The following is a 57671-nucleotide window of genomic DNA, read 5'->3' on the forward strand; positions in this document are numbered from 1 at the left end:
GCAAGAGCAACTAAAATAAGAAACTTATCCTTACTGAGTTGCCAAGAGAGTCTGCCCTACTAAATATTTGTTGAGCAGACTCTCCTAGTCAAACATCGCCGACTACCATTGTCATATGTTGAGGTAAGATAGAAATTGAAGTGGGTGTTTCGGCAATTAATTCTCCATCACAATCAATTTTTTGAATTGGTTGAGCTTCTATCTTTAATGATTTTGTTCGGAAATAGACGATTTCATCATTATTTTTATCTGGATAATCGTCTTTTACTTGTGATTGGAACCAGGTCCAAAAATTTTGCATACTGGCTTGTTTAATAATTAACACATCAAGTAAGCCATCTTGGATATTTGCTTGAGGAAAGAAGGATTGCATACCGCCTAAATAAGAACCATTTCCTATTACCACCATGACAGCATCATCATCATAGGTGCAATGATCACTTTCAATTTTTAAATGGAAGACTTCGTTTTGAAAAATAAGCTTAGACGCTTGAATATAGTAAGACATTTTACCAAGTTTTTTACTATTATTATCCATTTGCTCTGATACTTTGGAAATTAAGCCAATTCCCCAGAAGTTCAAAAAGTATTGATTATTAAAAGTACCGATATCTATTTGTTTTATCTTTTTTTCTTTAATCTGTTTAGCGGCTAATATTGGTTCTTGACTTATGCCAATGGTTCTTGAAAAATCATTACATGTGCCTCCAGGTAAGATAGCAAATGCTGGTCTCTCTTGCAATGGTGCTAATGCATTGACTAGTTCAAAGATTGTTCCATCTCCGCCAGCGCCGATAATTAAATCCACTGAAGACGCAAGTTTTTCCACGTATTTAGCGCCGTCACCCTCCTGTTTTGTTTGATATATTTTCACATTTGTAAAAGTTTCTTTTAATTCTGTTTCAATTTCTTCAATTTGATTCATTAATTTCTTGTTCCCTGCATTAGGATTTAAAATAATCGCTACAGTATTCATAACTACATTCCCCCTTTCATATGTACATACTTCCCGTTTTATTTGTAAATGTAGCATGAAATAGAAAAAAATATATTATTAATTCGAGATATTTCACTTGAAGATAAATCATTTGAGTGGTAAAGTGATAAATATAACGAGGTGACTTTAAAAATGAAAAAGCATACTTTAGGGTCTTTATTATGGATGAGGATAGCTAGATTTACACATCAAAGTAACTTATTATCTAATGAGTTTTTAAAAAAATATCAATTAACTGCTTCCCAATTTGATGTTCTTACACAGGTAGCAGCTTACGAACCCATTACCCAACAAGAGCTAGCTGATAAATTAACCGTAAGCCAAGGGGGGGTATCTAGAATGCTTTCAAAACTAGAAAAAGAGGGATTGATTATAAAAGAAGTAAAATGGAAAACAAAAAAAATTTCTCTTACAGCAAAAGGGAAGACAAAACTAGCTGCTGCATATGAGGCTCAATTACATTTTCAAACCTCCTTTTTTGATGAATCACTATCACAGGATGAGCAGAAGATTCTTTATCAGTTATTATCAAAACTACAAAAAAATAGTGATCAGAAGAAAAAATCCATTATATAGGAGAGGATTAAATGACGTACATTGCAGGTCATCATCATACATCGATGATTACAAAGGATGCGAATAAAAATAATCACTTTTATAAGAATATACTTGGTTTAAGACGGGTTAAAATGACTGTAAATCAGGATGATCCCTCTATGTATCATCTGTTTTTCGGAGATGAAATCGGAAGTCCAGGCACAGAATTAACATTTTTTGAAATACCGATGGCAGGTAGAACCCATAAAGGAACAAATAGTATTACCCGCATTGGATTACTTGTTCCATCCTATGAGAGTTTACTGTTTTGGTCTGAACGTTTTAAGCAATTAAAAGTAAAACATGGAGAAATTACAGAATATACGCAACGCCCCAGTCTATCATTTGAAGATCCCGATGGCTTACAATTAGTGCTTATTGTCTCTGAGCAAAGCCTGTCATTTTGGAGAGGTTGGTCTCAATCACTTATCCCTAAGGAGCATCAAATTATGGGCATGGGCCCAGTTGAAATGACAGTGAGAAGACCCGAGAAGTTACAGGACACGCTAGTGAATATGTTTGGCTACTCTATTTCTTATCGAGAAGAAAAATTAACGGTCTATCAATCATTAGCAGGAGAACCGTTCGGTGAAATTGTGGTGATTGAAAAAGATGGACCAGATGAGAGACCAGGACGAGGTAGTGTTCATCATTTAGCAATCCGAGTAAAAGACGAAGAGGAACTGAAATATTGGGAAAGTAAAGTAAGAGAAAAAGGTTTTTTAACAAATGGTATTATCGATCGCTATTATTTTAAAAGCCTATACTTTAGAGAATCTAATGGTATCCTTTTTGAAATTGCGACAGATGGTCCCGGGTTCACAATTGATACCGATCTCGTGCATTTAGGAGAAACTTTAGATCTTCCGCCATTCCTCGAAGAACGCCGAGAAGAAATAGAAAAGATGCTTAAACCTATAGAGGAGAATGAATAATGGAAAAATACCGGATAAATAAAGAGAATGGTCTGGAGTTCGGCTTGTACTCATTGGGTGATCACATTCCTAGTGGTAAAACAGGCAAACGAATATCCGCGCAAAAGAGACTAAATGAAATCATTGAGGCAAGTCAATTAGCTGAAGAAGCAGGTATTGATGTATTTGGCCTAGGTGAGAGCCATCAAACTTATTTTACAACTCAAGCACATACCGTTGTACTTGGTGCGATTGCCCAGGCAACGAAAAAAATAAAATTATCAAGTTCAGCAACAGTATTAAGTGTATCTGATCCTGTTAGGGTATATGAGGATTTTGCTACAATTGACTTGCTTTCAGGTGGCCGTGCTGAAATTGTCGCGGGTCGAGGTTCTAGAGTAGGAGCTTATCAATTATTGGGTATAGACTTGGCTCATTATGAAGATATCTTTGAGGAAAAGTTGGCTTTATTAAAGCAACTGAATGAGGAAGAAAGGGTGACATGGTCGGGAAGATTCCGTGCGCCATTAGATAATGCTGAAGTGCTTCCACGACCTCTGAATGGTTCACTTCCTATTTGGAGAGGTGTTGGCGGTCCACCAGCTAGTGCCGTTAAAGCAGGTAAAATGGGCATTCCAATGGTATTAACAACATTAGGTGGTCCAGCAGATAATTTCAAAATATCGGTAGATGCTTATCGCCAGACGTTAGAGGAGAATGGATTCCAAGCCAACCAATATCCAATTGCAACAACGAGTTTGTTTTATGTTGCAGATACAACTAGAGAAGCGCTTGAAGGAATGTATCCTTATCTAAATGGTGGCTTTCAAGCGATCAGAGGTGGAGGGGGTTACCCTATTCAGCAATTCACACAAGCGCCGGATGTAAGGGATGCTTTAATGGTTGGGAGTAAGCAGCAAATTATTGAGAAAATCCTCTATCAATATGAATTATTTGGGATGCAAAGGTTTTTAGCACAAATCGATTTTGGTGGAGTACCTTTCGCTGATGTAATGAAAAATATAGAGATTATTGGGAATGACATTATTCCAGCAGTGAAGAAGTATACAAGAGAAGAAATGTCGTCCGAAAGTTAATAGAAGCAAAGAAGCCACCCTATTGAAGGTGGCTTCTTTTTATATCTTATCAGTATCGATAATATTCATCTCTTTTATATGATTTTTTGCCTCTTGATCACCTAATTGATAGATCATCTCATAAAGACGCATCAAAATTTGATCATATTCAGGGTTAGGCGATTTTTTATGATACTCAAGAAAAGGAACTTGAGCTCTAGCAAAGGTTTTTAACTCTGCATTATAGTTCTCATCTAAAAAGCGGTTTAGCTCAGCAATTTCAGCACCTGTTGCATATACTCTAAACTGCCAATCATGACCATCCATTGTGTCAAGTATTGTACCGTTTTCAAGGTTGATATAGTAAGCTTCTCTATTACTGTCCATTTAAACCTCTCCTTTTTCTCGGATAGTCATGTTATTCCCTGTTGGACTTGTAGATAAACAAACTATTAAATAACTATTTTTATTAGTATGCCATTGAATCAGTTGTTTTTAACTTAATTGTTCTAAATATCGGTATAATGTAGATTTACTGATCCCTGTTTGTTCTTTAATTTCTAATAAAGTGAAATTTTTTGTTTGATACATTTCGATCGCTTTTTTAACATTCTCATCAGGCTTTTTTGGTCTACCACTCGATTTTCCATTTTCTTTTGCTTTTGTTAATCCCCTTCTGGTATTTTCACTGATTACGTCACTTTGAAAGGAAATAAGCTTATTTAACATTGGTAAGAAATGCTTACCCGTTTCATCACCTGTATCGATTTCTTCATGTATTGCTTGGAAATAGATTTTTCGCTCATCTAACTCATTTAATAATTCTGCGAGATGATTAGTGGAGTCAGCTAATACGTTCAGTCTAGCGACAATCACTGTATCACCTTTTTGCAAATGGTTTAATAAATCCTTTAATTTATTTCTTCTTTTTGGTGAGGTATGTGCTTCTTGAAAGTATATATCGCAATCTTTTAAGTAAGTATATTGCTCATCTATATCTAAATCATGTAGAGGTCGTAAATATCCTGCGAACATAATCATTGCTCCTTTTCTTCTTAAAATGAAATAAGAACTAATAGTTGCATACGTAATTAAAGATATCATATCACATCACCTGAAAATTTCTTGATATGACATAATTAATCCCAAAAACGTTCCTTTATGAAACTTTTTGTGTTAAAATCTTCTCATTGCCTAAAAAAAGACGTGAATGAGGTGTTTAGGATTGATCACATGGAAAGAACAGTGGTTTTCAAATATTAGAGGAGATATTTTATCAGGCATTGTAGTTGCACTCGCACTTATCCCAGAGGCAATCGCCTTTTCTATTATAGCTGGTGTTGATCCAATGGTAGGGTTATATGCATCTGTTTGTATTGCTATTATTATCTCTGTTACAGGTGGGAGACCCGGAATGATATCTGCAGCAACTGGAGCAATGGCACTCTTAATGGTTCCTTTAGTAAAAGAATACGGTTTGGATTATTTACTTGCTGCAACTATTTTAACAGGAGTCATTCAGTTTTTATTCGGTGTATTTAAAATAGCTAAGGTAATGAAATTTATCCCGAGAGCAGTCATGATGGGGTTTGTTAATGCACTTGCCATTCTCATTTTTATGGCTCAGGTGCCCCATATTTTAGGAGAGTCTTATATGACTTTCATCTTTTTAGCTATTACTCTTTTAATTATTTATATTGTACCAAGATTTATCAAGGTCATACCGGCTCCACTCATTGCGATCGTTTTCCTTTCAGCAGCCGCTATCTTTTTTCAAGCTGATATGAAAACGGTCGGGGATTTAGGAGCGATTTCACAAACATTACCAAGCTTCTTCATACCGAATGTCCCATTTAATTTAGAAACATTGATGATTATACTCCCCTTTTCTGTTGCTTTGGCAATTGTTGGGTTGCTTGAGTCATTATTAACTACTCAAATTGTTGACGATATGACTGATACTGTTGGAGATAAGAATAAAGAAGCAAGAGGGCAAGGGATTGCTAACTTTGTAACGGGTTTCTTTGGGGGAATGGCAGGTTGTGCAATGATTGGACAATCCGTTATCAATGTGAAGTCGGGTGGTCGAGGACGTCTATCAACGCTTATAGCTGGACTTGTATTAATGTTTTTAATCCTTGTGTTAGGAGGGGTCGTTGTCCAAATTCCAATGCCTGTGTTAGTAGGTATTATGGTTATGGTCTCTATAGGTACCTTTGATTGGTCTTCTTTTGCTTATTTGAGAAAGGCACCATTATCTGATTCGTTAGTGATGTTAGTTACAGTCGGGATCGTTGTGTACACACATGACTTATCTAAAGGTGTTATTGCAGGTGTCATATTAAGTGCTATATGCTTCGCAGCGAAAATATCAAAGGTAAAAATAACAAAGACAATCGACCACACAAATTGTTTAACAAATTATCAGGTTCAAGGCCAAATATTCTTTGTCTCTGTTGATGCTTTTTTAGAAAAAATAGATTTTGACGTAAAAAAAGAGACGATTGTATTGGATTTCACTCAAGCTCATATTTGGGATGATTCAGGTGTTGGTGCGTTGGATAAAGCGATCTTGAAGCTCAAAGAAAACGGAAATTCCGTTAGAGTTCGAGGTTTAAACGATGATAGTGAACAAATAGTTAAGCGATTAGCTGTCAGTCAACATGAGATACAAAAGAGTTAGGTAAATGATATCATCATTTAAGATGTGTAAAAAGGTTGCGAGATGCTCGGCACTCGCAACTTTTTAATTGTAGAAAGTAATGATAAGTTTTTTTCCCTTATCTTTGAGTTAAAAGATAATTCATAATTATTTTTTAATGAATGATTTTCATTCATTATTTCTAAAATCTATTGTCGTCACTAATCACCCCATGATAAAATGCAGTGGTGCCTCAAATGGAGAGCGAATTGAATGATGGAGGATAGAAGCCATGAAAAAATATATATGGGATAGTATTGTCATTGTCTTTGGTGCGTTTCTTTTTGCATTAGCTATTAATCTGTTTGTCATCCCGAGTGAACTTAGTGAAGGCGGAGTTACTGGATTGACAATTATATTCTATTATCTTTTTGAATGGTCTCCAGGATTAGTGAGTTTCATATTAAATGCCATTTTATTGATTGCAGGTTATAAATTTTTAACGAAACAAACCGTTATATATACGATTATTGCTGTTATTTCGCTTTCTCTTTCCTTACATTTAACTGAAGGGTGGAACATTGATTCGAATGAGATATTAGTTAATGCCATTTTTGGAGGAATATTCTCTGGAGTTGGTATCGGATTAATTATTCGTGTTGGTGGTACTACAGCTGGAACAACCATTCTTGCGAAGATGACAAATAAGTTTTTAGGATGGAGTATTAGTTATAGCTTATTATTTTTTGATATTCTTGTTGTCTTAAGTTCTTATTTCATTATTGGTGCAGAGAAAGTAATGATTACACTTATTATGTTATATGTCGGTACAAAAGTGATGGAGCTTATTATTGAAGGATTAAATCCTAAAAAGGCTGTCACAATTATATCAAAAGAGTCAGACACGATTGCCCAACAAATCAATCAAAAACTCGACCGTGGAGTAACAGTAATGAACGGAAGAGGATATTATACAAAGCAAGCAAAGGAAGTACTATATATTGTCATTAGTAAACAAGAAATTATGAAATTGAAAAAAATTGTTTTAGCAACGGATCACACAGCCTTTGTTGCCATACATGATGTACGCGATGTGTTTGGTGAGGGGTTTGGAGATATGTCAAAAGGATGAGAAGTCGGCGATGAGCTGGCTTTTTCTTTTGGAAAGTTGAAAGTCTATAATATGTTGGAGTATTAGAGTGTAACCATTTAGAATATGATTCTCAAAAAAGGAGAGACTACCGCTCTCAGGAGAAGCGTAGTTACCTCAAGTGGCTTAAAAGAAGTCAAACTTGTTGAAAAAGCAGAAGAGCTTAGCGCAACCGTCTTATATAACCGTAATTTAGAACACTAAAAGGAAATTGACTTTTCTATAGAGACGAAAGTGGCATATATTTGCAAATTGAAAAGATGAGCTAACTGATAGGCAAATTCGGCGTGAATCATGTAGAATAGGAGGGATGGTGTTTTATTCGAGATATTATAGAAGGAGAAAGAAAATGACAGAGAAGATAAATGATTTACAACAAGTCGAGATCAAGCCTTTGCCGATTGCAATTGTGTTAATGATTGCTGCTTTTATTGGATTATTTAGTGAAACGGCACTTAACATGGCTTTTACGAATATTATGGTGGACTATCAGATTGAACCTCATGCGGTTCAGTGGCTGACAACAGGGTTTTTATTAGTACTTGGTGTTTTAGTACCAGTTTCGGGATTACTTATTCAATGGTTCAGTACGAGGCAATTATTCGCTGCTTCCCTTATATTCTCGATTATTGGTACATTGATTGGCGCGTTATCAATCAGTTTTCCTATGCTATTAATATGTCGTGTGATCCAAGCGATAGGGACAGCATTGCTATTACCATTAATGACGAATGTGATCCTACTTATTTTCCCTGCGAATAAGCGTGGAAGTGTGATGGGACTTATGGGCTTAGTCATTATGTGTGCACCTGCTATCGGTCCGACCATTTCAGGGTTATTAATTGATCAATGGGGATGGCATTCTATATTTTGGTTATCATTACCTATATTAATCATTACTTTAGTTGTTGGAATGGCTTTTATGCAAAATGTTTCTACCATTACGAAGCCCCGAATTGATTTTGTTTCATTGTTATTATCGACGATTGGTTTTGGTGGCGTTGTATACGGGTTTAGTAGTGCAGGAGAGGGAAATGGTTCGTGGGTTAGTCCTTTGGTACTCTTACCAATTGTAATTGGTGTAATTAGTTTATTGTTATTCTCTATCCGCCAGTTACGTAGCCCAGAGCCAATGCTCGATTTACGTGTTTTCGCTCATCCAATGTTTTCTTTAGGAACCATTATGGTTTTCTTATGTATGATGATGATTTTATCGTCTGCTATCCTATTACCACTCTACTTAAAAGGTGGATTATTACTAACTGCACTAGCAGCAGGTCTTGTATTACTACCAGGTGGTTTAATTAACGGTTTAATGTCTCCAGTTACAGGGCGACTTTTTGACCGGTTTGGTCCAAGGTATTTAATTATACCTGGTTTCGTTTTAACAACGATTATGACCTTTTTATTTACTAGAGTAACGACGGAAACGAGTTCAGCTTTGATTATTTTCCTTCATACGGTGATGTTAATCGGCGTGGCGATGATTATGATGCCAGCTCAAACGAATGGATTAAATCAGCTGTCAAGAAGGCATTATCCAGATGGATCAGCTATTATGAATACACTATCGCAAATTGCTGGTGCTATTGGTACTGCCGTTGCTATTAGTTTAATGGCAGCAGGCCAATCCAGCTATATACCTAAAGAAGGTATGGCAAATACAGCTATCGCAGCTGAAGCACTAACAACTGGTGTTCAAACAGCGTTTTATCTTGGGCTAATTGCTTCAATCATCGGACTGGTTTTATCTTTCTTTGTAAAAAGAGTATATGTTGAGGATGAAACAAAATAAAACTCGCCATTTGGCGAGTTTTTTTAACTTTGATTTACTATAATTGTTCTACTGCATGCGGTTCTAAGATGACTTCGATGTTATTGCGTACAGCTTTAGAATACGGACAAGTTTCATGCGCTTTATGAACCAGTTTTTCTAATGTCGCTTGATCGGTTCCTTTTGCTTTAATATTTAATTTCACTTGTAAGCTATAGCCTTCTTTTTCATCCTTAAAGAGACTGACATTGCCAATTACTTCCGTATCTATCGGTGTCCGATCCATTTTAGATACACCTTGCAGGGCACTTTCAAAGCAAGCAGCATATCCTGCAGCGAATAATTGTTCTGGATTTGTCGCTTCGGGCATTTCTTTCGCTCTAGGTGTTCCTGGCATTGCTATTGCGACATTAAAGTTACCATCCTCCGATACCGCTGTACCTTCTCGACCACCACTTACTGTAACTGTTGCTGTAAATAATTTCTTAGCCATTTGGATCGTCTCCTTTTTGAAATAGATTGTACTATATATATAACCTTTTTTTGATGAGTTACACATTTTTTTTAAAATCTATTCAAAAAAATGAGGGTTTAAGTTTGGCTCTTTCTAATAAATGTTTTGACCTCAGGAGGCGTATAAGTATAAAATTGCTGAATTAAATCAGCAGGACTCTCGCTAACTAGTGCCATTTTTAAAAATTTGTCCTGTAAAAATTGTTGTTCATTCATATGAGCAATCAGTGAAATTAAGAGGTCAAAATAGTGATCAATATTGAGGATACCAATAGGTTTTTGATGTAATCCTAACTGTCCCCAAGTAAATACTTCAAAAAACTCTTCTAATGTTCCGCAGCCACCTGGAAGCATAATAAATCCATCGGCAAGTTCTTCCATTTTATGTTTTCTTTCATGCATAGAATCAACGATGACTAGATCACTTAAGTTCGAATGGGCAATTTCTTTATCTTGAAGGAATTTAGGAATGACACCAATTACTTTTCCGCCGTTGGCTAATGTACTATCTGCTACTGCCCCCATTAAACCAATACTTGAACCGCCATATATGAGTGTGATGCTTCTTTTAGCTAATTGCTCTCCTAAAACCTGTGCCCCTTTCATATAAGAGGGATGTGCCCCTTGGCTTGAACCACAAAAGACTGCGAGTGCTTGCAAATTTTTCTACCCCCTTTTTATTTAATGAAGTATACTTATCTAAAGTATAGCAAATATTCTTATAAAATTTGAAGCGGCAGGTGGACCTATGAATGGTGTCGACATCATTACAGATTGTATGGCGACAAATTTTGAAATACAAAAGGTACAAACAGTACATCGGTTGAAATTGGCAGAATTTTGGGGCATTAAAGAAGGCGATCGTGTTTTAGAAATAGGTAGTGGCCAAGGTGACACCACAGCAGTACTAGCTTATTTAGTCGGTGAGGAAGGGTTTGTTCACGGTATTGATATTGCTTCTCCTACTTATGGAACCCCTATTACACTAGGTGAATCCATATCTTATTTGTTAAATTCAAAAATTGGCAAACAAATTCATATCGATTTCCATATGGATTTATTATCTGACCAAATTGAGTTCTTGGAAAAATCTTTTGATCATATCGTTTTTTCACATTGTGCATGGTATATGAACTCAATTGAGGAGTTTGCCGCATTAATGAAAAAAGTGAAAAAATGGGGAAAGAACTTATGTTTCGCTGAGTGGGATACGAGAATAAGTGTGGTTGAACAGTATCCACATTTATTATCCGTTCTTATTCAAGCCCAATATGAGTCTTTCAAAAAAGAAAGTGATGCTAATATTCGTACATTGTTTACCCCATTTGATATACAAAAAGTGGTGAGAGAGGCAGGCTGGGATATAGAGAAAGAACATATTATTTTCTCACCAGAGCTGCAAGATGCAAAATGGGAAGTGACTAAATTAGTAAGGGACTTGCATACTGAGTTAGAGCAATTAGGAGAAATACCTGAAAAGCTAAGGTCGCTTATCTTGTCACAAATGTCCATGTTAGAAGATTTTCGCGTGACGAATGAAATCACGCCATTATCTGTTTATGCGTTTACAGCTAAATAGCCATTGGACCGAATGAAATTTCTGTACTTAATATAGGTGTTTGTATTAGACAACTTATCACCTTCCAACATACCTTATTAAGGAATAAAACAGAATGGAGGTCTTAGCGTGAGCTATAAACAATGGAATAACCCAAATCAGGTGGCAGGTGCGCAATCGGGTGCACAATTGCCTCATCAAGTGGCAGGTGCGCAAACAGGTGCACAATTGCCTCACCAAGTAGCAGGTGCTCAAACTGGTCCATGGGGTGGTCAACCGCAATTCTTATCCCCATCTCATTCACCAGCACAACAAGGTCCAACTCAAGTTTCTCCAACTCAGCAATATGTAAAGCCGAATTATTCAAACACAAATATCAATCATGTACACCCTAGTCATACTACAAATGTTAATAAACACTGTATTACGCACAAACATTATTTCCCACACACTGAATCCGTTGTAAATGAGTGTAAAGAACAACATATCATGTGTGGTCAGCCTTACAACCCTTGTCAAACAGGCGGTTGGGGTCCTAAAAGACCTTGGTAAATTTTTTTGAGAACTGTCATTAATGGCAGTTCTTTTTTATTTTTCTTATATTTTCTTGATAGTGATCAAAAGGTTATTACAAATAGTATTCACGTTGACTTTACAAGGTACATAAAATGATGTATAGTTGGTTACACGAGTAATCAACCTATCAACTAGGTAGGAAGGGGTTAAAAGTGAAATCAGTCTTTGATGATTCTAAGCCAATATTTCAACAATTGGCGGAAACGATAGCAGATGATATTGTTGATGGTCACTTAAAAGAGGGAGATCAAGTACCTTCGACGACAGAGCTTTCTCAGTTTTATCAAATCAATCGAGCAACAGCACAAAAAGGTTTAGGGCTTCTTGTAGATAAAGAGCTGGTATTTAAACAGCGAGGTGTTGGTATGTTTGTAGCGAAAGGAGCGAAGGCGTTGTTATTAAAAGAAAGGCAAGCAGATTTCTATAAACAATATGTGCTACCTATGTTAGATGAAGCGAAGCGCATCCATTTAAAAGAAGAAGAAATTCTTCGACTTATAAGGGGGGGGAATAATGATTAAGATTCAAGGGATCGATTTTAACTACGGATCCACACTTGCTTTAAAGAATGTAAACTTAGTAGAAGAAGAGCCCATTATTATGGGACTTTGGGGTCGGAATGGCGCAGGTAAAACGACATTAATGAAGCTGTTGGCAGGTTTGGAGAAACCCAAAAATGGCGTCATTGATATTCATGGAATCTCGCCCTACAATCATTCAGAAGGGATGAAGTATATTGCTTATATGCAGGAAAATCATCCGTTTTCTGAGTTTTGGAATGTGAAAGATGCATTAATGTTTGGAGCGTATTTCAATCCAAATTGGGATCAGCAATATGCTGAAGAGCTGGTGGAATTATTTGAATTACCTAAGAAGAAGCTGATAAGGAAATTTTCTAAAGGGATGCAAACAATGATAAAAATCGTCATTGGCTTGGCTAGTAAGGCGCCAGTAACAATTATGGATGAACCGACAAATGGGTTAGACGCATTTAGAAGAAAACAATTCTATGATGTATTGTTAGAGACATATGAAGACCATCCACGTTTGTTTATACTTTCCTCTCATCATATAGAGGAAATTGAACCACTATGTGAGAAAATAGCTGTTATTCATAACAAAACATTAGCTAGTTATACCGATACGGAAGAGTTAAAGCGAAGGGGGCTCATGTTAACTGGGCCTGTAGAAGAAGTGCAAAAGCTAGTGCAGAGTCACCACCAAATACTTCAACAGAAAAAGTTACGTAACCAAATGCAAGTAATGATTGATGATGTAATAACAGATGAATGGCACACAATCGCGAATGCAAATAAGGTTCGTCTAGAAAATGTTTCGTTGCAAGACTATCTGGTGCAAAAAACAATGACGCAGGAAGGGAGAGATTAACATGTTCTCTACATTTAATGGACCGTTTAAATTAATGTTCGAAGATTTGAAGAAACAGACAATTATTATTCTCTCTATTACTGTGAGCATACTTATTCTATTTTCTATTAGTGGCTATTTAATTGGTGAGAATTTCACTGGTGCGATTTTTGGACCTATATATGGATTTTTTCTCATTTATCCGTTTTTACTCTATAATAAAACATATAAGTATGTTCTTTCACTAGGAGGAACAAGGCGGCAGTATCTTTTAAGTACAATAATTAATACAGTTTTATTTATCTGTATTAATACGGCTTTTCTTAATGTGATGTATCAGTTAAATTTATATTTATCAGAGAACAATGTTAATCCAGTTCAATTGCAACATGTTGGCTTATTATTTCAAAGTGATAATCCAGTTCTTTATTGGTGGGCTGATGTTGTGCTGTGTGTGTTTTTATTTGGTGTCTTATTATTAGTCAATAGTCTATGGTTTTATTTAGGTACAATTAGGCTATTAATTGGGATAACGATTTTCGGTGGCATATTGGTTGTTTGGTTTACAAATGAAGGAATGGGTAAAATAATTGACTTATTTATTAATCATTTACTTACATTCATTCACATATTAGGATTCGCTGGTTTATGCGGTATGGCTTTATCCTACTTGATTATGCGAAACGGCCCACTGGAAAGAGGTGGCCATTTAGTAGGGATAAGATTAAAGAATAATTAACAATTATATTGAAAAAAGGTACTGCATGTCGCAGTGCTTTTTTTTTCGATGATATATAGTGAACACCTAACAACAATGAGAATGAGGGGTGAAACCATATAAGACATGTAAGAAAAAGATGAAAATTAAGGTTAGATATGGTAATTGGAATGTGGAGTGAAAGAATGGGGAAAGTAATGACGATATGATTAAAATCTTATATTCGGAGTAAAGTAAGAAGCATAGTGACGTTGTAGTACGGGATAATAGATAAACGCTTGAAAAATCGATTTTTTCCATTTGGAAAAATAAAAAAGCTGAAAAAACTGTATGATATGTTAAAATAAACTCAAGAATTGAAAATGTTAAGGTTAGTGAGGACAAAAAGTTGAATAAACAATTAACAAAGGATTACTCACCCTATTTAACTTTTAATCGAAGTGAATGGTCAGCACTCAGTAGGAGATCAACCATTCCTTTAGAGGATTTGGATTTGCAGTCATTACAAGGGGTAAATGACCGATTATCATTGTCAGAAGTAACAGAAGTATATCAGCCTATTTCCCAACTTTTGAATTTGTACTATTTAAATGCAAAAAACATGCATAAAGATAGCAATCATTTCTTACAGATGGAAACAAAGAAGGTTCCTTATATTATTGGTATTGCAGGAAGTGTGGCAGTTGGTAAAAGTACAACGGCTAGAATGATTCAATATTTGATTTCGGAGTGGCCTGAACAGCCTAAGGTAGACCTAGTAACAACGGATGGATTTCTCTACCCAAATGAAATATTAGAATCAAAGGGACTTATGAAGAAGAAAGGCTTCCCAGAAAGTTATGATATTAGTAAGCTCTTCAAGTTTCTTTCTGAATTAAAATCGGGTCAATCAGTTGTGCAGGCACCTGTCTATTCACATTTAACGTATAATATTGTTCGTGATGAGATGCAAACGCTTACGGAGCCTGATATTGTCATTGTTGAAGGAATTAATGTCTTACAGCCACCTAAAAATGTGAGAGGTAAAGATAAGCCCTTTATCTCAGACTTCTTTGACTTCTCTATTTATATCGACGCTGAGGAAGCGAATGTTGAGAAATGGTACAAAGAAAGATTCCAACTACTTAGGAGTACGGCTTTTAAAAATCCGAAATCTTATTTTAATAAGTTTGCCAAAATGAGTGAAGGGGAAGCTTTAGCAATTGCTGACCGAATTTGGAAGGAAACGAATCATACAAATTTAAAGAAGAATATATTACCCACGAAGAACCGTGCTGATTTAATTATTGAAAAAGGCGAAGGCCATAGTGTGACAGAAGTAAAAGTTAGAAAGCTATAAAAGGAATCCCGACAATACCTGTACTAATAAAAAAACTGAGTGATAATCATCACTCAGTTTTTTTCTATTTAACAATGGCTAATACAAATCCGTCGTAACCTTTTTGACCAACTGTTTGTATCGCTGTAGATTCTACTTGGGGATGATTTTCAAGAAGGTCGAAGAAGGAGCGTACACCTTGTATGCGAGGGTCCGTACTATGTTCTTCAATGATTTCTCCATTTCTAACGATATTGTCGGCAATAATTACTGCTCCCTTATTAGCTAATTTTAAGGCCCAATTTAAGTATGCTGGATTATTCTCTTTATCAGCATCGATAAATATTAAATCAAATTGCACTTCTCTTTCATCAAGAATAGGTAATGTTTCTAAAGCTTTACCCTCAATGATTTCAACTTGATCTGAAAATGGAGTCTTTTCAATGTTTTTACGAGCAACATTGGCATATTTTGAATTAGCTTCTAATGTATAAATTTTAGCCCCTTTATTGAGTGCTTTTGCAAACCAAAGACTACTATAGCCTCCAAGGGTGCCAATTTCTAGAATGTTTTTAGGGGAACGTAACTTTGTGATTAAGTAAAGAAGCTTTCCTTGAGTTGGTGATACATCAATGGCAGGTAAGTCTGCTTCCTCATTTGCTCGTAGTATATCTTCGAGCTCACTATCAATTGTAATTAATTTGTCGATTAAGTAATCATCCACATCAGACCACACAATTTTATCTTCCATCATTATCTCCCCTTTTATGAAAAATGTATGTTTCTTTATTTTAAGTATATGTTATGATTTATAATAAAAAAAATATATTATTTTTATAGTTTTATAAATAATAATTATAATAAAGGGTGATTGTATGAACACACATGGGTTAAGACTATTTTATCAAGTGGCAAAAATCGGCAGTTTCACTAAAGCGGCTGAGCAATTAAATATTAGCCAACCGGCTGTTTCTAGCCAAATTAAGAAATTCGAACATGAAATTGGTGTGCCTTTATTTCAACAAAATGGTAGAAAAGCCGTTCTTACTGAATTTGGTATAGCTTTGGCTGGTAAAGCAGAGCATTTGTTTTCTTTAGAAAAGCAAATTGAAGCATTTATAGATGATTACCGTAATGGTGAGGAAGGAACGATAAGGATTGCTACCACCTATTTACCTGCAAACTTATTATTACCTAAGTTAGCAGCCAGTTTTAAGCGTGAACATGAAAAGGTCAATTTGGTCATTTCTACAAGTAATACGAAAGATGCTTTTGATCAACTTCAACATTATAAAGCAGATATTGCTATATATGGTGGAATTGGTGAACGCCCGGAGAATGTTGATTGGTACGAATTATTAGAAGATGAACTATGGTTTGTTGTAGGGGCAAATCATCGATTAGCCAATCAAACGATTAAACTTGAAGAAATGGTCAAAGAGCCGTTCATTATGCGAGAAGAAGGCAGTTCCATGCGTGAGCATTTGGTCTCGCTTTGTTATGCTAACCAATTAAATCCGCCGAAGGTTGCCCTGCAATTTGATGGACTAAGTGAAACAATTTCTACGGTCATATCCGGATATGGAGCAAATTTTATTTCCTCACTCGTTGTCAAAGACCATATCAAAAATGGGCAACTAGCAAGGGTTTATGTAGAGGGCGTTTCTGTACAACATAGAATTGCCATTTGTACACGTAAAAACGAGGAACAATCCATCCTTGTCAAACAATTTATTGAGAAATGCAAACAGAACATTAGGAAAAATTATTGAAAAACATAATAAATATTGAATTTACTTATGGCCTAGTGTTGCTTAAGCTAAGAATAGAAGGTTTATAATGGAAAGGTGTTTTTCTATATGACATTTTTTATTGAGATATTCTTGCAAATTATTTTCCCTATTCTTCTTTTATTGGCATTAGGTGCTTTCTTGCAAAGAAAGTTTTCTTTTCAATTGAAGCAACTATCTACGTTAGTAACCAATTGTTTTATGCCAGCAGCTATTTTTTTACATATTTATCGCTCATCTTTTGATGCGAGTTTATTAGGCCAACTGTTGAGCTATTTGTTTATTTTTACGGTGGCTTTAATGATTATCGGGCAAATCATGGCGAAGTGTTTATCTTTAAATAAGGGAGAGGCAGCCACGTTAAAAAATAGTATTTCCTTGATGAATTCAAATAATTATGGTTTGCCTGTGAGTCAACTTGTTTTTACTGTTAATCCACTAGGTGTTTCCGTACAAATTATTATAATTGTAGTGCAAAATATTTTAACCTTTACATATGGTATGTATAATCTTCTTTCAACTAGCCGATCGATAGGTTCACTTCTATTGTCGCTCGTAAAATTGCCTGTGATTCATGCCCTTCTATTAGGATATCTCTTCTTATTATTCAACATCCCTCTTCCCACTTTTATAGAGATTCCTTTAGATCAATTGGCAGCTGGTTTTATTGGTTTAGCTTTATTATTGTTAGGTGCGCAGTTATCACAAATACAATTAAAAACGTTTCATCGTGTGATTACGTGGAGCTTAATTGGACGTTTATTATTAGGGCCAGCTCTTTCATTTCTTATTATTACACTTCTTGGAATTGAAGGGATTTTAGCACAATCATTATTTATTGCCAGTGCTTTTCCTACTTCAAGAAATACAGCTACAATTGCTCTTGAATATAACGTGGAACCTCAGTTGACTGCTCAAATTGTGCTCTATTCTACATTATTAAGCAGTTTAACTGTATCTTTAGTTATCTATTTATCTTACCTTTTATATGTATAATATAATGGTCTCAATCAACAATTATTTGTTATAGCATGCCGCAATTTTTTGGAAGTATGGCGTCTTCTCCTAAAATTGTAATTATATTTTCAATGCGGGTCATTTAATATTAACCTTTTGCTATAAGGAAATTTTTTCTATACAGACCTGCATAGTAAAGGATCTGTTTATATATATGGCGTAACTTTAGTTTTGGACTAATCGGTACTTAATTGGTATACTACATTTATTAAGGAGGGAGGACATTTTGGCTCGTCCATTAAATTTTAATCCGCAATTAAAATTAAAAGCTGTCATGATCTTGTTTTGGAAAAAAGGATATCATGCAACATCTCTCTCTGATCTACAAGAAGTCACCGGTTTAAGTAAAAGTAGTATTTATCAAGCGTACGGTAATAAATATGACTTATTTATAGCCGCCTTTCGTATGTATCATGAGGAACAGCTCAAACAACTTCAGGACATCATACAAAATGGCGTTAATGGTTATGAGGCAATAGAAACCTTCTTATTAAAAATTGTTCATGCAGAGGATGGTTTACCATGTGGTTGCATGACAAGCAATGAAGCGATTGAAATGGGTCCACATGATCAAGCGTTTTGTCAGCTCATTAATGAGCAATTTCAAGAAATAGAAGAAGTATTTATTAGTGCTATTGATAGAGGAAAGAAAGATCAATCAATAACTTCGCATACAGACAGCTTGTTGTTGGCGCGGTTTCTTATGGTGATCATTCAAGGTATAAATGTAATGAGCAGTACGAAAACAAATAGTGATCGTGTAATGGATGCACTATCAGTCACTAAACAAATACTAAAAGGTTTATAGAAAGTAGGGAATAAAATGAAAGTAGAAATTTGGTCAGATATTGCTTGCCCTTTCTGTTATATTGGCAAAAGAAAGTTTGAACATGCACTTGATGGCTTCAATCAAAAAGATGAGGTAGAAGTGGTGTATAAAAGCTTTCAATTGGATCCAAATGCTCCACAAAATACTACAGAAACGATGAATCAAATGCTGGCAAAGAAATACGGCCAGTCTGTTGAGCAAGTTGAACAAATGCAAAAACAAGTAACGGTACAAGCGAATGAGGTAGGCTTAGATTATCATCTAAACGATGCTAAAATGACAAATACCTTAGATGCTCATCGCCTAATCCACCTAGCAAAAGAAAAAGGTAAGATGAGCGAAATGAAAGAGCAATTACTTAAAAGTTATTTTGTCGAAGGAAAACATGTAGGGGAAATAGAATCATTAGTTGATATCGCAGCAGCTGTAGGATTAGATAAAGAAGAGGTAACATCTGTTCTAGCTTCTGATCAATATAAAAAAGAAGTAGAGGCAGATATGCAAGAGGGTGTGCAGTTGGGTGTGCAAGGTGTTCCATTCTTTGTCTTTAATCGCAAGTATGCCGTTTCAGGGGCTCAACCTTCAAATGTTTTTTCTGAAGTATTAACAAAAGTAATCGAAGAGGAAAAGCAAAGCCAACCATTGAATGTAATTAAACAAGGCGATGCTTGCACAGATGGCAGCTGTTAAATTTTATTTTAAGGAGTGTTTAACAAATGAGTGAAGCAATCAAGTATCAACTAGAATTAACAAGAAACAATCTATTAAGAGAAGTAAAAAACATCCCGCAAGATTTATTAGATGTTCAACCTGAAGGCTTCAATAACACAATCCATTGGCATATTGGACATGTTCTAACAGTGACTGAGCAATTCATAATGAATTATCCAAACAACACAGATCATCTTTCTGAGAATTATTTGCAGTTATTTGGTTACGGCACAAAGCCGAGTGATTGGACAGGAGAAGTCCCGTCTGTAAATTTTTTAATTGATCAACTACAAGATCAAATCGTTCGAATAAATAAAATCCCCAATGATGTATTCAATCAAGAATTACCTGAGGCAATATTAGGGCAAAAAACTGTAGGCCAACTAGCAATGTTGTCTGCTTACCATGAAGCAAATCATCTAGGTCAAATTCATGCAATGAAGCGCATAGTTGAAAAATAATAATACAAAGTTGCAGATAGCTTTTTAGCTATCTGTATTTTTTATTTGAATTTTCCTTTTTTTCATATTATTATATTGAATAAAAATCCGTTATGATGTATTTTTATTATATTACACATAAAAGGGGTTCACGGCAATGGAAATTTTAAATGCAGTTAGTACGGATGTGAAACAAATTCATCAATTAATCAAAGTATACGCTGATAAGGGCATTGTCCTGCCAAGGTCATATCTATCACTCTATCAACATTTACAGTGTTTATATGTAATGAAAGAAGAGGGGAAGATTGTCGGCGTTGCCGGTTTACATGTATTGGGAGAAGATCTAGCTGAAATTCGCTCCCTTGTTGTAGATGATCAATATGCGGGTAATGGAATCGGCCGTCTGCTAGTCAATAAAGTGGCAGAAGAAGCTGTGAAATTAGGGATACAAAGGCTTATCTCATTAACCTATGAGCAAGAATTCTTTGCTAAATGTGATTTTACTGTAGTGTCTCGCCATTCACTACCAGAGAAGGTTTGGGTAGATTGTATGTCATGCCCTAAAAATGATGCTTGTGACGAGATTGCCATGATTCGTTTTATCGCTTAAATTTAATGTGAATGCTGCAGTCACTAGCTACTGTAGTAGTTTTTTTGGTCTGCTAGTCGGGTTTACACATTATAGGATGTGCGGAATGCACAATTCTCTATTGAAACCCGTTACGGGTGCGGTATTAATTATGATTGCAATCTTAATTGCTGAGCTAAAGCCATCCCTCAATAAAAACCAATCTGCTAAAAAATTGTACTAAGCGACTCATAAGAAACTCTTTAATTTAAACATTACATGAACACATTGTGAAACATCGTACTTAAGCAGGGGGCGGGTTTGTTTTAGAAGGGGAAAATATTATTAGATTGATCTAAGGAATGTCTACAAAAGTTAGACATTCCTTAGAGTACAAAATAACTAAAACGAAGAACATCAGGTTTATGGGTCTAATTATTGACATAGGTGTACAATAATTACATTTCAATTTTCAATCATTTCTTTGAATTAGAGAGATAACTCGTTTCTTCCTCAGCCAGTTACTTCTTTTTAACTTTTGGCCATAAAGGTCGTTGAACATAATTAATCATCGTATTGAACAGAATCCCCCATTGCGTATTTGTTAAAGAACCAATGGGTGTTCCATTTGAAATACCTAAGCTTTTTTTTATATGTTTTAACTGTGGAAGTGTAAATATTCCTCGCAAAGCAATATCTAAAGGGGCATTAGATTGCTTTAGGGCATATTGTGCCAGTCCAAGGAAAGCTAAATAATATTTTTTCTGGACAATGGGTTCTTTCCTTCTAGTTATTAGAACCATTGCAGAATCTACTTTGGGTGGGGGAGAAAAATTATTTCTTGAGATGTCTTTGATATAGTGTATATCAAACCACATTCTCCAAGCTAACACATAAGAATCTTTGACTGACTTTGAGGTAAAGCGTTTTGCAGCTCCTTTCTCCATTACAATGACCCCTTTTTGAAATCCACTTGATGGATTATTTAAAAGCATCTTCATGATCGGAGTTGTAATGGAGTAGGGTATATTCGAGACAACGACAAAATGCTCATTGGGTAAAAAAACCTTCATAATGTCCTTATGGATAATTTGCGTGTTAATATTCTGTGCCGTTTTTTTCTTTAGAATTTCGACATACTTCAAATCATATTCTACTGCAAGGACCTTTCCTGCACTGTTCGCTAATAATGAGGTTAAAGCTCCTTTCCCAGCTCCTAATTCTAAAACTATATCACTACTATTTATATTTGCTCGTTCAATAATTTCATTAAGTAATTTCTTATTACTCATCAGATGCTGGCCAGAAAAATTGGGGAACTTCATACTTTTTAATTTTTTTTCACAGTATTTATGGGTCTTCTTACTCTTCCTCGTCATACTATCTCTTCCCTTCGAAAATTAATAAATCAAAGGGATCTGCCTGTGATTCAGAGTAGAGGGAAGAAAGCCTATCTTCATAAGATAAGGGGAAATCCTAGATAGTCGCAACCAAATAAACCTACTTTTTTTCTAAAAAAGAAAGGTAATCATACGTAAAAAAAGAAAAGCATAACTCAGCCTTTCTTCACATTACATATTTTTTGTAGGAAATGAAGATTATTTAAAAAGGGCAGACTAATCCCGTTTACTCTGTATACACAAAACAGAGCCTTTGAACGTATTAAATTTATGAGTTCAAAGTTGAGATACGAAGTCTGACATATGAATGACCCATTTTTAATAATCCTCCTTATAATAATTTAATGATACATTGTTTATTATAACTCGTTCTTCGAAATAAATCAAAATATTTTGAATTTTTTACCGTGCAAAGTTTTTATGGAAGTTGTATTTTTACTCTATGGCTCTATCAATATATACCTTAATAGAGCCATAGAGTAAAAAGAGCCAAACTGACAAAGTAAGTTTTCTGCAAAAATGATGACTTATTTTCAAATTTAACCGATAATAGAAGGAGAAGTATACCGGTTAATATCATCCTATATTGTGAATGCCTATCCTATTATCATTTTCTAAAGGAAATCTTCAGTCAACGAAAGCAGTGATATCATGTTTTTACTTCCACAACCAACATCTCGAATCGAAAAAGACAGATTCATCGATATTGTGAAGGAACGTTTATTAAAAGTATATGATGAGAAAATCATGGCTATCGGTGTCTATGGCTCATTTGCCCTTGATGAGGATGGTCCTTATTCAGATATAAATTTTCAAGTGATTGGTTTTGATGGACAACGAATCGATGATTTTCAGTTTATTTATCCGCCGTTTAAGGTGACCATTGAGTCGCTGCAAAAACAGCAATACATAACGTCTGCGAAAGAAATAAATTCAGATTGGTCATTAAACGTTGCACGTTTCATACATACGATGCCTATCTATGATCCGATTATGTTTTTCTCAAAAATGAAAAGCATCCCCCTGCAAATATCTAGCTACGAGATAAAAGATGTAATGAAAAAGTGTATGATTGAAGAGTTGTACGTGAAGATGGCTAAAATAAGAAACTTAAGGCTCATTCAGGATGAAACATCATTGTTGTTAAATGCAGTGGAGTTTTGTGAACAAAGTGCTAAGTTAATTGGCTTAGCTAATCGTTATTATTTTCGTTCAAAAACAAGGATGCTTGAAGAATCATTAGGAATTGCCACCAAACCTCATGGCTATGAACAGTTAGTGAAACTTATTCTTCAAAGAGATTGGGACATTAGTGAAATTGTATATGAAGCTTGTGAGCATCTTTGGACTGGAATCAATCAGTGGTTCAATGAACTTGGAATTAACTATCGCTCACATTCTTTTCCATTTTAAAAGTCATCTTCCAAAACGAGAGAAGATGACTTTTTTGTAATGGAGATTAGTTCTTATTTCTTTTATTCTTGCTGATGACAAAAATAATACCACTAATCCAAAGTAAGAAAATAACGACATAGATTAGATAAATCCATATATCAGGCGTTTGGAAGGTCAATAAGATCGTCCTGGCGTTAGTAAGGACAATAAATCCACCAACGAGTACTCCTAATAGATATGGTGGCAACACTTTAACTAACCAAGCTGCAATAGGAGCAGCAATAATGCCACCGATCATTAAAGCAATGACCCAAGTCCAATTCAGTTCCTCCCAGCCTAAAGCAATGAAAAAACCAACGCTAGCAGACAGTGCAATGGCGAATTCACTAGTATCCACTGTGCCAATTACTTTTCTAGCAGATATCCCTTTTTTGGATAGTAAAACAGGTGTGGCAATTGGTCCCCATCCACCACCACCTGTTGCATCTGCAAAGCCGGCAATAAGTCCAAGTGGAATTGCTTGCTTTCGCGATAAATGTAAAGTTTGTTTTTGTCTTTTTACTTCGTATTGGAAAAGAAACCGAAAAAAAACAAATAAACCTAAAAGAAGTAGAAATCCAGCAATATAAGGTTTAACGACATCACCAGGTAGTTGACTTAAGAAGCAAGCTCCTATAAATGCACCAATTGATCCCGGGATAATTAAACGAAAAACCGCTTGTTTGTCAACATTGCCAAACTTTATGTGTGATGCACCTGAGGCAGCAGTCGTTACAACTTCGGCTAAATGGACAGATGCTGAGGCGACAGCAGGAGCGATTCCAAAAGTAAGTAAAAGAGTTGATGAAGTTACGCCATACGCCATGCCAAGGGAGCCATCTATTAACTGTGCAAAAAAACCAATAAAGGCAAAAATAATTAGTTTCCTCATAGTCCTTCCCCTTTAAAAGTAATCTAATTTAACATATGATTTTTTTGTACAAGAGTGCATGGAAAGTGTATGAGATGAGGTGTTTCTCAAATGGAATACCTCATTTATGGGGAAATGATATAGAGGATTTTGCTAAAGAGAAATGAATCTAAATTCATATAAAAGTAGCCAGCTAAAATAGCTGGCTAGGGCGGTAATGTCATGATTGTTCAGATTTTACTAAAATTTTGACCTGTGCTTTTTCTTTAACCAATGTTTCAAAACCTTCTTCAATTACCTCGTCTAAGGTAATCTTCTTCGTAACGAGTTGGCTGGCTTGGAAGTAGCCTTTTTGCATAAGTGATAATACGGCAGGGAAAACATCACGATATCCGATGATTCCTTTAACAGTCCGTTCTTTCATTACAATATCATTTGGAAGGATCTCTGCCCCTTTTTCCCAAATGCTTACGATAATTGTTTCCCCACCAATTCCAGTAGATTGAATTGCTTGTTTAAGTACAACTGGTACGCCAGTAACTTCAAAAGAGACATTCACACCACCATTAGTTAATCTAGCAATTTCCGCAACAGTGTCATCTACTTCGGCTGGGTTTATTATAGTTGCCCCTAATTCTCTTGCTTTTGCTTGTCGTTCAGGTGAAAGTTCAACAGCATAAATATCTGTTGCGCCAGCGGCTTTTAAAGCTTCTATTACAAGTAAACCGATTGGGCCGCAGCCAAATACAGCTACCTTATCTCCAGCTTTCACTTTACTAGATCGTACTGCATAGAGAGCTACTGCAGCAGGTTCGACAAGGGCTCCTTGTTCAAAAGAGAGATCATCTGGCAGTTTAAAAAGTAGCTCTTCATCAACGGCTACGTATTCACTAAAACCACCGCCACCTCCTGCTAGGCCTAAAAATCCCATTTGTTCGTCTAAGTTATAAGCACCTTGGTGTCCGTGTGTCGCAAAAATTGGTTCTACTACTACTCGGTCACCAACTTTGAGCTTACTTACACTGTCGCCAATTTCGACAATCTCTCCAGAGAATTCATGTCCTAGTGTAATCGGGGCTGTTTCATTTGTTAATGGATGTGGCTTATCAACAGGTATAAAAATAGGTCCGCCTAGATATTCATGTAAATCGCTTCCGCAAATACCGCACCATTTGACTTTTATTTTTACTTGCCCTGATTGAACGATAGGTTCGTCAATATCTTCTAGACGAATGTCTTTTTGGTTATGCCATCTTAATGCTTTCATATCATTACATCCCCTAAATATTTTGTATAATTTGTTACGATTAAAAGTATACAACTAATTTACCTTATGATAAATTTAGTTATTATTAACTAAGGTTAATCAAAACTTAACTAAAGAGGATGCTTCTTATGAATATTGAACAATTGAAATATATTGTTGTGATAGCTAGAACAGGTTCTTTAAAACAAGCAGCAGATGAATTACATTTGACTTTACCTGCATTAAGTCAATCGATTAAAAGTTTAGAAGGTGAATTAAATATTACTTTGTTTCATCGTTCACGAAGGGGATCTGTACCTACTGAGGAAGGGCATAAACTTATCGAAAAAGCAAAGTATGTCCTATTAGCATACCAAGATTTTATTGATGAAGCAGAAGCTTATACAAATACAATGAGTGGGGAAATAAGAGTTGCTACTTACCCTGGCCCCATGGGCATTTTGGTGGAAGTTATTTCAAAACTAAAAATGGATTATCCGGATATTAAAACGGCTGTTTATGAGAATAGTACAGAAGCAATTATTAAAAAAGTTCAAGATGGTGAGGTTGATGTTGGCCTTATTACTTATAACGAGAAGGAAGAACATAAATATCGTGCGTTGATCTTTAATAAGTTATTGGATGGACATATGGTAGCTGCAATAAATAAGAATTCTCAACTAACAAAATACAGCCAAATTACTGAAGAAATGCTTAAAGGACAACCAATCATCTTGTATGATGATATTTATATATCTGATTTTATGAAAAGGTTTAATTTACCCGCTTTAGATATTCGTCTTATAACAAATAATATTGATACGATTAAGAATTCACTAGAGAACAATACTGCAATCAACATTGGATTTGATTATGCTTTTAAGACAGATGTCGGTTTATCAAAAAGTAGTGAGTTTGTTATTGTAGATTTCGCTCCCCCGCTTAATAATACGTATGCATTTGGTTATATTTATCATAAGAATAATGGGCTTTCAAGAATTTTAAGGGAGTTTATTAAGAGGATGTCCAATAAGCTAAGAACAAATCCTCCAGATAAGCGGATTGATTAATGGCAGCATAGGTAAAGATGAAGGAGGTATTTGCTCAAAGGCGATGGTACTAATTGTTTGAAATCAGCCAGGAACCCTTAGATAAATACTATATACATGATAACTATTTAGAGCTGGTTGAGATTTTAATTCCTGGCTTATAAGGACAAGGTACCAATAGCAAATGCATGTATGAAAGGTCTACAGAATTATATTTGAGACGAAGTTATCTCCATGAGGAATGGAAAAACCCAAAACATTCTTTAATCCTTCTTTTTCATAGCATCCATAATTATTTCAATAACCTCTGGCCTACTAAATTGCTTCGGGAGAGTAGTTCCTTGTTTTAACATTTCCCTTACCTTTGTTCCTGAAAGATGAAGGTGTAAAGAAGTATCATGGGGACATGTTTTATGTGAGGCCATGCCATCACATTTAATGCAATAAAAGGTGTGTTCAAAAGGTAATATGGTTATTCCTAGTTCTTCCTTAGGGAATGTTGAAAATATCTTCTGGGCATCATATGTGCCATAATAATCACCAACACCAGCATGGTCTCTGCCAACAATAAAATGTGTACATCCATAATTTTTTCGTGCAATCGCGTGATGAAGTGCTTCTCTTGGGCCCGCGTACCTCATTGCCTGTGGATAAGATGACAATAAAACTCTTTCTTGCGGATAATAATGTGCTAGTAAAACTTGATAGCTTTTCATTCTTGTTTCTGCTGGAATATCATCTTTTTTTGTTTCGCCAACAAGGGGATGAAGCAGTAAGCCATCGACTAATTCTAATGCTAATTTTTGAATATATTCATGTGCGCGATGAACGGGGTTTCTTGTTTGAAATCCCACAACCGTCTCCCATCCTTGGGTAGCAATATATTTTCTTACTTCTGCTGGTTCTAATTGAAACCCTTGAAGAAAAGATGGTTTTTTGATTTCTTTTGTCAATGTGACGTTGCCACCCACATAAACTTCACCACGATTAAAAAGTTTGTCGACACCTGGGTGATTGCGGTCGAGTGTTTGATAAATTATACTGGCTTCTTTTTGTTTATCTGGCAGAAAAATATCGTTAATTTCAATATATCCATAAACACAACCATCATAGACTAAATTCGCTTTATCATTGATTTTTAACAACTCGGCTTCTTTTTTTGATAGAGGTAATGTAATTGGAATGCTCCAGATAAGGTGATTGGCTAGTCTCATTTCATGAAGGACAGAATAATAGTCAGCTGAACATAGAAAACCTTCTAAAGGGCTATAAGCACCATTACTAATTAGTTCAAGGTCAGATAAAGAGGTACCATCGAGATTGATATGCTTAGTGATATGGCTCGTGTTTGCATTTATGTTTTTTCTATTTATTAAATGTCCACCATGTGGAATAGAGTTTGTCATTTCTATTATTCCTCCTTCACTTAAGTCGCTCAATTAAGTAGTTTACAAGTTCATTTGCACACTCTTCAGGTGATTTTGAGTTAGTCGAAATAACAAGGTCTGGAGACTGCGGAGGTTCATATATTTGATCAATGCCAGTAAAATTTTTGATTTCTCCTAAACGGGCTTTCTTGTAAAGTCCTTTAGGATCTCGTAATTCACATTCTTCTAAAGAACATTCCACATATATTTCAATAAACTCATCTTCGGTAAAAAGAAAGCGGGCTAGCTTTCGATCTTCCTCGAACGGGGAAATTAGTGCTGCCAAAACAACAATACCTGCATCTACAAATAATTTGCCTATTTCAGCTGTGCGTCGAATATTCTCTTTTCTATCTTCACTACTAAATCCTAAGTTTTTATTGATACCGTGCCGTAAGTTATCACCATCTAATAGATAAGTACTCATATTTAATTCGTATAATTTAGTTTGTACAATATTTGCTATGGTTGATTTACCAGAACCTGATAATCCAGTTAACCAAACCATACAACTTTTATGATTGTGTAATTTTTGCCGATTTTCTTTTGAGACTTGTGATTGAGACCAAGTGATGTGTTTTCTACTATCCATTTAAAAATAACCTCCAATCTGATATTTGTCTCACTTATTATTATGCATATGTATTTCAGGTCGGCTTGTACAGGTCATTCGCCTGAAAATCACCAAATTCGTAACCGCTTATTCCCTTTCTCATATTCTATAAGTAGGAGAAAGGGGTTCGACGAACATTGACAAAAAGAATGCCTGAAATAGTAGCAAAAAATATGATGATGCCTTTTTATATCCCGCTTTTTTCTACCAACTTTCCATACGTTCTCTTATGGGTACCGAAAAACGGGTGCACAATTGTAAATAAGTGGTTTATGTACCATATTGGAGCTGCTGGGGATTTGTCTCAGTTGAATGTCGAAATGACGCATAACTATCGTGAATTTGTCCTTCGAAAACGATCAGGTTACGACGTTGAATTAAAAGAGGAACTTATAAATGGTGAAAAACCAATTGTGAAAATTGTTAGAAATCCATATAGGAGAGCGGTTAGTTCCTTTTATCATGCATTGAGTGGGGATTGGCTAATTAAACAATTAGGCAGTACTGTTCTAGAAGGTATGTCCTTTACAAGCTATCTCTTAAAATTGAAATCTTTCGGCGAAAGTATACATGAATTAGACAAACATATTGCACCTCAATATACCATTGGAGAGGAACAGACACCTATTCATTATGTGAGATTAGAGAATTTACAACACGAATTAATGGATTTAGAAAGAATTGCAGGGCTAAAAGCCTCTCCAATGAATGAGATTGCACGATCTTCACATCATTTTTCATCAAGAATGAAGCTAGAGGGTGATTATGCAAACAGAGTGATTAGTTTTGTCTATGATGAAGATTTACCTACAGTTAATAGTTTATTGAACGAAGAAACGAAGGCATTAGTAGAGGAAATCTTTGCGGTCGATCTGCATTTTTATGGATATAAGCTAGGGGAATATTGACTTTTTGGCTATCAAATGAAGAGATATCCTCAGTTGTGAGAAAAGTACAACTGAGGATTCCTTCTAATTTAAGAAAACATTTTACCTAACGGACCCTCATCATTAATCATATCTTGCAAAGAATAAAGTGAAATTGGGAAATAAATTGTCCCATAAACATATGGAAGTAAGCTATACACATCAAAGATTATGACCAATGTGAGGTCAGCGGTATAAAAGGATTGTGTATCTGTGATTCCGGGATAGGGTACGAGAAGGTCGGTGGTTAAACCTCTTTCCTGCAACTGCTGTTTGATTAGAGTGTTAAGCCTTACTTTGTAATTACTATCCTTTTTAAAGAGTTCTCCAAGTGTATATTGCTTACCAGTCAAACTGTTAAATGTTAACCCGCGTGTAAAAGTAAGGCCATGTGCACCCCCTGAGTATGAATAAACTGTAAGAGTTAAACTTAAGACACCTTTTTGGTTGTTTTTTAAGTCAAATCCACCAGTTAATTCAGTTTGTGGTTGTCCGTAACCTTGCTCTTTCATTAATTGATTTAGGCTATCTGATATGGCATGATTCATTTTTTGTTGGGCAGCTGGTGGCGTGTAAGAAGATACTTGTGGTTTGAAAATATCTACACGATCATGTTTGATATGAATCGGTTGAATACCAACTGGTATTTTAAATGTATTCATCACATACACCTCCTAGGAACTAACATATGAAGGGGAATGAATCGTTATGTTGCGATGATAAGTTTTATATATGATAATAAAATGATGACAACAATTTAGGATGATAACTGTGTATGAAAATGAAAAAATAAAACAAAGATTAAATACATTTATCAACGTATCAAGAAATATTACATCGAATACGAGTTTAACAAAATTAGTACAAGAAATTATTGAGGCCGTTATTGAATCAATAGACAAGGCCGATGCGGGCTTCTTTCTTATATGGAATGAAGAGATGGAATATTTAGAAATAGAAGGAGCCTACAACTTTAAAGAGGAGATGTATTTACAAAATAAGCTTTTAGCAGGTGAAGGTATTAGTGGCTCTGTTTTTGAAGAGGGTTGTAGCAAAATGATTCATACGGCAGAGAAGATTAAAGAGGCAATGGGAAATATGCGTAATCAAACTTTGCATTATTATTTAGAGTCAACCGTACATGCAGCCATTCCTGTAAGTTGTATGTCTGTGCCATTGATTCATCAAAATAAGAAAATCGGTGTTTTAACGATAGATAATTTTAAAAACGATGGTTTTTTTAGTGATGAGGACTTAGCGTTCTTAGAAGCCATCGGTCACCAAATTGCAATTTCTATAGTAAATGCTAGAGCTTTTCAAGAAAAGGAAAAACAAACAAAAGAACTAGAAACCATTTTGTCTTTACATAATGAGTTGAATCATGTGGCTTTAAAAGGGGACGGTACATTTTCTTTAGTAAAGAAGCTAGCGGAAAAGTTCAGCGGATCGATTCTTTACTTTGATTCACTTTACCGCTTGAAAACATCTTATCCGCCTTCTGAAGATCATCATTTCTATATAAAAGAATGGTTAAAGAAAAATGCAAAGAAATTAAGTATTCCAAGATTGCTTGATATCTATAAAAAAGAAGAATGGGTAGGTCAAGCAATCGGGGTGATGTCTTCTTTCGGTACAATTGGTTTTTTGGTGGTAATTGAACAGGAGAAGGAATTAGATTTAATTGGTGAATTGGCTTTTAAGCACGCAGCATCTATTATGGCCATTGAACAAATGAAACAACAAGAACAAATGAAGCATCAACTCACGGAAAAAGAAGAATTATTAAAAGATATATTGAAAAATAACTTTACTCAAGAAGTACAAAGAGCTTTGAAGAGATATGGGATTAGTATCGAAGACAAGTGTATCTTTATTGGTATCGAACGGTTGATGAATGATGAAGTATTAGAGAGCTTTAGTTCAATAGAAAATCAGGTGAAAAGAGTATTTCAGGATCGCTTTCTAACTATTTGTTTTCCAGGTAGGGATATGGTTTATGTGATGCTCACTTCTAAAGATTCTATATTGAATAGGGAAGAAGAATTAAAAACGAGGTCAGAGAGACTTCAACGGTATTATCATCCGAATTTAATATATATAGGACGACCTGTCGATTCATTAAGACAAGCTGACATTTCATTTAAAGATGTACAAATCATGCCTGATTTTTTAGTTGAGCAAGGAAAAAATTCCAGTAAAGTCATAGGGTTTAGAGAGATAGGGTATAGAAGATACTTAAACGATGTATCAGATGATGATGCTACTGCTTTTGTGATGATATTCTTAGAAGGGATTGTACAAGCAAATAAAAATGATTGGCTAAAAACGCTTACCGCATACTTACAAACAGATAAAAACGCAGTGAAAACAGCCGAAGAGATGCATCTACACCCTAATACAGTCTATTACCGCATTCAGCAAATAGAAGAGAAGCTTAATATTAATCTTGATTCATTGGAGGATTGTATGAATGTGAAAATAGCACTTGATCTTTATCAACTAAAGCATTTGTAAAATAAAAATAAATGAAAGGCTCTAGATAGTGAAGATTTACGTTAGCAATGGCAAGAAAGGTGTAAGTCTGCTGCAGAAAAAGTGATGCTAGGATAGTAATGAAAAATAAACACGAATGTCATTCTATGTTCGGTATGCAAAAACATGCTCCCTAAGTAGAATGCATTCGTGTTTGATTTTAAGGTGAAAAAAGTATATGTCTAATTAATTGTAATTTATGAGGTCTAAAGGCCAAGAAGTCCATCCAGGAGGTCAAAGTCCTGGTAGCCCCACCAGATATATACCTAACCAGCGCCATGGTATATGTGTAATCATAGAAGCGAGGTAGATACTATTTATGATTTGTTTGGTCATTGGATTCACCTCATTATTTCATATGGGTCATCAGATGAACCAATATGAAATAGGAGAAAAACAATCGTTAAACGCCGCGCTTATTTCCCCATATATATGTGTGTAATTGGGGGAGAACTCTTATATTTTTAAACTCACTATCATGCATTGTTTTCTCTAGTAACCATTCATATTTAGCTAGTAGGTTACTTCTTAGCACATCGTTATTGGTTGTCATGCTGTCATCGTTGCCAACTTGTAAGCAGAAGGAAAGTTTTGGATAGCGTAAGTGGACTTTTTTTGCATAAGCTAAATCTTCTTCATTAAAGACCACAACTTTTAAATTGGGTTGCTTTTCTTCAAGTTGAGCAATAATCTCATCTAGCTTATTGAAATCTGTTTCCATTTGTGAGCTTGGTGGTTTCGGGGATAATGTTAAAAAATCGATATCCTTAAACCAATCTTGCCACTTGCTACCTTGTGTTTCCAAAGCCGTCTGCACTTTTTTGTCTTTAAGAAGCGTCACTAATTCACCTAGGTTTTTTAGTAATGCTGGATTGCCTCCGGAAATAGTTACAAAATCAAAGTAATCTCCACCGATGTTTTTTAACTCATGCCAAATTTCTGTTGCTGTCATTTGTTTAATCAAATGTTTACTAGAACCATCCCAAGTAAATGAAGAGTCGCACCAAGTACAAGCGTAATCACATCCAGCAGTACGAACGAACATCGTTTTCTGGCCAATAACAATGCCTTCACCTTGAATGGTTGGTCCGAATATTTCCATTACAGGTATTTTACTCATCTTCCATCCACTCCCTTCTTACTTCAGCAAAGCTTGTAGGAGTTTCATAGAGTTTGACATATTCCACTCTAAGTTGTTGCGGGCTATCTATTAGTGATTCTTTCATTTTTTCGTAAACCCATACAACGATGTTTTCTGCTGTTGTATTCATGGGTGGTAGTGTTTCATTAATATATTTGTGATCGAGGTGAATTTCAATTTCTTCTTTCCAAAGTTGCTTAATATTTGCGAAATCAACAACGATTCCACGATCATCAGTAAAGCCACTAATACCGAATATGACTTCATAAGTATGACCATGTAGATTTTTACATTTCCCTTCATAAGCATGAAGATGATGGGCTGCATCAAATGTAAAGGATTTACTCACGAGTACCCTTTTGTGATGATATTTTAATTGGTCTTTCTGAATATCCTCATCTATTTTCTGGAGTTCCTCAACTATACGAAAGCCATATAAATCCTTCATGACATTTTCACCTGCAAATACTGAGTCAAGCCTTGCATTCTAAGCTCACAAGCAGGACATTCGCCACATCCGTCTGCGATGACACCATTGTAACAAGTTAGTGTTTTATTTCTAACATAATCAAGTTTGCCAAAATCATCAGCCATCGCCCATGTTTCCGCTTTGTTTAGCCACATAAGGGGCGTATGTATGACAAAGGGCCTTTCCATAGATAAATTTAAAGTGACATTTAATGATTTAATAAATTGATCACGACAATCCGGATAACCACTAAAATCTGTTTCGCATACACCTGTAATGATATGCCTTGCCCCTATTTGGTAAGCGAGAATGCCAGCGAAGGATAGAAATACTAAGTTTCTACCTGGTACGAAGGTTGAAGGTAATGCCCCATCTTCACCATTCTTGACATCGATATTTGATCGTGTCAACGCATTAGGCGCTAATTGATTTAGCAGTGTCATATCTAAAATATGATGTTCAATTTGTAAATCAGCTGTAATTGCCTTGGCGCAGTCAATCTCAATTGCATGCCTTTGGTTATAATCAAACGTTACAGCGACTACTTCAGTAAAATGTTCCAAAGCCCAGAATAAACAAGTAGTACTGTCTTGCCCGCCACTAAATACGACAATGGCTTTTTCATTTTTTTTCATAATTAATCTCCTTTTAAACAGAAAAACAGCACCACTAAGAAAATGGCGCTGTTTTTCCTTAGTTTTTTTGAGAGGGTTTAGCTAGAACCTCTACCGCTAAGCGGAATTTAACTTAAGTTGTCGCTAGTCATTATAACATAAATAATGAGCAGTATTCGTCTTTTTTTAGGCTCTTTTCGCTTCGATTGTTGTTGTTCAGCAAAAATTCACTTAGTATTACCTTCAATTTACTAGGTAAGATATAAAAAATGAGAGAGTTAAGAAGCTTGAAGAAAAAGGGATAATAGTTGGCTATAAAGCAATCATTAATCCAGAAAAAGTAGAATAACCCATAAGGGCTTTTATACTATACGACAATACCAAATGTGAACAATTTGTAGAGTTTTGCAAAAATCATTCTAGTGTTATTGAATGTCATCAACTGGCTGGATCATATAATTATTTAATTAAAGTTTTAACTGATTCTGTCCAATCTTTGGAAAACTTTATTGATGCTTCCATGTCATTTGGACAGACCTCCACATTGATTAGACTCTCTTCACCTGTTGAGAGTAGATTAATACAGTAAGACTTTTTGATGAGAAAAAGTGCTGTATTATTGATCATCTTTTCCAATGTATTTGTTTTGATTATGGATATATTACTAAAGGCTCTCGTAAGTCATCATTGCAAGGTCATATACTCTTGTAGGGAGAATAAAAAGGGAATACAAAATTATATTAAAAATAGCAAATCTTATAAATGATATTGCCTTTTTAGCATTCCTTCTTCAGCTAACTTACTTTTTGTTCCATAAAAAACGAGGGCAACCCATAATTCCCCCAAGGCCCGTCCCATATAAAACTCTATGTTTACACTTTTTTGAAAGTCGAGAATAGATTACTATATTTATAAGATGGATAATTTGGCAAAAGAGGTGAAGTCCTGATGAAATTAAGGGAGCATAGAAGCTTTGTTCGTTTTTGGATTGCATCGACAACTTCAAGCTTTGGCACATATATTACAACTTTGGCTCTTCAGGTATTAGTGGTTAGTAATATGGGAGGCAGTGCTGTTGATGTTGGCTGGGTTTCAGCATCTAGATGGCTTCCGTATGTACTATTGGGATTAATAGCGGGGGTTTTGGTTGATAGTTTTCACCGAAAGACGGTATTGGTGGTAACAGATATAGGACGCGGCATGATTCTTACCTTCATTTGCTTTATGTCTATTACAGAAGTAATCAGTATTGGCTTACTCATGTTCCTGCTGGTGCTCTTTGGTACTTTGTCTCTTTTTAATGATTCTGCCTACCAGTCCTTTGTGCCACAATTAGTTCCTCGTCCTTTATTAACACGTGCAAATGCACGATTGGAACAAAGCTCAGCGGTTGCTGAAACGAGCGGTCCAGCCATTGGGGGCGGACTTGTCTCATTGATTGGCGCACCATTTGCCCTTCTTTTTGATGCCTTATCGTATTTGTTTTCGAGTGTATTAATAGCATCAATTAAACACCAGACCTCAAAAAAAGTGAAGACTGGATCACTTGGTCAGCAAATCAAGGAAGGTTTGCGATGGGTTTATCAACACCAATACCTTCGTCCTCTCGCTCTAAACACCCACGCCTGGTTTCTCTTTCATAGCATGACGATGACGATTCTAGTATCCATTTTTTTAATTGAACTTGGCTTCGATGCCTTACTCTTAGGGTATGTCCTTGCCGCTGCAGGTGTTGGTGCTGTCGCAGGAACCTCACTATCTTCTCGAGCCGGGGTGCGCTTTGGTATCGGACGTGCAATGGCTTTTTCTCGAATTCTCTATGGCCCAGCAGTGATCTTGATGGCTCTAGCTCCAGCAGCTAACAACTCCGATTCGTCGTACATAGCTCTCATGTTTGTGATTATAGGCCAGCTCTTTTATGGCTTTGCTATGGGAATTGAAGGTCCTCTTGAAATGGGATATCGACAATATGTCACGCCATCACATTTCCAAGGTCGTATGAATGCCACACTACGATCCATCAACCGTAGTGCAGTCGTTATTGGCGCTCCACTAGGAGGAACCCTCGCTGACGGACTAGGTTTCAAAACAGCTTTATGGATTTCGATAGGTGGCCTCATTTTATGCGGATTATGGTTTAGTCTTTCATCGATGCGAAAAGCTCGAATAGAAGACGCTGAAATCTAAAAAACTGCCGCGATAAATCTATAAATAATGCAAATACTACCTTATAGTACCGTGTTTAAAAATTTCTATAATTTAAAGGCATGAGAATTATATTTTTAACTTGCTTATTTCTTATGTCATTTTAATAATTTCCAGTTGATACCAAAGTATTTCTACATAAAAGCAACAATCTTTACGATTTAAAAAAGCAGAAGGGATAAAAAAGTCAATGCTATTCTTAATCTATTCTGAGGTACTTCATGAATAAAAGGGAAGGAGTTTTTTAGGAGAGAAGAGAAGTAAAGTATTCAGGAAAAGTCTATTAAAAAGATAAGAACTGGCTTTAAGATTGTTTCGTGAAAGATGGTGTAAAGGAATGAGGTGGAAGCTTAGAATTCCTTTAATCTTATTGACGATGGGGCTAATGTCTAAACTCTATCAACTATTCATAGGTAATGGTTCCTTTTTCAATAGCTTACTCTATATCTTCTTAACAGGTGGAGTGATTTTTATATTGGAACGAACGGGCATTAACAATCAGAAGGTACATTTTTCATTTGGTGTGCTGATTATAATTGCCGGTATATTGGTAGATTATTTCTCATAATAAGATATGATTTTTAGTAAAACGAATTCTCGTACTAAGATGGAGGTGTTTCTAATGAGTTTAACGATTGATAGTAAGATTAATAATGTTTTTATTCATGTATCGAACTTAAAGTACTCAGCCACATGGTATGCGACTTTGATGGGGTTAACAATTAATCAGGAAAAAATTCAATCTCCTGTATTTAATTTACCTGTTACAGGTGAAACAGGATTGACCCTTGATGATCATACAAAAGACCCAAGCTTTGTTTTTAAACCGGCTTCACATGCGATGTTTAATTTGTACACCAGTGATATTGATAAGGCTTATCAATTTGTCATCTCAAATGATATAAAAATAGTAAAAGAAATGGAATGGGTAGGTGATTTGGCTTATTTCCTCATTGCTGACCCTGATGAAAATGTATTGATGCTATGCAATAAGTAAAAAATGAACCCAGTTCGCAAAAAAGAAGCGGACTGGGTTCATTTTTTTTATTTGGTTAGTGAATCTTGAGTTGTTTCTGTTGTTGCTCCTTCAAGAAACTTTAAAGCAGCTGTTCCTAGTGTTTTAGCTGCGATAAGAAGGGAGCGCTCATCAATATTAAATCGTGGGTGATGATGGGGATAGGTAATTTGCCAATTAGGATCCTGTGCCCCTGTAAAGAAGAATGCTCCTTTTACATGTTGGAGATAATAAGCGAAATCTTCTCCACCCATAAGCGGATCACATTCTACTACTTCTGTTACTTCTTCAATTTCCTTAGAGATATTCGCAATAAAAGTTGCCTCTTCTGCATGGTTAACAACAGCGGGGTAGCCCCGTTTGTATTGGTAGTCATAAGTTGCCCCAAATAGCTGGCATGTTGAACTTAAATAGTTATCAAGCTCTTTTTCTATTAAATCACGTGTATCCTCATCAAAGGTTCTTACTGTACCGATTAGTTTAGCTGTATCAGCAATGACATTAAAAGGGTTTAATGCCTCAAAATGACCAACTGAGACGACTGCTGGATGAAGAGGGTTCGCTCGGCGAGAAACAATTTGCTGTGCACTTGCGACAAATTGGGAGCCAACCATCACTGCATCTTTTGTTAAATGTGGTTCAGATCCATGACCACCTTGTCCTTGGATGAGAATATCGAATTGGTCTGCTGCAGCCATAATAGGTCCTTCTTTAACTTGTATCGTGCCAAGAGGGAAGGTGGACCAAATATGTGTGCCAAATATGGCGTCAACACCATCTAAGCAACCATCTTCAATCATAGAAATTGCACCACCAGGGGCAATTTCTTCAGCGAATTGGTGAATAAAAACAATTGTTCCTTCAATGTCTTCCTGGATTTTATTAAGTGCTTTAGCTAAAACGAGTAAAGTTGCTGTGTGTCCGTCATGGCCACAAGCATGCATCGCACCGTCGATTTTTGATTTATATGGAAGGTCATTTTCTTCTTGAATGGCTAATGCATCGAAATCAGCTCGAAGCGCAACTGTTTTACCTGGTTTTCCACCACGAAGCGTAGCCACAACACCCCTGCCACCAACACCGGTACGAACGTCATGACCGAGGTTTTCATGATAATCGGCTATATAAGCAGGTGTTTTCACTTCTTGATACGAGATTTCAGGATATTCATGTAGAAACCGGCGGATAGAAATCATTTCTTCTTCGTACTCTTTTAATAAAGCAAATAATTTTTCCATTATGTGAACGCCTCTTTTCAAAAAGATTTAAATAATTGAATAGTATAATTATAGGAAAATTGAGTCACCAGGTCCAACTGGTAATCCAAGAAGGTACCAAATGGAGAACAGAATAATCCATCCGATGGCAAAACAAATTGAGTAAGGTAATAGGGCAGAGATTAATGTTCCAATCCCAATTGATTTATCATGCTTTCTAGCGAAAGATAATAAAATAGCAAAGTAGGCGAGCATTGGCGTAATCGGGTTCGTTATGGAATCACCAATACGGTAAGCCATTTGTGTAAATGCTGGACTATAACCTAAATACATAAACATTGGTACAAAAATAGTGGCTAAAAGTGCCCATTTGGCTGATGCACTGGCAATTAAAAGATTAATAAATGCACAAATAATAATAAAACCAATTAACATTGGTAATCCTGTGAAATTCATTGCTTGTAAGAGCTCAGCGCCTTTAATAGCAAGAATAGGACCAATATTACTCCAATTAAAGAAAGCAATCATTTGCGCTGCGACAAATGCCAATACAATAAATGGAGCTAAATCAGCAATGGATTTGAACATTTTATCTGCGACATCTTTATCAGATTTGATCGTCTTTGCTCCGATGCCGAAAGCAATAGCTGGTAGTAAGAATAAGAATAGCATAATCGGTACAATACCTGACATAAATGGACTATTGATAAAAGAACCTGTTTCAGCATCTCTTAACCATCCATTTTCAGGAATAACAGCGATAAGTAAAATGGCGATATAAGCAAAAACTGTGATACCAGCCCATTTTAATCCCCGTTTTTCAGCGCTTGTAATTTCTGCAATCGCTTCTACTTTACCATCGTATTTACTAAATCGTGGTTCGACAAACTTAACGGTTACCCACGTAGCTAGTCCAACGAGTAGAAAGGTTGAGGCAATCAAGAAATAATAGTTCATTGTCGGATTACCGATATAATTAGGATCGACCATTTTTGCAGCTTGTTCGGTAATACCAGCTAACAATACATCAAGTGAATTTAGTAGAATATTAGCTGAAAAACCACCACCAACTGCAGCATACGTAGCAATTAAACCTACTAGCGGGCTTCTGCCGACACTCATAAAGATAAGTGCAGCAATAGGTGGGAATACAATAAATGCTGCATCAGCGGCTACGCCACCCACAATTGCTGTAAAAAGAACGACTGGAAGGATGAGCTTCTTAGGTGCACTTAAAACTGATTTTTTCATAACAAGTTGTATAAGACCAGTGGCTTCTGCAACGCCTACGCCAAGCATAGTGACAAGTACTAGTCCTAGTGGAGCGAAGGAGGTGAAATTGCTAACCATATTGGTGAGAATCTGTTCTATCCCTGCTCGGTTGAGAAGATTAATTACTTCTATCGGTTCTCCAGAACTAGGGTCAGTAGCAGAAACACCAATCTTAGCAAGTAAAAAAGATAAAATAAGTATCATACCTGACATGATTACAAATAGTGTGATAGGATCTGGTAATTTATTTCCTGCTCTTTCAATGCTATCGAGGAATCGATCAGTTAATTTCTTTTTAGCAGGTAAAGGTGCTTGTTGTTTTGGAATTGCGCTCATATATACCCTCCTTGTTGATTAACTTTTTTGAAAATTATAAGGGTATTACGAGGAAAAAACTATGTGATGAACTCTAAAAAAAATATATTTATTTAGATTATACTACAAAATTATACACTTTCTGATGATTAAAAGAAGTAGACAAACCTACATATATCATAGGAAGTATGTAATTTCTAACACTTTATCTCACTAATGAATTTAAGTGGTGAAAAATATAAGACTATGGAAATTAAATAGTAAGTAATAAGGGTTTTCTTGTGAAAATTGTAATAAATGGTTAGAAGTTGAAACTTTCACTTGTGGGATTCGTACATCATTATGATGGGAGGGTGTTTGATTAATGAGGTTGATCAAAAGAAAAAAGAGCAAAAAGAAGAAAGAATCCATTTGGGATGTTTTATTTGAAATCGTCTTGTGGATCCCTGAGATTCTATTATGGCCATTAAGAGCTTTATTTTTTCTTGGAAGGAAAACCTACCATTTCTTTATTTCTAATTAAGGAATAAGGTTCTTACTTCCCTTTCTTTCTTTTTTCTTATAATATGGTATTGGTGAAAAGAATAGGACATTGTTTACAGCATGATAAACAGTTTATAAATAAAAGGTAGGTATAGGATGGAACAATTGATATTAGATCTTGTAAATTGGTTTAAAGATTTATCATATATAGGTATTTTTCTTGCTCTTTGTATCGAATTTATTCCGGCTGAAGTTGTTTTACCGTTGGCTGGTTTTTGGGTGTCTGAAGGAGACATGTTATTCTGGGGTGTAGTCATTGCCGGCTCTTTAGGTGGTGTTGTCGGCCCGCTTACATTATATGCAGTGGGTCGTTACGGTGGTAGACCTATATTAGAGAAGTACGGCAAGTATTTTTTTATGTCCCCAGAGAATTTAGAGAAAGCGGATGAGTTTTTTGCTAAACACGGGGCATTTGTTGCTTTTTCTGCTCGTTTTCTTCCAGGGGTGAGAACAGTGATTTCTGTCCCTTGTGGGATGGCAAAAATGAATCCTTGGGTTTTCTCACTATATACATTATTAGCGATGACCCCGATTACATTCTTTTATGTTTACTTAGGTGTACAATTAGGCGAAAATTGGTCAGATGTAAAACCAATACTAAACCAATATCTTGTTCCAATTGGTATAGTACTCGTTATTTTGTTTGTCATCTATTTGCTTATAAAAAGAAGGAAAAATCAAAAAGCAGAATCCCTTTCAGATTTCTTAGGAAAAAAATAAAAATGAAAAGCCGTGACCTCACTGATAGATTAGTGAGGTCATGGCTTTTTTATTTTAATAGCAAAAATTCTCGAAATTTAAAAGTCGATCAGTTATTTGCAGAATGTGACCAATCAGATTAGCAGGCACACAAGGAAACAGATACAAGTAGTGAATACGCGCAGAAAACAAAAAGAGAAGGAAAAGAATTGCGCGCAAGTAACGTATACGCGCATAAATGATAAGGAAAGGGAGGGAATTGAGCGCAAGTAACGTATACGCGCACAAATGATAAGGAAAGGGAAGGGAAGGGAATTGCGCGCAAGTAGTGAATACGCGCAAAAGACAAAAGAAAAAGGCAGAGAATTGCGCACAAGTAATGTATACGCGCAAAAGACAAAAGAAAAAGGCAGAGAATTGCGCGCAAGTAATGTATACGCGCACAAGGCAAAAGAAAAAGGCAGAGAATTGCGCGCAAGTAGTGAATACGCGCACAAGACAAAAGAAAAAGGCAGAGAATTGCGCGCAAGTAGTGAATACGCGCACAAGACAAAAGAAAAAGGCAGAGAATTGCGCGCAAGTAATGTATACGCGCACAAGGCAAAAGAAAAAGGCAGAGAATTGCGCGCAAGTAGTGAATACGCGCAAAAGACAAAAGAAAAAGGCAGAGAATTGCGCGCAAGTAATGTATACGCGCACTAGGCAAAAGAAAAAGGCAAAGAATTGCGCGCAAGTAGTGAATACGCGCAAAAGACAAAAGAAAAAGGCAGAGAATTGCGCGCAAGTAATGTATACGCGCACAAGGCAAAAGAAAAAGGCAGAGAATTGCGCGCAAGTAGTGAATACGCGCACAAGACAAAAGAAAAAGGCAAAGAATTGCGCGTAAGTAGTGAATACGCGCAAAAGACAAAAGAAAAAGGCAAAGAATTGCGCGTAAGTAGTGAATACGCGCAAAAGACAAAAGAAAAAGGCAGAGAATTGCGCGCAAGTAGTGAATACACGCAAAAGACAAAAGAAAAAGGCAGAGAATTGCGCGCAAGTAGTGTACACGCGCACAATTCAAAAGAAAAAGGCAGAGAACTGTGCGCAAATTATGTAAACGCGCAAAAGACAGGCAGAGAACATGCACAAGTCGTGTTTATATGCCAAGATTACAAGCAAAGTAGAGGATGCTATGGGCATAAATAAAATGTATATCGATAGCTTGAGGTTTTTAAAAGGAGCTAGATCGACAGAAGGATTCTGTGTAATTTAATTATTTTCCATAAGCTGTTGAATTCACTCATCTTTCTTTCTTCTTTCTAAAAGAATCACATCTCTCCATCCGTTTACATGCTTGGCGATTTTCTCACGGATTCCTACTTGGCGAAATCCGTGTTTTTTATGTAAAGAGAGACTTGCGTGGTTTTGTGGAAAGATACTGGCTTGCAATGTCCAGATTCCATGCTTCTCACTTTCAATGATTAAATTTGATAATAATATTGAGCCAATCCCTGTTCCTTGATATCCATTGAGAATATAAATACTTATTTCCGCAACGCCCTTATATACCTCTCTATTCGAATAAGGAGTGAGGGCAGCCCAGCCAACCACTTGCTGTCCATCTTTAGCAACTAAACGAGCATAAGGTAAATGTTTCTCATGCCAGTTATGCCAGTTTGGTGTTTCCTGCTCGAAAGTAGCTAAGCCGCTATCTATCCCTTGTTGGTAGATCTCTTTTACTGATTCCCAGTCTTCAACTACTAATGATTCGATTTTCATAGCTATTCCCTCCTCTATATCTCCTATTTTTAAAAAAAAGTCTTTTTATAAAAGGAGATAATTGTTAATAGTGTAATATCTCTTATAAGAAAAAGATATCAATCATTTCTAAGGAGGAGTATAAATGAGGAGTTATGTATCGAAAAGTAAGCGAGGTATTAATCGTGAATCTCTCCCGTTTAAATTGTACGAGAAGGCAAAGAAATTTGGTGTGTGGGACCCTCGTGACATTGACTTTAGTCAAGATAAGAAAGATTGGCACACTTTATCAAAAGAACAACAGGGTTCGATACTCAGACTAGTTGCCTTGTTCTATAGCGCTGAAGAGGCTGTAACAAAAGATATTCTGCCACTGATTTATGCGATATCAAAACAAGGTCAATTTGAAGAAGAAATGTATTTAACGACCTTTCTTTTTGAGGAAGCAAAACATACAGTGTTCTTTCATTTGTTTTTAAAGGAAGTAGGTATAGAAAGAGATTTGAATAATTATCATTCAGAAGCATATTTAAATGTGTTTGATGAAATCCTTCCGCAAACGATGGAAAAGCTATTGGTAGATCAGACTCCACAAACAATAGCTGATGCAGCAGTTGTATACAATATGTTTGTTGAAGGTATATTGGCGGAAACAGGGTATTGGAATTTCTATGAAAACCTACAAGACTTAAAAAAACTACCAGGCTTACTTGAAGGGATATCTTATATTAAAAGAGATGAGTCGAGACATATTGGCTTCGGCACTTTTTTGCTACAACGTCTTATTACTGAAGATGACTCTATGTTTGATTATATTATGAATAAACTTCATCATCTCATGCCAATTGCCGAGGCAATTAATCAAATGCCTGAAGAAGTTAACCCATTTGGGGTGAAATTAGCAGATAGCAGAGCTTTTATGCTGAAGCAGTTACATGCAAGAATAGAAGTTTTACGTAGAGCGAAAGGTAAAACCTTAGAAGAAATTTATAAAATGGAACTTGTTGTAGAGTAGGATATGCTGTTCTTTTAAGCCGTTCATAAAGAATGGCTTTTTATTTTGAAAAGAGTAAATTCCTTCTTTATATTGAATTTAGTGACATGTTTTCTTAAGCTTGCTTTATATAAATAGAGGTTGGATATGAATGGATATGGATTGTTGAGTAGTGTTAGAATAAAGAATGAATCAATATAGAGAGGTCATTATGGATATATCTTACTTAGGATTAGCACTGGTAGAGTCATGGGGGATTGAAACGAGCACAAAATGGAAGATGGAGAATCCTGCTTTAGGACAATGTGGTGTCACAGCCTTAGTTGTTCAAGAATATTTAGGTGGAGAAATTGTGAAAACATTGATCGGCGAGATGTGGCATTTCTACAATAAAATAGGAGATAACTATATAGATTTTACAGTTAGCCAATTCGATCCTGCCATTGATTATAAGCCTGTTATTTCTAATAGACTGGAAGCATTTGAGGATACCAATATCAATCAGTATCGTTATTTAACAAAGGAAATGAACAATCGACTTTATTACTACTTAGAGAGGTAGGAAGAAATGATGGTAGATAGCCTTATTTTTGATTTAGATGGCACGTTATGGGATTCTAGAAAAACAGTTGCTGATTCATGGAATATCGTTATTCGAGAAGATGCAGAAGTGAAGAAAGAATTAACAGTAGCAGATTTAAAAGCAACAATGGGGCTAAGAATGCATGAAATTATGGAAAGACTGTTCCCTTATTTAAGTAAGGAGAAAAGAGAATCGTTATTAGAAGATCTTAGCAAAGAGGAACTAGAACATATCCGGAACTATGGAGGGACACTATACCCAAAAGTAGAGGAAACCTTGTCAGAGTTGGCTAAGACCTATCAATTGTTCATCGTAAGTAATTGCCAAGAAGGATATATTGAAGCGTTCTACGAGGCACATGGATTGGAAAAATATTTTCAGGACTTTGAAAACCCAGGAAGAACTGGATTATCTAAAGGGGAAAATATACAACTCATTATAAAGAGAAACAATCTACAGTCTCCCATTTATATTGGCGATACAGATGGAGATAGAGAAGCTGCAAAATATGCCGGAATACCTTTTGTGTATGCGAGTTATGGTTTTGGAGAAGTGATAGACAAAGATCAAATAATTGAACAATTTCAAGACCTACTACATATGAGGCTAGAGAGGGGATAGCTTATGAAAGCATTGGTCATATTATTCCCGGCATACGCTGATTTTGAAATTAGTCATAGTTTATTTTTACTTCGAAAAGTCGCAAAAATGGAAATTGTTACTACAACGGTTGATGGATCGCCAGTCACAAGTATTGGTGGTTTAAAAACAGCAATTGATGTCTCATTAGAAAATCTGAATATAAATGATTACCATTTTATTTTAATCCCCGGTGGTGATGGAATTGATAACGAGCTACTGAATAATAAATGGTTAATTCAGCAAATTCAATCAGCATTCCATTCACGTATTCCGATTGCATCTATCTGTGCATCGGCATTAATTCTCGGAAAAGCAGGTATATTGTCTGGTGAGCAATTCACTTGTTTAGCACATACTTATGATAAGTATCAATCACTCTTTGAACCAAGCTTCTATACAGGACAACCAATTGAAGTAAGTAATCGCATAATTACGGCTAAAGGAACATCCTTTGCTGCTTTTGCAATTGCCGCGCTTAAACTAACTGGTGTGGAACTCACTGACCAAGAGTGGGAAAAATGGCGCCAGTTTTGCATGATAACATAGTATTTATTTGATATGAAGTAAATCAGAAGAAACTAGTAATCACTTATATATTGGTTTTGAAAGAAAAAACACAAGGGGTGTGTTATTTTTGGATGAACGTAATGATTTAATTGGTGATATGTTAAAAAGCAAAAAATCTACGCAACTGCCAGGACAAGGTAAACCACTTCCTAAAGGCTATCTACAGAGGGATATTTTTCAAAACTTCCAAAAAGTTGCCAAGGATGCTGGTTACTTACCTCCATGGTTAACACTTCAAAAGGAAATCGCAGTGCTTGTACATCAAGCACAAAGTAAACAAGATATTGCCACCATTAATGAAAAAATTAAAAAATACAATTCGATTTGTCCACCACAAATGCAGCGCTACCCAATTAGTCTAGAGGGGCTAGAAAAAGCAAAAACACTATGGTGAAAAAAGTCCACTCGAACAGATTCTTATTCGTTTGATAGTCAGCCTGTTATACTTGCAAGAAAAGGAGGCGATCATTTTGAGTAAAATTATATTATTCGATGGGGAATGCAATTTTTGTGATCAGAGTGTGCAGTTTATATTGAAGAGGGACCATCAGGGTGATTTTTATTTTGCCTCCTTACAAGGTGAAAACGGGCAATCTCTATTAAGAAAACATGAAATAGATCCTGCAACTGATAGTTTTATATATATAGAAGATGATCGTGCCTATGATCAATCAACTGCTGCAATTAAAGTATTGCAACAATTAAGGGGAATGTGGAAACTAATAGCTGTCTTCCGTATCATTCCAAAACCGATCAGAGATAAGATGTATCAATTTATTGCTAAGCGGAGATATAAGTGGTTTGGTAAAAAGGAAAGTTGCCGTTTACCCTCACCGGAAATTCGAAAAAGATTTCTAGATTAATCTGATTGATTGGTAATCAAAAAAATAGGCATACATTTCATTTTAATAACATATATTGTGGTTTAGTTGTTAAAAGACACGGTCAATCTACAAAAAAAAAACAGAAGGTGTTCTTCTGTTTTTTTTAAGCAGTTGGTTTATTAAAATACTTTGTTGTAAAGGAAGTTAAAATTGCAAGAACTGTGTACAATACTGTCCAAATCATAAAGGTTCCATTATAGATTGTAAAGGAGAGTAAAGTAAAGATAATTGCTGTTAATAAAGGAACGAGATACATATTCCGTTTTTTCCAAGCCACAAGAATAGAAGCGGCTAATACAATAGTTGGATAGATAAGTATGGTTAATACGAGTGTCATTTTAAATCGCCTCCATTATCTCTATACCCGAAAAATAAAAAAAGAACCATTTTCGGTTCTTTAAAATTCTTTTTGGGAGATAGGAAGAAATAATTTAATACCCCTACGATTAAAAGGAAGGAGTTTGGAGTCAAGCGCAAGATGACTAATATATCCCGTCATACAAGCAATATAAGCTCCATTTATGCCCGTCGATAATTGAAAAAAATCAGCAATAAAATGAAAGAATACTACACCTAAAATAGAATGAGTGTAACTCCTGTGTGGGACAAATGATGCTATAAGAATATAGCAGCCCATGAGCATAAGCCAAACTTCTTGTAATAATATTCCGCACACAATGACTCCTATACCAGTAATGATAAGCATATGTCGCTGCTTTATATAGGAAGATAAAAGAAACATCGCAAGTCCAATCCCCATGCTTACCCATTGATCTAAGGCTGTAGCTTCATAAAAACTATAAAAAATAATTAACAATCCAATCATTTGCGCAGTTGCTTTAATAAATTTGTGAGAGAGGGTGATTTTATTTCTCAGTTTACCATCGATATCTAGATCTGGTAAAAGTGCAGATATTGTGCCAATACCAATAAGCGCTAATGTGGCCGATGGCGTTGCTTGGAGTGTATTTGCGGTCACAAAACCTGCAACAGCACCAATACTCGCATGAGCGGTACCATTCACTTTAATTCCACCTTTTTCTAAGTTGTCTTTTTCTATTCTACAATAAAACATCTGTTCTGTTTATGCTTTTTGCAGGAAAAATGTCAAATGAACAAGAATTTATGTTAAATACTTTAATTAATGGGAATCAACCTCTCTTTTTTTCATCTTTTAAAACAATTTTGCCATAAGGAAGGTTAGGTACGATCCTCTTTATGGGTAAATACATTAAAATAAGTGGAATAAAAGGTTATGGTCACAGTTTAAACGAATGACTATCGTTTTTATGTTTAAGATACAAAAAAGAGGAGAGGGACAATGAACTGGACACATCCATTTGCACTGGCAGTATTAGCTTTCTGGGCGTCTTATTTTATGAATGATTCATTAAGCATCTCTTTATTAGTGGCGTTGGGTGGATTCATCATCGGTTTGATATTCTCATTATTGATCTTTAAGAAGGCAAAAAGAAAACATATATGACAAGGAACTAAGAATTTATATTCCTATGAAGAGGGTGATGACGATACAAGCGGTTTTATTTGATTTTGACGGGACATTAGCTAATACATTGCCACTGTGCATTTATTCATTGCAAGAAGTGTTTCTTAAATTTGATCAGCGAGAATTAGCTGTGAAAGAAGCAAAAGAGTGGTTAGGAAATTCTGAAAAGAAGATTATAGAAGAGCATTTAATAAGCAATCAGAAATTAGACGCAATAGAATATTATTATAATGTTTATAAGAACAACCATTCAAGGCTAGTAGATAATAATAGAGAAATTGACCATTTATTGTCTTATTTGAAAGAGGAAGGAATTAAGCTGGCGATCGTTACGGGGAAAGGAAGAAGAAGTTTGCAGATTTCTTTAGAATGTCTGCATATGACAACCATTTTTGACTGTATAGTTACGGGAGATGATGTAGTGCAAGCAGAACCTGATCCAGAAGGTATCACTCTAGCCTTATCCATGTTAGATGTACCGGCATCCGAGGTGATTTTTTTAGGGGATAGCAATTGTGATATCGAAGCAGGGTTAAAGGCGAATATTTATACAGCGGGTGTGCATTGGCTACCTGATGGTAAGACAACTGAATTTAAGGTGATACCAGATTCAGCTTTTTTAACGGTGGATGAATTTTTAGAATTTTTAAAATTAGGTGCTTTACACGAGAGTTAACAAAATAAATAGATGAATAGGAGGTAAGGAAGCAATGAGTATTCAATATCCAATAGGCGAATTTTCTGTATGTGAAGAGGAAATTAATGAGAACAAGATTAATACTTGGATAATGGAAATAGAGAAATTTCCGCGCCTACTCCGTAAAGTTGTAGAAGAGCTTACTGAAGATGAACTAAATATACCCTATAGAACAGGGGGATGGACAGTGCGGCAGCTCATTCACCATTTAGCAGATAGCCATTTAAATGCTTATTTAAGGGTAAAGTTAGCGTTAACAGAAGAAAATCCGATGATCAAGGATTATCAACAAGATCAATGGGCACGTTTAGAAGACTATCATCTACCAATTGAAGTGTCTTTAAGTATGATAGAAACTGTTCATTTGCGTTGGACTGTTGTGCTAAAAAGTTTGTCTATTCATGATTGGGAGCGCACGTTTGTTCATCCTGAATCGGGACAAATTTCCATTGGGAAAGCAATTGGAATGTATGCATGGCATGGGCGCCATCACCTTGCTCATATTACGACTAAGCATAAAGGTGAGAAATGAATGAAGGATAAAAAATGGGGAGAATTTACGATTTCTCTTAATAAATCATATTTAGATAGAGAGTTAATTTATCAGTTTTTACATAATGAAGCGTATTGGTCAATCAATATTCCTAGAGAAGTCGTGATGAAATCGATTGATGAAAGTAGGCTAGTTTTTGGGCTGTATAGAGGTAGGTTCGATGGTGATTTTGAGCAAGTAGGGTTTGCAAGAGCAGTCACAGATTTATCTACATTTGCTTATCTATGTGATGTTTTTATTTTACCTCAATACAGAGGAAAAGGCCTTTCGAAATGGTTGGTCGAAACAATCATTTGGCATCCAGATTTACATGATATTCGTAAATTTATGTTGGCAACAAAGGATGCCCATTCGTTGTACGAAAGATTTGGGTTTGAAACAGTTGAATTCCCTGATTTGTTATTGCAAAGGGTAAGGAAAGTACCTTATTAATCGTTCTTTAGAAAGGTGTAATCGTTTGTGAAAAGGTTACTATTTACATGTTGAGATGCTTTTTTATACATTAACTAGTTCTTTTGGTATGGTAAATTACCATTATTATTAAAGCAATATTCTAAAAATATTGAATTATAAAGATGGAATCGATAAAATGTATAAATATAGAAATAGAAAAGGGGTGTCACATGAAAATGGAACTGATTAGACATACCATTCGTGCAAGAGAAACATATGAAGTGAAGATAGAGTCATCGTTATTATGGGAGTGTGCCCTCGGAATCGCAGCCGTGACAAATACGCGTTTAATTTCACATATGGAAAAGCCGATGGAGGAATGGGATAATATTAAAAAAAAATTATCAAACGAGCTCCTAAATGAACTAGATATCGTCCAAAAGCACAATACATGGAAGGCATTGCTACAATTATTACATCAAAAAGAATTTGATAGTTTACATATGTTTGTTGATTATATTAATCATTTATCAGATAGAACGTTACGCTTTATATGTTTACCTTATATCGGATCGGATTTCCAACAATTAAGGTGTGATGCTTCAACAACAGATGAAACAGCGATAAAAGATATGCAGGAAGTAACGGAAAATAATTCTTTCTTTCCAAAATATGTTGAATATATTAGCTCTTCAGATGCAGATTTTTTGAAAAGGCATTTGGTTACAGTAATGACAGGCTGGTATGAAGCAATTATCAAACCAGAAGAAAAGCAGCTACGAAACATTCTCGAAAAAGATAAAAAGCTAAAAGAGTCTATGTATAAAAAGATGACAGCTGAGGAATTAGTAGAATGGGCGACAGGAGGCATCATTTATCATCCCGAACCAAGTGTAAAGAATGTGATGCTCATTCCCCAATATACATACAGGCCGTGGAATATTGAAGCTGATATAGAAGAAACAAAAGTATTCTATTACTCAGTATCGGATGAGAGTATAAGAGATACGAAGCCGTATGCAGTTAATCCATCATTAGTTCTTAGATACAAGGCATTAGGCGATGAAACAAGAATGAGAATGGTGAAATTACTTTCTGAAGGCGAATGTAGTTTACAAGAAATAACGGAGCGGTTAGCACTTGGGAAAACAACAGCTCATCACCATTTAAAAATTTTAAAAACAGCAAAACTAGTCGATACTGAAACATCTAAATATAAATTAAAACAACAAGCACTCCATTGGATGAATGAGGAAATGGGCATCTATCTTTCACAATAATGTTGAAATCAGGTGAGGAACGATAATGATAAGGATAAAGATTAACAACGAGCTAGAATTGAAGGGTTTTATGTATGAAGAGGCGGATGAACTATTTGCGCTTATTAATGAGAATCGTACATACTTACGCGAATGGCTTCCATGGGTAGATGGAACAAAATCTGTTCAAGATTCAAAAGCGTTTATTGACCATACAGTTGAACAAATGGATCGAAATACTGGCTTAACCGTTGGTATTAGAGAAAACGGAAAGTTAATCGGCATCATTGGCTATAATAAGTTGAATCATGCCAATCGGATAGGTACAATCGGGTATTGGCTTTCACAGCAGGCAGAAGGTAAAGGTGTGATGACAAAAGCTGTGCAAGCGATGATTTCCTACGGATTTACTCAGCTTAATTTAAATAAAGTAGAAATTCATGCTGCAGTTAAAAATAGTAAAAGTCGTCGTATACCTGAAAAGCTTGGTTTTGTATATGAAGGAACGATTAGAGATGGCGAATGGCTCTATCATTATTATGTTGACACAGTTATTTATGGTTTGTTGAAAAGAGAATATAAGTGATGAGCTACCATTGATGCAAGAACAAATTCTATTTAGAAGAATTTGTTCTTTTCTTTATGAATAGAGTAGGAAAAAGGATTTACTTCTAGAATCTTATTAAAGATAGAAAGTGGGTGGAGGATGAGAGATGGAAATTAAAACAGAGGCAAAGAAAAATGTAAGATGGAAGCGCTTGCTACTATGGATGGGAGGGAGTCTTCTTGGGCTGATTCTACTTGTAATCATTGGCGCTTATTATTTCTTGAATCGCCCGTTACCTCAAGTTAATGGTGATATTCAACTGAAAGGGTTACAACAAGCTGTTGAGGTGGTCCGAGATGAAATGGGTGTTCCTCATATAGAAGCAACGAATGAGTATGACCTTTACTTTTCCCAAGGATATGTACAAGCGCAAGATCGTCTATTTCAAATGGACTTAAGTAGGCGGCAGGCATCTGGGAGATTAAGTGAAGTAATTGGTGAATCGACAGTAGATACAGATAAGTATTTCCGTACCTTGGGCTTAAGAAGAGCAGCAGAAGAATCAGTAGCTGAATATTCAGATGAGGGGATGCGGGTATTAAATGCATTTGCAGACGGAGTAAATGCCTATATAGAGGAATTACATACCACTGGAAAGTGGCCAACAGAATTTACGATACTTGGCTATAAACCGGAAGCATGGAAACCAATTGACTCATTAACAATTGGTAAGTATATGGCCTTTGATTTGGGCGGACATTGGAAAGATCAAGCTTTTAGACAGTATCTGTTGCAAACATTTCCTGAAGAAAAAGCGTATGATTTATTTCCGACCTATCCAGAAGAGGCACCAACTATTATTACTAAAGAACAATTAGATTTTTCAACCGCCTTTGCTCAAGCTGTTATCCCACATGAATTCAATGGGAGTAACAATTGGGTGGTAAGCGGAGATAAAACGGCAACTGGCAAAAGTCTTTTAGCAGATGATCCCCATTTAGGGTTGGCGACTCCTTCTGTATGGTATCAAATGCACTTACAGTCTGATGAAGTGAATGTAGGTGGAGTGATATTTGCCGGAGTCCCTGGAATTATTTTAGGACATAACGAAAACATCGCATGGGGTGTGACTAATACTGGTCCTGATGTGCAAGATCTTTATATTGAAAAAAGAAATCCAGAAGATCCTCACTTGTTTCTTTATAACGACAAATGGGAGAAGGCTCAAGTGATAGCTGAGCCTATAAAGGTAAAGGATAGTGAAACAATTGATTATGAAGTCATAGAGACAAGACATGGGCCTATTATTTCAGAGTTTGCCGCCGATGCTGCTACTAGTGAAACGGCACTTTCATTACAGTGGACAGCATTAGAGGCAACGACAGAACTAGAGGCGATTTTAAATATGAATCACGCTGAAAATTGGAAAGAATTCGAAGAGGCATTAGCAGCTTTTGAAGCACCAGCACAAAATTTTGTTTTTACAGATCGAGAAGGAAATATTGCTTATAAGGCGAATGGAAAAATTCCTATCAGGAAAAAAGGAAATGGCCTATTACCTGTACCGGGATGGACAGATGAGTATGCTTGGGAAGGTGCGATTCCTTATGACGAATTACCAACTATCGTCAATCCGGAAGAAGGTTTTATTTCTACAGCCAATAATAAGGTGGTAGGAGATGATTACCGTTATCATATCAGTCACAATTGGGCGCAACCATATAGACAAATGCGTATTCAAGAAGTATTAAGTGGAAGCAATAAATTAACTGCAGAAAATATGATGGAACTACAAATGGATGAAAAGAACCTTCAGGCAGAAGAATTTGTGCCTGTGATGCTTAAGCAATTAGCAAACGAAAAAGGTGAGAACATCCAATCAGCCCTTGACATCTTATCGAAATGGGACTATCAAGATCATCAAGATCTTGCTGCTCCTTATATTTTTAATCGCTGGATGGTTGAAATAGGAGAAGCATTATTTGAAGAGCAGATTCCAAAAGAAACGTTAGAATTATTTGGTGGTAAAAGATCGGCTGTTGATCAGCTTCTGCGTAATGCATTTGCAGGTAACCCGGGGCCATGGGTGAAGGATGTAGGGGGCATTAATGAATTATTAGTTGTATCGTTAACGGAAACACTTTCACAAATACAGGAAGATGAAGGCGGCGATATGGCAAATTGGAACTGGGGAGATTATCACCAAGTTTCCTTCACACACCCGTTATCTAGCGTAGCTCCTTTAAATTATTTATTTAATTATCAAGGTAGTATGGCAACAGGAGGAAGTGCTGTCACTGTTAAGGCAGCTGCATTTAAAAATGATGGGACGGTGAATCACGGAGCATCATGGCGATTTGTTATGGATATGAACAATCCAATGCAGGCTTATCATATCGTCGGTCCAGGTCAATCTGGGCATGTATCGAGTGACTGGTATCAAAATCAAATGGCGGATTGGGTAGAGGGAGATTATCATAAGACTACTTTAGGGGAGCCTGAAGGGAAGAGACTACTCTTAACACCAGAAGAATGATTATCTAGGATTTTTGAGTTGATAAGAAGAAGATAAATCCAACGCATTTTTTTAATCGATTAAGATTTTACCCTTTTTAATATGTACGGACTAGAGACAGGTGAATGAGAAGAGAAATAGCCAGCTAAAATAACTTTTTGGCTGGCTAAAAAATGTAATTAAATGATTACAAAAGAAAGCTTGCTATCCAAGAAATCAAAGGAATGGTTAAGATAGAAATTAACGTGCTATATACCGTTACCATAATGGCTTCGTTTTCTTCTTGTGTGTAGCGGGAAAATAATACTGAAGCCAGCATGAAGGTAGGCATACTTGTTAAAATAACTAATAAGAAAGTTAAATCTGTTTGTATTGACGTAAAACGTAAACAAATGATGCCGAAAAGTGGTAATATCAACAATTTCATTAATAAAGGAAACCATAAACCTTGAAAGTAAAACCGTCGTCCAACTTGAAAGAAAGTTGGAAGCAGAAAGCCTATATATAACATGGCTAATGGCGCAGCTAAGTTAGATAGCATTGAAGCCAGTTGCTTGAAAATGATCGGTGCTTCCCAACCACTGATTACATATAACAACCCCAAACTAATGGCTAATAAAGGTATGTTTAATAAAGCTTTTAATTGTTTAAATTGGAATTTTTGATTGCTTTGTAATAAGTAGATACCTAATGAAAAAAGAACGACATCTAACCCTGCATCAAATACAGCGGCTAATAATCCACCGAGAGGCCCAAATAATGTAGCACTAAGAGGGATGCCGATGAAACCTGTATTACCTAGGGCGGCGAGTAAAGCCAATTGTTTAGGCTGATTAAGGTGTAAAAGACGGCCTAGAACTAATGTAAGGATAATACCTCCAGCATTAAATACAATGGATATCCCGAATACGAGAAAGACTTGTTGGAAAATGACGTCCGTAATTTTAGTATTGAAAACACCATTCAATATAATAAAGGGAACAGCTAGATTTAAAATAATCATCATTAATATATTTTTCATTTCTGCTGTGATTGATATCTTTAAAGCGATTAGTGCTCCGAAAACAATGATTATACCCATTGTTGAAATCGCAAGAATAACAGAGGTGACTTCCATATGACACTCCTTTCAGTATAAATTATACTGAAAATTCTTATATTTTTATAGTTCATAAAAGCAGAAAACTATAAAAATATCATTGGACCATTTATACTTAACGACAATAAGAAAGGTGTGGGTAGCTATGGTTGCTAAAGTAGCGATAGTAACAGGAGCGAATTCAGGAATGGGCTTAGAAACGACAATCGGTCTTGTAAATAAAAATGTAAAAGTAATCATGCTCTGTAGAAGTAAAATAAGAGGTGAAGCCGCGCTACAAAAAGTGAAAGCCATTACAGGAAAAGAAAATGTAGATTTAATGCTCTGTGATTTAAGTTCTATCAAAAGCATCGATGATTTTGTGGCAACCTTTTTTAGTAAGTATCATCATTTAGATCTTTTAATCAATAATGCAGGTGTAGTGACAATAAAAAGGCAAGAAACAGTTGATGGATTTGAGATGATGTTAGGGGTAAACCATCTCGGTCATTTCCATTTAACCAAGCAATTATTAGCAGCTTTAAAGGCTTCGGCTACTGCAAGAATTGTCATTGTATCTTCCGGTGCTCATAAATGGGGGAAAATGGATTTTGCAGATCCGTTTTTTAAAAAGGGTTTTAATGTAGCAAAAGGTTATGGAAGATCGAAGCTAGCCAATTTATTATTTATGAAAGGTTTACATGAAAGATTAGCACACACAAATGTGACAGTGAATGCACTTCATCCAGGAGCTGTTGCAACAAACATAGGTGTGGATAGAGAAACAGGATTTGGTGGCAAAGTGGTAAAATTACTGGTGCCATTTTTTAAAACAGCAGAGCAAGGGGCGGAAACGGCCATCTATTTAGCCACGAGTCCGGATGTAGAAGGGATATCAGGTGAGTACTATATTGACAAGAAAAAAGCCCATGTCTCTAAAAGGGCGAGTGATCCCCAACTAATCGAGCACTTCTGGAGATGGAGCATAGAACAGACGACGCTTTAATGATGACATCTAATAAAAAAGTTAACAGTGGGGTGAAATTTGTCTTCAATAGGTGAAATTGAAGAAGTACACGGTATATTAGTTTTGGAATTAAAATAATATTGAGTGAATCCCTTGTAGGACAAGGAATCAGGGTTTAAACAAACGAATAAAACTAATTTGAATGGTTTCATGCTTTAAGGAACGGGAATGAGTGTGAAAGAACGGCAAAAGAGGGGATGTTGCTATGTCTGAAAAAGGAGATTTCATGCTGGCGCATAAACAAAAGTTGAGGAACAAATTTACGTTGATAAGCATTTAGAAGCCGTGATAAAAGCGATTGCCATGTATGAAGTAGAAATGAGTATAGGGTCAATGAAGCCAATTTGAGAAGTTAAAGGGAAGGGTGGAGGAAGAGTAATGAGTTTTAAAGCAATAGTTGTAGATAAAGATGATAAAGATTTTTCTATCCAGTTGCGTCAACTTGAGGTAAGGGATTTACCTGCAGGAGAAGTATTAATTCAAGTAAAATACTCCGGAGTAAATTATAAGGACAGTTTAGCTAGTATACCTAATGGAAATATCGTTAAAGACTATCCAATGGTACCGGGCATTGACTTAGCGGGCATCGTTGTTTCATCTCAACATCCTGATTTTTCCAAAGGTGATGAAGTCATTGCTACGAGTTATGAAATTGGTGTATCCAGATACGGGGGGTATAGTGAATATGCACAAGTACCTGCACAATGGGTACTGCCACTTCCAAAAGGACTTACATTAAAGAAGGCAATGACGATTGGCACAGCTGGATTAACAGCGGCTCTTTCCATATTAAAATTAGAACAGAATGGTCTAACTGAAAATAGTGGGAAGGTGTTAGTTACTGGGGCTACTGGTGGCGTTGGGAGTTTTGCCGTTGCCTTGTTAGCTAACCGTGGCTATGAGGTCGTTGCAAGCACTGGAAAGAAGAATGAACGTGATTACTTAATGAACTTAGGAGCTTCTTCAGTGATTACAAGGGAAGAAGTGTATGATGGGAAGATAAGCGCATTAAGCAAGCAAAAATGGATAGCAGCGGTTGATCCTGTCGGTGGAGAGCCATTGGCATCCTTGTTAAGCCAAATTCAATATGGGGGTGCCGTAGCGGTTAGTGGTTTAACTGCTGGAACGAATTTACCTAC

At 35.9% G+C, this 57671-nt stretch carries 66 protein-coding genes and 1 riboswitch (2 of these 67 cut by a window edge); of the genes, 45 read left to right on the forward strand and 21 right to left on the reverse strand.

From position 1 onward, the window contains the following. Positions 1–19: the 3' end of an isochorismatase family protein gene (locus tag MHI57_RS21135; RefSeq protein ID WP_095370267.1), read on the forward strand. Its footprint begins 578 nt before the window's first position; the window shows 19 of its 597 coding nt (coding positions 579–597); the start codon falls outside the window, past its left edge; the stop codon is at positions 17–19. Between the two features lie 69 nt (positions 20–88). Here the strand turns inward: MHI57_RS21135 and MHI57_RS21140 are convergent, their stop codons facing one another. Continuing rightward, positions 89–976, reverse strand: coding sequence for a diacylglycerol/lipid kinase family protein (locus MHI57_RS21140; RefSeq protein WP_095370266.1), 888 nt, complete (start codon positions 974–976; stop codon positions 89–91). Between the two features lie 153 nt (positions 977–1129). Between MHI57_RS21140 and MHI57_RS21145 the strand changes: the two genes are divergently transcribed. The 3 genes from MHI57_RS21145 to MHI57_RS21155 are packed head-to-tail and all read left to right on the forward strand — an operon-like array spanning position 1130 to position 3605. Beyond that, on the forward strand, positions 1130–1573 hold the full coding sequence (locus MHI57_RS21145; protein ID WP_095370265.1) for a MarR family winged helix-turn-helix transcriptional regulator: 444 nt from the start codon (positions 1130–1132) through the stop codon (positions 1571–1573). 11 nt (positions 1574–1584) lie between these two features. Next, a complete protein-coding gene (locus tag MHI57_RS21150; RefSeq protein ID WP_095370264.1) occupies positions 1585–2529 on the forward strand; it encodes a ring-cleaving dioxygenase in 945 nt (314 codons plus the stop codon). Then, positions 2529–3605 carry an LLM class flavin-dependent oxidoreductase gene (locus MHI57_RS21155; RefSeq protein WP_340978140.1) on the forward strand — a complete coding sequence of 359 codons (1077 nt, stop codon included), beginning with the start codon at positions 2529–2531 and terminating at the stop codon, positions 3603–3605. Before MHI57_RS21150 ends, MHI57_RS21155 begins: the two co-directional genes overlap by 1 nt. A 39-nt stretch (positions 3606–3644) precedes the next feature. Here MHI57_RS21155 and MHI57_RS21160 read toward each other — a convergent pair whose 3' ends face one another. After that, positions 3645–3971, reverse strand: a complete 327-nt coding sequence (locus MHI57_RS21160) for a hydrolase (RefSeq protein ID WP_340978141.1) — start codon at positions 3969–3971, stop codon at positions 3645–3647. A 108-nt stretch (positions 3972–4079) separates the two neighbouring features. Further along, entirely contained in the window at positions 4080–4688 is a 609-nt protein-coding gene (locus MHI57_RS21165) for a recombinase family protein (RefSeq protein WP_340978142.1), read from the reverse strand. 121 nt (positions 4689–4809) lie between these two features. Here MHI57_RS21165 and MHI57_RS21170 point away from each other — a divergent pair, with 121 nt between their 5' ends. From MHI57_RS21170 to MHI57_RS21180, 3 genes are all read left to right on the forward strand, one after another. Further along, positions 4810–6267 (forward strand): SulP family inorganic anion transporter, encoded by a 1458-nt coding sequence (locus MHI57_RS21170; RefSeq protein WP_328199623.1) that lies wholly within the window; start codon positions 4810–4812, stop codon positions 6265–6267. A 250-nt stretch (positions 6268–6517) separates the two neighbouring features. Next, complete coding sequence (locus MHI57_RS21175) at positions 6518–7357, forward strand: YitT family protein (protein ID WP_251162892.1); 840 nt, start codon at positions 6518–6520, stop codon at positions 7355–7357. 367 nt (positions 7358–7724) lie between these two features. Next, positions 7725–9170, forward strand: coding sequence for an MDR family MFS transporter (locus tag MHI57_RS21180; RefSeq protein ID WP_095370259.1), 1446 nt, complete (start codon positions 7725–7727; stop codon positions 9168–9170). A gap of 37 nt (positions 9171–9207) precedes the next feature. Here the strand turns inward: MHI57_RS21180 and MHI57_RS21185 are convergent, their stop codons facing one another. Then, positions 9208–9642 carry an organic hydroperoxide resistance protein gene (locus MHI57_RS21185; RefSeq protein WP_095370258.1) on the reverse strand — a complete coding sequence of 145 codons (435 nt, stop codon included), beginning with the start codon at positions 9640–9642 and terminating at the stop codon, positions 9208–9210. Between the two features lie 98 nt (positions 9643–9740). After that, positions 9741–10322 carry an LOG family protein gene (locus MHI57_RS21190; RefSeq protein WP_340978143.1) on the reverse strand — a complete coding sequence of 194 codons (582 nt, stop codon included), beginning with the start codon at positions 10320–10322 and terminating at the stop codon, positions 9741–9743. Positions 10323–10410: 88 nt separating this feature from the next. Here MHI57_RS21190 and MHI57_RS21195 point away from each other — a divergent pair, with 88 nt between their 5' ends. The 6 genes from MHI57_RS21195 to coaA all read left to right on the forward strand — a co-directional run bounded on the left by MHI57_RS21195 (position 10411) and on the right by coaA (position 15221). After that, a complete protein-coding gene (locus tag MHI57_RS21195; RefSeq protein WP_095370256.1) occupies positions 10411–11241 on the forward strand; it encodes a class I SAM-dependent methyltransferase in 831 nt (276 codons plus the stop codon). A gap of 108 nt (positions 11242–11349) precedes the next feature. Next, positions 11350–11772 (forward strand): CotD family spore coat protein, encoded by a 423-nt coding sequence (locus tag MHI57_RS21200; protein WP_233435294.1) that lies wholly within the window; start codon positions 11350–11352, stop codon positions 11770–11772. A 176-nt stretch (positions 11773–11948) separates the two neighbouring features. Further along, positions 11949–12317, forward strand: a complete 369-nt coding sequence (locus tag MHI57_RS21205) for a GntR family transcriptional regulator (protein ID WP_095370255.1) — start codon at positions 11949–11951, stop codon at positions 12315–12317. Next, positions 12310–13185, forward strand: coding sequence for an ATP-binding cassette domain-containing protein (locus MHI57_RS21210; RefSeq protein ID WP_095370254.1), 876 nt, complete (start codon positions 12310–12312; stop codon positions 13183–13185). The genes MHI57_RS21205 and MHI57_RS21210 overlap by 8 nt, the downstream gene beginning before the upstream one ends. A gap of 1 nt (position 13186) precedes the next feature. Next, a complete protein-coding gene (locus MHI57_RS21215; RefSeq protein ID WP_095370253.1) occupies positions 13187–13903 on the forward strand; it encodes a hypothetical protein in 717 nt (238 codons plus the stop codon). 367 nt (positions 13904–14270) lie between these two features. Further along, the gene (gene coaA / locus MHI57_RS21220) at positions 14271–15221 is read left to right on the forward strand and encodes a type I pantothenate kinase (RefSeq protein ID WP_095370252.1); all 951 of its coding nucleotides are present in this window, start codon (positions 14271–14273) and stop codon (positions 15219–15221) included. A 64-nt stretch (positions 15222–15285) separates the two neighbouring features. On the opposite strand, the gene MHI57_RS21225 is transcribed toward coaA, so the two are convergent. After that, positions 15286–15951 (reverse strand): O-methyltransferase, encoded by a 666-nt coding sequence (locus tag MHI57_RS21225; protein WP_340978144.1) that lies wholly within the window; start codon positions 15949–15951, stop codon positions 15286–15288. A 124-nt stretch (positions 15952–16075) separates the two neighbouring features. Between MHI57_RS21225 and MHI57_RS21230 the strand changes: the two genes are divergently transcribed. The 6 genes from MHI57_RS21230 to MHI57_RS21255 all read left to right on the forward strand — a co-directional run bounded on the left by MHI57_RS21230 (position 16076) and on the right by MHI57_RS21255 (position 20600). Continuing rightward, entirely contained in the window at positions 16076–16972 is an 897-nt protein-coding gene (locus tag MHI57_RS21230) for a LysR family transcriptional regulator (protein WP_095370250.1), read from the forward strand. An 87-nt stretch (positions 16973–17059) separates the two neighbouring features. After that, positions 17060–17986 carry an AEC family transporter gene (locus MHI57_RS21235; protein WP_340978145.1) on the forward strand — a complete coding sequence of 309 codons (927 nt, stop codon included), beginning with the start codon at positions 17060–17062 and terminating at the stop codon, positions 17984–17986. Positions 17987–18233: 247 nt separating this feature from the next. After that, positions 18234–18815, forward strand: coding sequence for a TetR/AcrR family transcriptional regulator (locus tag MHI57_RS21240; RefSeq protein ID WP_340978146.1), 582 nt, complete (start codon positions 18234–18236; stop codon positions 18813–18815). Between the two features lie 15 nt (positions 18816–18830). Next, on the forward strand, positions 18831–19526 hold the full coding sequence (locus tag MHI57_RS21245; RefSeq protein WP_322909986.1) for a DsbA family oxidoreductase: 696 nt from the start codon (positions 18831–18833) through the stop codon (positions 19524–19526). A gap of 26 nt (positions 19527–19552) precedes the next feature. Beyond that, the gene (locus tag MHI57_RS21250; protein ID WP_095370246.1) at positions 19553–20008 is read left to right on the forward strand and encodes a DinB family protein; all 456 of its coding nucleotides are present in this window, start codon (positions 19553–19555) and stop codon (positions 20006–20008) included. Between the two features lie 136 nt (positions 20009–20144). After that, positions 20145–20600, forward strand: coding sequence for an N-acetyltransferase (locus tag MHI57_RS21255; protein WP_095370245.1), 456 nt, complete (start codon positions 20145–20147; stop codon positions 20598–20600). Between the two features lie 479 nt (positions 20601–21079). Here the strand turns inward: MHI57_RS21255 and erm are convergent, their stop codons facing one another. Continuing rightward, the gene (gene erm / locus MHI57_RS21260) at positions 21080–21937 is read right to left on the reverse strand and encodes a 23S ribosomal RNA methyltransferase Erm (RefSeq protein ID WP_340978147.1); all 858 of its coding nucleotides are present in this window, start codon (positions 21935–21937) and stop codon (positions 21080–21082) included. A 672-nt stretch (positions 21938–22609) separates the two neighbouring features. On the opposite strand from erm, the gene MHI57_RS21265 reads away from it, so the two are divergent. Further along, on the forward strand, positions 22610–23371 hold the full coding sequence (locus MHI57_RS21265) for a kanamycin nucleotidyltransferase C-terminal domain-containing protein (RefSeq protein WP_340978148.1): 762 nt from the start codon (positions 22610–22612) through the stop codon (positions 23369–23371). 46 nt (positions 23372–23417) lie between these two features. On the opposite strand, the gene MHI57_RS21270 is transcribed toward MHI57_RS21265, so the two are convergent. Both MHI57_RS21270 and MHI57_RS21275 read right to left on the reverse strand, forming a co-directional pair. After that, positions 23418–24284 (reverse strand): sulfite exporter TauE/SafE family protein, encoded by an 867-nt coding sequence (locus MHI57_RS21270; RefSeq protein ID WP_095370240.1) that lies wholly within the window; start codon positions 24282–24284, stop codon positions 23418–23420. Positions 24285–24483: 199 nt separating this feature from the next. Then, complete coding sequence (locus MHI57_RS21275) at positions 24484–25530, reverse strand: 2,3-butanediol dehydrogenase (RefSeq protein ID WP_224935024.1); 1047 nt, start codon at positions 25528–25530, stop codon at positions 24484–24486. A 128-nt stretch (positions 25531–25658) separates the two neighbouring features. Here MHI57_RS21275 and MHI57_RS21280 point away from each other — a divergent pair, with 128 nt between their 5' ends. Further along, a complete protein-coding gene (locus MHI57_RS21280; protein WP_328199618.1) occupies positions 25659–26579 on the forward strand; it encodes a LysR family transcriptional regulator in 921 nt (306 codons plus the stop codon). 242 nt (positions 26580–26821) lie between these two features. Here the strand turns inward: MHI57_RS21280 and sat are convergent, their stop codons facing one another. Both sat and cysC read right to left on the reverse strand, forming a co-directional pair. Then, positions 26822–27964 (reverse strand): sulfate adenylyltransferase, encoded by a 1143-nt coding sequence (sat, locus tag MHI57_RS21285; protein WP_328199617.1) that lies wholly within the window; start codon positions 27962–27964, stop codon positions 26822–26824. Positions 27965–27980: 16 nt separating this feature from the next. Next, a complete protein-coding gene (gene cysC, locus MHI57_RS21290) occupies positions 27981–28577 on the reverse strand; it encodes an adenylyl-sulfate kinase (RefSeq protein WP_322909990.1) in 597 nt (198 codons plus the stop codon). 158 nt (positions 28578–28735) lie between these two features. Here cysC and MHI57_RS21295 point away from each other — a divergent pair, with 158 nt between their 5' ends. Then, the gene (locus MHI57_RS21295; protein WP_307318596.1) at positions 28736–29506 is read left to right on the forward strand and encodes a sulfotransferase family 2 domain-containing protein; all 771 of its coding nucleotides are present in this window, start codon (positions 28736–28738) and stop codon (positions 29504–29506) included. A gap of 68 nt (positions 29507–29574) precedes the next feature. On the opposite strand, the gene MHI57_RS21300 is transcribed toward MHI57_RS21295, so the two are convergent. Continuing rightward, on the reverse strand, positions 29575–30186 hold the full coding sequence (locus tag MHI57_RS21300) for a DUF3298 and DUF4163 domain-containing protein (protein WP_322909991.1): 612 nt from the start codon (positions 30184–30186) through the stop codon (positions 29575–29577). A gap of 109 nt (positions 30187–30295) precedes the next feature. Here MHI57_RS21300 and MHI57_RS21305 point away from each other — a divergent pair, with 109 nt between their 5' ends. After that, entirely contained in the window at positions 30296–32038 is a 1743-nt protein-coding gene (locus MHI57_RS21305; protein ID WP_322909992.1) for a helix-turn-helix domain-containing protein, read from the forward strand. A 421-nt stretch (positions 32039–32459) separates the two neighbouring features. Here MHI57_RS21305 and queE read toward each other — a convergent pair whose 3' ends face one another. The 3 genes from queE to queC are packed head-to-tail and all read right to left on the reverse strand — an operon-like array spanning position 32460 to position 34301. Further along, a complete protein-coding gene (gene queE, locus MHI57_RS21310; RefSeq protein ID WP_095370231.1) occupies positions 32460–33176 on the reverse strand; it encodes a 7-carboxy-7-deazaguanine synthase QueE in 717 nt (238 codons plus the stop codon). Continuing rightward, positions 33169–33645 (reverse strand): 6-carboxytetrahydropterin synthase QueD, encoded by a 477-nt coding sequence (gene queD / locus MHI57_RS21315; protein ID WP_340978149.1) that lies wholly within the window; start codon positions 33643–33645, stop codon positions 33169–33171. Before queD ends, queE begins: the two co-directional genes overlap by 8 nt. Beyond that, positions 33642–34301, reverse strand: a complete 660-nt coding sequence (queC, locus tag MHI57_RS21320; RefSeq protein ID WP_328199613.1) for a 7-cyano-7-deazaguanine synthase QueC — start codon at positions 34299–34301, stop codon at positions 33642–33644. The genes queD and queC overlap by 4 nt, the downstream gene beginning before the upstream one ends. A gap of 52 nt (positions 34302–34353) precedes the next feature. After that, positions 34354–34398: riboswitch (PreQ1 riboswitch) on the reverse strand. Positions 34399–34644: 246 nt separating this feature from the next. On the opposite strand from queC, the gene MHI57_RS21325 reads away from it, so the two are divergent. From MHI57_RS21325 to MHI57_RS21340, 4 genes are all read left to right on the forward strand, one after another. Then, on the forward strand, positions 34645–34869 hold the full coding sequence (locus MHI57_RS21325; protein ID WP_322910074.1) for an Lrp/AsnC ligand binding domain-containing protein: 225 nt from the start codon (positions 34645–34647) through the stop codon (positions 34867–34869). 359 nt (positions 34870–35228) lie between these two features. After that, positions 35229–36467, forward strand: coding sequence for an MFS transporter (locus MHI57_RS21330; RefSeq protein ID WP_340978150.1), 1239 nt, complete (start codon positions 35229–35231; stop codon positions 36465–36467). A gap of 355 nt (positions 36468–36822) precedes the next feature. Beyond that, the gene (locus tag MHI57_RS21335; RefSeq protein WP_307318580.1) at positions 36823–37053 is read left to right on the forward strand and encodes a hypothetical protein; all 231 of its coding nucleotides are present in this window, start codon (positions 36823–36825) and stop codon (positions 37051–37053) included. Between the two features lie 54 nt (positions 37054–37107). After that, positions 37108–37482 carry a VOC family protein gene (locus MHI57_RS21340; RefSeq protein ID WP_095370227.1) on the forward strand — a complete coding sequence of 125 codons (375 nt, stop codon included), beginning with the start codon at positions 37108–37110 and terminating at the stop codon, positions 37480–37482. A gap of 47 nt (positions 37483–37529) precedes the next feature. Here the strand turns inward: MHI57_RS21340 and MHI57_RS21345 are convergent, their stop codons facing one another. Further along, entirely contained in the window at positions 37530–38738 is a 1209-nt protein-coding gene (locus MHI57_RS21345; RefSeq protein ID WP_307318577.1) for a M20 family metallopeptidase, read from the reverse strand. 48 nt (positions 38739–38786) lie between these two features. Continuing rightward, positions 38787–40325 (reverse strand): AbgT family transporter, encoded by a 1539-nt coding sequence (locus tag MHI57_RS21350; RefSeq protein ID WP_095370225.1) that lies wholly within the window; start codon positions 40323–40325, stop codon positions 38787–38789. Positions 40326–40943: 618 nt separating this feature from the next. Between MHI57_RS21350 and MHI57_RS21355 the strand changes: the two genes are divergently transcribed. The 3 genes from MHI57_RS21355 (at position 40944) to MHI57_RS21365 (ending at position 42734) form a co-directional block, all read left to right on the forward strand. Beyond that, positions 40944–41567, forward strand: a complete 624-nt coding sequence (locus tag MHI57_RS21355) for a DedA family protein (RefSeq protein WP_340978151.1) — start codon at positions 40944–40946, stop codon at positions 41565–41567. A gap of 294 nt (positions 41568–41861) precedes the next feature. Next, positions 41862–42248, forward strand: coding sequence for a hypothetical protein (locus tag MHI57_RS21360; RefSeq protein WP_340978152.1), 387 nt, complete (start codon positions 41862–41864; stop codon positions 42246–42248). Between the two features lie 21 nt (positions 42249–42269). Next, positions 42270–42734, forward strand: a complete 465-nt coding sequence (locus tag MHI57_RS21365) for a hypothetical protein (protein WP_340978153.1) — start codon at positions 42270–42272, stop codon at positions 42732–42734. Between the two features lie 90 nt (positions 42735–42824). Here the strand turns inward: MHI57_RS21365 and MHI57_RS21370 are convergent, their stop codons facing one another. Continuing rightward, a complete protein-coding gene (locus MHI57_RS21370; RefSeq protein ID WP_340978154.1) occupies positions 42825–43307 on the reverse strand; it encodes a GNAT family N-acetyltransferase in 483 nt (160 codons plus the stop codon). A gap of 124 nt (positions 43308–43431) precedes the next feature. On the opposite strand from MHI57_RS21370, the gene MHI57_RS21375 reads away from it, so the two are divergent. The 6 genes from MHI57_RS21375 (at position 43432) to MHI57_RS21400 (ending at position 46935) form a co-directional block, all read left to right on the forward strand. Further along, complete coding sequence (locus tag MHI57_RS21375; protein ID WP_340978155.1) at positions 43432–44301, forward strand: R2-like ligand-binding oxidase; 870 nt, start codon at positions 43432–43434, stop codon at positions 44299–44301. A 190-nt stretch (positions 44302–44491) separates the two neighbouring features. Next, positions 44492–44842, forward strand: coding sequence for a YunG family protein (locus tag MHI57_RS21380; protein ID WP_095370221.1), 351 nt, complete (start codon positions 44492–44494; stop codon positions 44840–44842). 6 nt (positions 44843–44848) lie between these two features. After that, a complete protein-coding gene (locus MHI57_RS21385; RefSeq protein ID WP_340978156.1) occupies positions 44849–45484 on the forward strand; it encodes an HAD family hydrolase in 636 nt (211 codons plus the stop codon). 3 nt (positions 45485–45487) lie between these two features. After that, a complete protein-coding gene (locus MHI57_RS21390; RefSeq protein ID WP_340978157.1) occupies positions 45488–46051 on the forward strand; it encodes a DJ-1/PfpI family protein in 564 nt (187 codons plus the stop codon). Between the two features lie 88 nt (positions 46052–46139). Next, positions 46140–46466 (forward strand): DnaJ family domain-containing protein, encoded by a 327-nt coding sequence (locus tag MHI57_RS21395; RefSeq protein ID WP_445293208.1) that lies wholly within the window; start codon positions 46140–46142, stop codon positions 46464–46466. Between the two features lie 76 nt (positions 46467–46542). After that, positions 46543–46935: a thiol-disulfide oxidoreductase DCC family protein gene (locus tag MHI57_RS21400; protein WP_328199601.1), complete on the forward strand. Its 393-nt coding sequence runs from the start codon at positions 46543–46545 to the stop codon at positions 46933–46935. Between the two features lie 124 nt (positions 46936–47059). On the opposite strand, the gene MHI57_RS21405 is transcribed toward MHI57_RS21400, so the two are convergent. Continuing rightward, the gene (locus tag MHI57_RS21405; protein WP_095370216.1) at positions 47060–47293 is read right to left on the reverse strand and encodes a DUF2651 family protein; all 234 of its coding nucleotides are present in this window, start codon (positions 47291–47293) and stop codon (positions 47060–47062) included. A gap of 60 nt (positions 47294–47353) precedes the next feature. Beyond that, positions 47354–47980, reverse strand: a complete 627-nt coding sequence (locus MHI57_RS21410; RefSeq protein ID WP_322910002.1) for a metal-dependent hydrolase — start codon at positions 47978–47980, stop codon at positions 47354–47356. A 297-nt stretch (positions 47981–48277) separates the two neighbouring features. On the opposite strand from MHI57_RS21410, the gene MHI57_RS21415 reads away from it, so the two are divergent. The 7 genes from MHI57_RS21415 to MHI57_RS21445 all read left to right on the forward strand — a co-directional run bounded on the left by MHI57_RS21415 (position 48278) and on the right by MHI57_RS21445 (position 54448). Continuing rightward, positions 48278–48442, forward strand: coding sequence for a hypothetical protein (locus MHI57_RS21415; RefSeq protein WP_157733768.1), 165 nt, complete (start codon positions 48278–48280; stop codon positions 48440–48442). 37 nt (positions 48443–48479) lie between these two features. Beyond that, positions 48480–49139, forward strand: a complete 660-nt coding sequence (locus MHI57_RS21420; RefSeq protein ID WP_095370214.1) for an HAD family hydrolase — start codon at positions 48480–48482, stop codon at positions 49137–49139. A 34-nt stretch (positions 49140–49173) separates the two neighbouring features. Next, positions 49174–49692, forward strand: a complete 519-nt coding sequence (locus tag MHI57_RS21425; protein ID WP_095370213.1) for a YfiT family bacillithiol transferase — start codon at positions 49174–49176, stop codon at positions 49690–49692. Beyond that, positions 49693–50145 (forward strand): GNAT family N-acetyltransferase, encoded by a 453-nt coding sequence (locus MHI57_RS21430; RefSeq protein WP_340978159.1) that lies wholly within the window; start codon positions 49693–49695, stop codon positions 50143–50145. It abuts the gene before it with no gap. A 197-nt stretch (positions 50146–50342) separates the two neighbouring features. Continuing rightward, complete coding sequence (locus MHI57_RS21435; RefSeq protein WP_095373511.1) at positions 50343–51386, forward strand: ArsR/SmtB family transcription factor; 1044 nt, start codon at positions 50343–50345, stop codon at positions 51384–51386. Positions 51387–51411: 25 nt separating this feature from the next. Beyond that, positions 51412–51951, forward strand: coding sequence for a GNAT family N-acetyltransferase (locus MHI57_RS21440; RefSeq protein WP_340978160.1), 540 nt, complete (start codon positions 51412–51414; stop codon positions 51949–51951). 127 nt (positions 51952–52078) lie between these two features. Further along, positions 52079–54448 carry a penicillin acylase family protein gene (locus MHI57_RS21445; RefSeq protein ID WP_340978161.1) on the forward strand — a complete coding sequence of 790 codons (2370 nt, stop codon included), beginning with the start codon at positions 52079–52081 and terminating at the stop codon, positions 54446–54448. 166 nt (positions 54449–54614) lie between these two features. On the opposite strand, the gene MHI57_RS21450 is transcribed toward MHI57_RS21445, so the two are convergent. Next, positions 54615–55544, reverse strand: a complete 930-nt coding sequence (locus MHI57_RS21450) for an AEC family transporter (RefSeq protein WP_095370209.1) — start codon at positions 55542–55544, stop codon at positions 54615–54617. 127 nt (positions 55545–55671) lie between these two features. Between MHI57_RS21450 and MHI57_RS21455 the strand changes: the two genes are divergently transcribed. Continuing rightward, positions 55672–56511, forward strand: coding sequence for an SDR family oxidoreductase (locus tag MHI57_RS21455; RefSeq protein WP_307319312.1), 840 nt, complete (start codon positions 55672–55674; stop codon positions 56509–56511). Between the two features lie 399 nt (positions 56512–56910). Then, positions 56911–57671: the 5' portion of an acrylyl-CoA reductase family protein gene (locus tag MHI57_RS21460; RefSeq protein WP_095370208.1), read on the forward strand. It continues 226 nt past the right edge of the window; the window shows 761 of its 987 coding nt (coding positions 1–761); the start codon lies at positions 56911–56913; its stop codon lies off the right edge, out of view.

Origin of the sequence: Cytobacillus sp. FSL K6-0129 (assembly GCF_038007625.1) — a bacterium.
GTDB classification, from domain to species: domain Bacteria; phylum Bacillota; class Bacilli; order Bacillales; family Cytobacillaceae; genus Cytobacillus; species Cytobacillus kochii.

Coding starts and splice junctions, on each gene's coding strand:
- MHI57_RS21140 (WP_095370266.1), bottom strand. CDS start 976: ATGAATACTGTAGCGATTATTTTAAATCCTAATGCAGGGAACAAGAAA.
- MHI57_RS21145 (WP_095370265.1), top strand. CDS start 1,130: ATGAAAAAGCATACTTTAGGGTCTTTATTATGGATGAGGATAGCTAGA.
- MHI57_RS21150 (WP_095370264.1), top strand. CDS start 1,585: ATGACGTACATTGCAGGTCATCATCATACATCGATGATTACAAAGGAT.
- MHI57_RS21155 (WP_340978140.1), top strand. CDS start 2,529: ATGGAAAAATACCGGATAAATAAAGAGAATGGTCTGGAGTTCGGCTTG.
- MHI57_RS21160 (WP_340978141.1), bottom strand. CDS start 3,971: ATGGACAGTAATAGAGAAGCTTACTATATCAACCTTGAAAACGGTACA.
- MHI57_RS21165 (WP_340978142.1), bottom strand. CDS start 4,688: ATGATATCTTTAATTACGTATGCAACTATTAGTTCTTATTTCATTTTA.
- MHI57_RS21175 (WP_251162892.1), top strand. CDS start 6,518: ATGAAAAAATATATATGGGATAGTATTGTCATTGTCTTTGGTGCGTTT.
- MHI57_RS21180 (WP_095370259.1), top strand. CDS start 7,725: ATGACAGAGAAGATAAATGATTTACAACAAGTCGAGATCAAGCCTTTG.
- MHI57_RS21185 (WP_095370258.1), bottom strand. CDS start 9,642: ATGGCTAAGAAATTATTTACAGCAACAGTTACAGTAAGTGGTGGTCGA.
- MHI57_RS21195 (WP_095370256.1), top strand. CDS start 10,411: ATGAATGGTGTCGACATCATTACAGATTGTATGGCGACAAATTTTGAA.
- MHI57_RS21210 (WP_095370254.1), top strand. CDS start 12,310: ATGATTAAGATTCAAGGGATCGATTTTAACTACGGATCCACACTTGCT.
- MHI57_RS21215 (WP_095370253.1), top strand. CDS start 13,187: ATGTTCTCTACATTTAATGGACCGTTTAAATTAATGTTCGAAGATTTG.
- MHI57_RS21225 (WP_340978144.1), bottom strand. CDS start 15,951: ATGGAAGATAAAATTGTGTGGTCTGATGTGGATGATTACTTAATCGAC.
- MHI57_RS21230 (WP_095370250.1), top strand. CDS start 16,076: ATGAACACACATGGGTTAAGACTATTTTATCAAGTGGCAAAAATCGGC.
- MHI57_RS21235 (WP_340978145.1), top strand. CDS start 17,060: ATGACATTTTTTATTGAGATATTCTTGCAAATTATTTTCCCTATTCTT.
- MHI57_RS21245 (WP_322909986.1), top strand. CDS start 18,831: ATGAAAGTAGAAATTTGGTCAGATATTGCTTGCCCTTTCTGTTATATT.
- MHI57_RS21250 (WP_095370246.1), top strand. CDS start 19,553: ATGAGTGAAGCAATCAAGTATCAACTAGAATTAACAAGAAACAATCTA.
- MHI57_RS21255 (WP_095370245.1), top strand. CDS start 20,145: ATGGAAATTTTAAATGCAGTTAGTACGGATGTGAAACAAATTCATCAA.
- erm (WP_340978147.1), bottom strand. CDS start 21,937: ATGACGAGGAAGAGTAAGAAGACCCATAAATACTGTGAAAAAAAATTA.
- MHI57_RS21265 (WP_340978148.1), top strand. CDS start 22,610: ATGTTTTTACTTCCACAACCAACATCTCGAATCGAAAAAGACAGATTC.
- MHI57_RS21270 (WP_095370240.1), bottom strand. CDS start 24,284: ATGAGGAAACTAATTATTTTTGCCTTTATTGGTTTTTTTGCACAGTTA.
- MHI57_RS21275 (WP_224935024.1), bottom strand. CDS start 25,530: ATGAAAGCATTAAGATGGCATAACCAAAAAGACATTCGTCTAGAAGAT.
- MHI57_RS21280 (WP_328199618.1), top strand. CDS start 25,659: ATGAATATTGAACAATTGAAATATATTGTTGTGATAGCTAGAACAGGT.
- sat (WP_328199617.1), bottom strand. CDS start 27,964: ATGACAAACTCTATTCCACATGGTGGACATTTAATAAATAGAAAAAAC.
- cysC (WP_322909990.1), bottom strand. CDS start 28,577: ATGGATAGTAGAAAACACATCACTTGGTCTCAATCACAAGTCTCAAAA.
- MHI57_RS21300 (WP_322909991.1), bottom strand. CDS start 30,186: ATGAATACATTTAAAATACCAGTTGGTATTCAACCGATTCATATCAAA.
- queE (WP_095370231.1), bottom strand. CDS start 33,176: ATGAGTAAAATACCTGTAATGGAAATATTCGGACCAACCATTCAAGGT.
- queD (WP_340978149.1), bottom strand. CDS start 33,645: ATGAAGGATTTATATGGCTTTCGTATAGTTGAGGAACTCCAGAAAATA.
- queC (WP_328199613.1), bottom strand. CDS start 34,301: ATGAAAAAAAATGAAAAAGCCATTGTCGTATTTAGTGGCGGGCAAGAC.
- MHI57_RS21330 (WP_340978150.1), top strand. CDS start 35,229: ATGAAATTAAGGGAGCATAGAAGCTTTGTTCGTTTTTGGATTGCATCG.
- MHI57_RS21335 (WP_307318580.1), top strand. CDS start 36,823: ATGAGGTGGAAGCTTAGAATTCCTTTAATCTTATTGACGATGGGGCTA.
- MHI57_RS21340 (WP_095370227.1), top strand. CDS start 37,108: ATGAGTTTAACGATTGATAGTAAGATTAATAATGTTTTTATTCATGTA.
- MHI57_RS21345 (WP_307318577.1), bottom strand. CDS start 38,738: ATGGAAAAATTATTTGCTTTATTAAAAGAGTACGAAGAAGAAATGATT.
- MHI57_RS21350 (WP_095370225.1), bottom strand. CDS start 40,325: ATGAGCGCAATTCCAAAACAACAAGCACCTTTACCTGCTAAAAAGAAA.
- MHI57_RS21355 (WP_340978151.1), top strand. CDS start 40,944: ATGGAACAATTGATATTAGATCTTGTAAATTGGTTTAAAGATTTATCA.
- MHI57_RS21370 (WP_340978154.1), bottom strand. CDS start 43,307: ATGAAAATCGAATCATTAGTAGTTGAAGACTGGGAATCAGTAAAAGAG.
- MHI57_RS21375 (WP_340978155.1), top strand. CDS start 43,432: ATGAGGAGTTATGTATCGAAAAGTAAGCGAGGTATTAATCGTGAATCT.
- MHI57_RS21380 (WP_095370221.1), top strand. CDS start 44,492: ATGGATATATCTTACTTAGGATTAGCACTGGTAGAGTCATGGGGGATT.
- MHI57_RS21385 (WP_340978156.1), top strand. CDS start 44,849: ATGATGGTAGATAGCCTTATTTTTGATTTAGATGGCACGTTATGGGAT.
- MHI57_RS21390 (WP_340978157.1), top strand. CDS start 45,488: ATGAAAGCATTGGTCATATTATTCCCGGCATACGCTGATTTTGAAATT.
- MHI57_RS21405 (WP_095370216.1), bottom strand. CDS start 47,293: ATGACACTCGTATTAACCATACTTATCTATCCAACTATTGTATTAGCC.
- MHI57_RS21415 (WP_157733768.1), top strand. CDS start 48,278: ATGAACTGGACACATCCATTTGCACTGGCAGTATTAGCTTTCTGGGCG.
- MHI57_RS21420 (WP_095370214.1), top strand. CDS start 48,480: ATGACGATACAAGCGGTTTTATTTGATTTTGACGGGACATTAGCTAAT.
- MHI57_RS21425 (WP_095370213.1), top strand. CDS start 49,174: ATGAGTATTCAATATCCAATAGGCGAATTTTCTGTATGTGAAGAGGAA.
- MHI57_RS21430 (WP_340978159.1), top strand. CDS start 49,693: ATGAAGGATAAAAAATGGGGAGAATTTACGATTTCTCTTAATAAATCA.
- MHI57_RS21435 (WP_095373511.1), top strand. CDS start 50,343: ATGGAACTGATTAGACATACCATTCGTGCAAGAGAAACATATGAAGTG.
- MHI57_RS21440 (WP_340978160.1), top strand. CDS start 51,412: ATGATAAGGATAAAGATTAACAACGAGCTAGAATTGAAGGGTTTTATG.
- MHI57_RS21445 (WP_340978161.1), top strand. CDS start 52,079: ATGGAAATTAAAACAGAGGCAAAGAAAAATGTAAGATGGAAGCGCTTG.
- MHI57_RS21450 (WP_095370209.1), bottom strand. CDS start 55,544: ATGGAAGTCACCTCTGTTATTCTTGCGATTTCAACAATGGGTATAATC.
- MHI57_RS21455 (WP_307319312.1), top strand. CDS start 55,672: ATGGTTGCTAAAGTAGCGATAGTAACAGGAGCGAATTCAGGAATGGGC.